This window comes from Motilibacter aurantiacus (genome assembly GCF_011250645.1).
GTDB lineage: Bacteria > Actinomycetota > Actinomycetes > Motilibacterales > Motilibacteraceae > Motilibacter_A > Motilibacter_A aurantiacus.
In genome coordinates this window covers 1-44,869 of record NZ_JAANNO010000020.1, presented here as the reverse complement: position 1 = coordinate 44,869, position 44,869 = coordinate 1, and the positions used below count along the sequence as shown (strand labels likewise).

The following is a 44,869-nucleotide window of genomic DNA, read 5'->3' as shown; positions in this document are numbered from 1 at the left end:
ACCCCCACAAGGGGTCCCGGGGGCACAGGCATTTCTGCGTCTCGCCGACAGGCGACCCGTTCGCCGACGGGTCGGAGCCCGTGGGGTCGCGGCCGGCGGATACCACTACCCTCACCTGCGATGAAGGTTCTCGTCGTGGGCTCCGGGGCCCGTGAGCACGCCCTGGTCCGCTCCCTCTCCACCGACCCCGCTGTCACCGAGCTCGTCTGCGCGCCGGGCAACGCCGGCACCGCCGAGCTCGCCGAGACGCGCCCGCTCGACGTGTCCGACCCGCAGGCAGTGGCGTCCCTCGCCACCGCCGAGCAGGCCGACCTGGTCGTCATCGGACCGGAGGTGCCGCTCGTGCGCGGTGCGGCTGACGCCGTCCGGGCCGCGGGGATCGCGTGCTTCGGCCCGGGCGCGGACGCTGCCCGCATCGAGGGGTCCAAGGCCTTCGCCAAGCGTGTGATGGCTGCCGCCCAGGTGCCCACGGCCATGGCGCACGTCTGCTCCACCGAGGACGAGGTGGCGGCCGCGCTGGACGCGTTCGGCGCGCCGTACGTCGTGAAGGACGACGGCCTGGCGGCGGGCAAGGGCGTGATCGTGACCAGCGACCGCGAGGCGGCGCTCGAGCACGCGCGCCAGTGCGACGGGGACGTCGTAATCGAGGAGTACCTCGACGGGCCGGAGGTCTCGCTCTTCGCCCTTACCGATGGCACCACCGTTGCCCCGCTCGTCCCCGCCCAGGACTTCAAGCGCGTCCGCGACGGTGACGCGGGCCCGAACACCGGCGGCATGGGGGCGTACTCCCCGTTGCCGTGGGCGCCGGCCGGCCTGGTCGACGAGATCGTCGAGCGCGTCGTCCAGCCGACCGTGGACGAGCTGCGCCGGCAGGGGACGCCGTTCGTCGGCGTGCTCTACGCCGGGCTCGCGCTGACCTCGCGCGGGCTGCGCGTCATCGAGTTCAACGCCCGCTTCGGCGACCCCGAGACGCAGGTCGTGCTCGCCCGGCTGCGCACGCCGCTCGCCGGCCTCCTGCAGGCGGCGGCCACCGGCCGGCTCGCCGAGGCCGAGCCACTGGCCTGGGATGCCGGAGCGGCCGTGACGGTCGTGGTCGCGGCCGAGGGCTACCCCGGCAAGGTCACGACGGGGGACCCGATCGAGGGGATCGGGGACGTCATCGCCCCCGCGTACGTCCTGCACGCCGGCACGGAAACCGGCCCCGACGGGGCAGTCGTCAGCAGCGGTGGCCGGGTGCTGTCGGTCACCGCGACCGGAGCCGACCTGGCCGCGGCGCGGGCGGCGGCGTACGAGGGGGTGCTGGCGATCCGCCTGCGCGGGAGCCACTACCGGACCGACATCGCCCTGGCCGCCGAGCGCGGCGAGGTTCGGGTGCCGTCGACGGGGGACTGACCGTGGCGTGACTGCCACGGTGACGCGCGAGAAGACCTTCTTCGGCCAGCCCCGGACGCTGGCCAACCTCTTCGGCGTGGAGATGTGGGAGCGCTTCTCGTTCTACGGGATGCAGGGCATCCTGCTGATCTACCTCTACTACGAGGCCTCCGAGGGCGGCCTGGGCGTCGACCGCGACGCCGCGACGAGCATCGTGGGCGCGTACGGCGGCCTGGTCTACCTCTCCACGATCCTCGGCGCCTGGCTGGCGGACCGGCTGTTCGGCCCCGAGCGCGTGCTGTTCGCCAGCGCCGTCCTCGTCATGCTCGGCCACATCGCCCTCGCCGTCGTCCCGGGGCTCACGGGGGTCGGGATCGGCCTGGTCTGCATCGCCGCAGGCAGCGGCGGTGTGAAGGCCAACGCGACCTCACTGGTCGGCTCGCTGTACGCGGAGGGGGACGAGCGCCGGGACTCCGGCTTCTCGCTCTTCTACCTCGGCATCAACCTCGGCGCCTTCGCCGGGCCGCTCCTGACCGGCGAGCTGCAGCAGGACCTCGGGTTCCACTACGGCTTCGGGCTCGCGGCCGTCGGCATGGCGATCGGCCTCGCGCAGTACGCCCGCGGCCGCCGCAACCTCGGCCCGTCCGGCTCGCACGTGGCCAACCCGCTGCCGGCCGCGCAGCGCCCGATGGCCGCCGGCATCGCGGTGGGGGCGGCCGTCGTCGTCGCCGTGTTGGCGCTCACGGGCGTGCTGCGGGCCGGGATCCTGGACAACGTCGTGGTGACCCTGACGGTTGCGGCGGCCATCGCGTACTTCACCGTCATCCTGCGCAGCCCGCTCCTCACCGGCGTCGAGCGTCGACGGGTGGTGGCGTTCATCCCGCTCTTCCTGGCGAGCGCGGCGTTCTGGTCGCTCTACCAGCAGCAGTTCACGGTCGTGACGATCTACTCGGACCAGCGGCTCGACCGGGACCTGTTCGGCTGGACGATGCCGGTCTCCTGGGTGCAGTCGATCAACCCGGTCTTCATCATCCTGCTCTCCGGCGTGTTCGCGGCCCTCTGGACGCGGCTGGGCGACCGGCAGCCCTCGACGCCGACGAAGTTCGCCCTCGGCACGGCGGTCATGGGCGTGGCGTTCCTGCTCTTCCTCCCCATGGCCGGCGGCGGACCGAACAGCGCCCCCCTCCTCGGCCTGGCCGGCATCCTGCTCGTCTTCACGGTCGCCGAGCTGCTGCTCTCGCCGGTCGGGCTGTCGGTGTCGACCAAGCTCGCTCCGCGCCGGTTCACCACCCAGATGGTCGCGCTCTTCTTCCTGTCCGTGGCCCTCGGGACGTCGCTGTCCGGGACGCTGGCCGAGTACTACAGCGAGAGCGCCGAGTCCCGCTACTTCGGCATCCTCGGCGTCGCTGCGATCGTCATCGGCGGGCTGCTCATGCTGCTGGCCCCGCGCGTCCGCCGGCTGATGGAGGGCGTGCGCTGACCGACGTGGTGCTCGGCGCCGACGCCTGCAAAGGCGGCTGGGTCGGCGTCGTCCTCGGCGACGGCCCCGCCCGGGCCCTGTTCGGCCGTCACATCGGCGAGCTGGTCGAGCGGGCCGGGCCGCCGCGGGTGGTGGCCGTCGACATCCCGATCGGGCTCCCGACCAGCGGGCGGCGGCGGGCGGACGCCGACGTGGCCCGGGCGCTGGGGCCCCGGCGCAGCTCGGTGTTCCGCACGCCGGTCCGGGCCGCCCTGGACGCCGCGACGTACGCGCAGGCGGCGATCGCCAACCGGCAGCTGGCCGGGGAGGGGGTCGCGGCCCAGGCGTACGCGCTGCGCGAGAAGGTGCTGGAGGTCGACGGCTGGCTGCGGGACGGGTCCGGGTGCGACGTGCGCGAGGCGCACCCGGAGCTCTCGTTCGCCGCTCTGGCCGGAGCGCCCCTGGCGTACCCGAAGCGGACGTGGAACGGGATGACGGCGCGGCGCCGCCTGCTCGCGGGCATCGGTATCGCGCTGGGCGAGGACCTCGGCGAGGCGGGCGCCCGGGCCGCGGTGGACGACGTGCTCGACGCGGCGGCCGTCGCGTGGACCGCGTCGCGGGTCGCCGCCGGTTCCGCGCGCAGCTACCCGGACCCGCCTGAGGTGCTCGAGGACGGGACGGCCTGCGCCATCTGGTGCTGAGCCGGTGCCGCCGGGGGTAGGGCAGGAGCCATGTTCTTCTTCTTCTCGAACCGCCTCGGCTGCTTCGGCTCGCTGCTCGTGTCCATCGTGCTCACCGTGATCGTGATCGCCGTGCTCACGGCACTGTGACCGAGCACCGCTCCGGCTGCGGGAGAATGGGGCCGCCCCGTCGCCTGCCCGGACAGAGGACATGACGCCCGCAGCCCCCGCTTCCCGCAAGCCCGACGTGCCCGACGTGCTCGCCGGCCGGTACGCCTCCCCCCAGCTGGTCGCCCTGTGGGCCCCGTCGGCCAAGGTCGTCCTCGAGCGACGGCTCTGGCTCGCCGTCCTCCGCGCGCAGGCCGACCTCGGCATCGCCGTGCCCGCAGGTGTCACGGAGGACTACGCGCGCGTGCTCGAGCAGGTCGACCTGGACAGTATCCGCGAGCGGGAGCGGGTCACCCGCCACGACGTCAAGGCGCGCATCGAGGAGTTCAACGCCCTCGCCGGCCACGAGCACGTGCACAAGGGCATGACATCGCGGGACCTGACCGAGAACGTCGAGCAGATGCAGGTCCGCGAGTCGCTGCTTCTCGTCCGTGACCGCGTCGTCGCGGCGCTGGCCCGCCTCGCGCGCCTCGCGGTCGAGCACTCGGCTCTCGTCATGGCCGGGCGCAGCCACAACGTCGCGGCGCAGGCCACCACGCTCGGCAAGCGCTTCGCGTCGGCCGCCGACGAGCTGCTGCCGGCGTACGAGCGGCTGGAGGGCCTGCTCGACCGCTACCCGCTGCGGGGGATCAAGGGCCCGGTCGGCACGTCGCAGGACATGCTCGACCTGCTCGAGGGCGACGCCGGCAAGCTGGCCGACCTCGAGCAGCGCGTGGCCGTGCATCTGGGCTTCGCGCGCGTGCTGACGAGCGTCGGCCAGGTCTACCCGCGCTCCCTGGATCAGGACGTCGTCTCCACGCTCGTGCACGTCGCCGCAGGCCCGTCGAGCCTGGCCACCACCATCCGCCTCATGGCCGGGCAGGAGCTGGTCACCGAGGGGTTCCAGGCCGGGCAGGTCGGCAGCAGCGCCATGCCGCACAAGATGAACACCCGAAGCTGCGAGCGGGTGAACGGGCTTTCGGTCGTGCTGCGCGGCTACCAGGCCATGGTCTCCGAGCTCGCCGGCAACCAGTGGAACGAGGGCGACGTCTCCGACTCGGTGGTCCGCCGCGTCGCGTTGCCTGACTCGTTCTTCGCCTGTGACGGGCTCTTCGAGACGTTCCTGACCGTGCTCGACGAGTTCGGCGCCTACCCCGCCGTCGTGCAGCGCGAGCTCGACCGCTACCTGCCCTTCCTCGCCACGACCAAGGTGCTCGTCGCCGCGGTGAAGGCCGGCGTCGGCCGCGAGGCCGCCCACGCGGCGGTCAAGGAGCACGCGGTCGCGGTGGCCCTGGGCATGCGCGAGCAGGGCACGGACCGCAACGACCTGCTCGACCGGCTCGCCGCCGACCCGCGGCTGCCGCTCAGCCGGGAGCAGCTGACCGAGCTCGTCGCGGAGCCGCTGTCGTTCACCGGGGCGGCCGAGCGCCAGGTGGCCGACCTCGCGGCGCGGATCGGCGAGATCACCGCCAAGCACCCGGAGGCCGCGGCGTACGTGCCGGCGCCGATCCTGTAGCGGGGGCGGCCGCCCGGCGGCCCGGTCGAGAGGTCCAGCTCCGCGAGCGCGCGTGCGGGCACATCGCCAGGTGCGCGCCGGGGAAAGGGAGCGGGAGGCCTGGTGGCTGGCCCGTCCGGGCGCGCTGACGTAGGGGGTGGGCGTGCTGACCTCGCGTACGAGGCACGTCCTCGCCCTGCTGCTCGTCACTCGCCGCCGTGCTCGGCACCGTCGGCGGGGCCGCCCTCTGCGCCCGGGACACGGTGGTGGACTCGGACGAGTTCGGGCGGCGCGCCGCGGCCGCGCTCGGCACCGCGGCCGCGCGGACGTCGTGGCCGACCGGGTGACCGCCGGCATCGTCGAGCAGGTCGTCGCGCTGGCGCCCAGGCGGCCGGTGCGGTCATCGTCCTGCTCGTGATCGGCGAGGCCGCACGCGGCCGCTGCCGCCGTGTCGTTCTGGACGGCCGGCTGGGCGCTGGTCGGCTCCTCACCCGGGGAGGACGCGGCGCTGGGCGCCGGCCGGGGGCCGTCCTTGAGTAGAAGAACGCGATGACGAGGGCCAGCACGCCGGCGAGCGCCGCCGAGCCGGTGGCGGCGACACCGGCAGCACATGGGTGATGACGGTCTGGGCATTGGCGCGCAGCCGGTCGATGACGTCGTCGACGGCCCCGCGAGCTGCTCGTCGTCGAGGTTGAGCGGGGGCCCCTCGAGGTAGCGCTGCACCTGCGTCAACCCTCCGGAGACCTGGTCGGCCAGCTCCTGGGACCGGTCGATCACCTGCGGTGCGAGCAGGGCCGTCGTGGCGCCCAGGACGAGGACGGCTCCGAGCAGCACCCCGGAGGCCGCCAGCGCGGGCGGTGCGCCCAGCCGGCGCAGAGCACGCACCGCTGGCCACAGGAGCGCCGCCAGGACGAGGCCCAGCAACGCCGGGAGCAGGATGGTCCAGAGCGACCGCAGCACCCAGCCCCACCGCGACGACGGCGGCGGCGATCAGCAGTAGGCGGGCGCTCCACACCGCGACGCGGGCCACCGCTCGACCGAGGAGGGCCTCCTGCCCGGCCGGAGTGGCGGGGCTCCTGGCCCCCGGCACCGGGTCGAGCGGGGTACTCGCCTGGCTCTGCGAGACCGACGTCTCCGCCTCCGGGAAGGTCACTGCCGAGCCGGCGACGGCCGACCGTCCGGGAGCGCCTACCCGGTGGCACCTTCGGCCGCACCGCGGGTCGCCGGGTGTGACGACGAGGGGCCGCTGGACACGACACCGTCAGAAGACCGCAAGACGACGGGACGGCAGACCGCAAAGGAGACCGCGAAGACTCACCCCACGCGGCACCCCGGCCGCGTGGCCCACGCGAGGGAGCGCAGCATGACCGAGTTCGTCACCCAGCTCACCGAGCGCGTCCGCACGGCCCTGCACGGCCTCGCCGAGGCCCGCGCCGAGGACGACGACTTCGCAGCCGGCCTGTGGGAGGCCGAGGTGGAGGACCTGCGCCGCCTCGGCGAGGAGCACGGGCTGGTGCTGCCCGGTCCCTCCGGCCTCGTGACGCCGTAGAGGCCGCCAGGTGTTCAGGTTCTGGGCCTGGTACGTCAGCGGCTACGAGGCGGCGCTGGCCGCCGGCACGGAGGGAGCCGACGGCTCCCCGACCGCCGACCGGCCCGGCGCGCCGTGCGGCGCCGGCGACACCGCACTGGCCGCCGCCGTCCTGGCAGAGCTGGCCGCCGACCCGGCGGTACGCGGGAGCCGCGTCTCGGTCACGGCACGGGACGGGGTCGTGCTGCTGGCCGGGCGAGCTCCCGACGCCGGGCGGGTACCGGCCGCCGGGCTGGCCGCGTGGCGCGTGGCGGGAGCCCGTGACGTGTGCCACGGCCTGCGCGCGGAGGGCTGACCCCACCTGGGTGCCCGGCCGCCCCCTACGACCGCGTCGCCAGCGCCCGCACGAAGAACGCCACGTTCGCCGGCCGCTCGGCGAGGCGCCGCATGAGGTAGCCGTACCAGTCCTTGCCGTACGGGACGTAGACCCGCACCGTGTGGCCCCGGCCGGCGAGCGCGAGCTGCTCGCCGGGCCGGATGCCGTAGAGCATCTGGAACTCGTACGTGTCCGCCCCGCGGCCGTGCTCCTTCACGAGGCGCTCGCCGAGATCGACGAAGCGCGGGTCATGGGTCGCCACCATCGGGTAGCCCTGCCCGCGCATCAGGATCCCGAGGCTGCGGGCGTACGAGGCGTCGACCTCTGCCCGCGACGGGAACGCCACTGACTCCGGCTCCGCGTACGCGCCCTTGCACAGCCGAACCCGGCTTCCGGCGTGAGCGAGGTCGCGCGCATCGGACTCGGTGCGTCGCAGCATCGCCTGCAGCACGACCCCGACCGACGGCTCCTCCGCGCGCAGCTCGCGCACCACGTCGAGGGTGCGGTCGGTGCGCGTCGAGTCCTCCATGTCGCAGGTGACGGTCGTCCCGGCCTCGCGGGCCGCGGCGACGACCGCGTACGCGTTGTCGAGCGCCACCGACCGGCCGACGTCCAGCCCGAGCGCCGTGAGCTTCACGCTCACCTCGCACGCCGGCGCGAGCCCCTCGGCCGCCAGTCGCCGCAGCATCGACACCGTGGCCGCGGTGGCAGCGCGGATCACCTCGGGATCGGAGGTGAACTCCCCGAGGTGGTCCAGGGACACCCGCAGCCCCGAGCCGGCGAGCGACCGGGCCGCGCGCACCCCGTCGTCCTCGGCCTCCCCGGCGACGAAACGCTCGACCACGGACCGCGTGACCGGCGCCCGGGTGACCGCCTCCTTCAGGCGCGCGCTCGACGAGGCGGCGACGATCGCCCGGGCGGCGAGGGAGGAGGGGCCGGTCATGCCGGCCCCTGGTGCTCGTGACGCCACTCCCCGGGCGGGACGAAGCTCTCCTTGACCGTGCGGGGCGACGTCCAGCGCAGCAGGTTCAGCGGTGACCCTGCCTTGTCGTTGGTGCCGCTGGCCCGCGCGCCGCCGAACGGCTGCTGCCCGACGACGGCACCGGTCGGCTTGTCGTTGACGTAGACGTTGCCCGCGGCGAACCGCAGCGCGGCCAGCCCCTCCGCCACCGCGTACGCGTCCTGCCCCCACACCGCTCCGGTGAGGGCGTAGGGCGAGGTCGAGTCCACCAGCCGGAGCACCGCGGGCCAGGACGACGGCGCCGCGTCGTCGTAGACGTGCACCGCGAGGAACGGCCCGAAGTACTCCTGGGTGAACACCTCGTCCGTCGGGTCGTCGCACAGCGCGAGCGTCGGTTCCACGAACCAGCCTTCGGAGTCGTCCGCGCCGCCACCGGCGAGCACCGTGACCGCCGCGGAGGAGCGGGCGCGCGCCTGCGCCGCCGTCAGCTTCGCGTACGCCCGCTCGTCGATCACGGCGCCGCCGAAAAAGCCGAAGTCGGACACGTCGCCGTAGCGCACCGACCCCACCGCGGAGACCAGCGCGTCGCGCAGCCCCGCCTCCCACAGCGAGCGGGGCAGGTAGGCCCGCGACGCCGCGGAGCACTTCTGCCCCTGGTACTCGAAAGCCCCGCGCACGAGCGCCGTCGCGAGCGCGACCGGGTCCGCGGAGGAGTGGGCGACGACGAAGTCCTTGCCCCCGGTCTCGCCCACGAGGCGCGGGTAGCCGCGGAAGGCGTCCAGCCCGTCGCCGACGGCCCGCCACAGGCCGCGGAACGTCGTGGTGCTGCCGGTGAAGTGGATGCCTGCCAGCTCCGGGTGGCGCAGCGCGACCCTGCTCACCGCGGCGCCGTCGCCCGTGACGAGGTTGACGACGCCCGGCGGGAGCCCGGCCGCCTCGAGCAGCCGCATGGTGTGGTGGGCCGCGTACTGCTGGCCGGGGCTGGGCTTCCACACCACGGTGTTGCCCATCAGCGCGGGCGCCGTCGGCAGGTTGCCCGCGATCGCCGTGAAGTTGAAGGGGGTGATCGCGAGCACGAACCCCTCCAGGGGACGGTGGTCCGTGCGGTTCCACACGCCCGTGGGGTTGACCGGCGGCTGCTCGGCCAGGATCTGTCGCGCGTAGTGCACGTTGAATCGCCAGAAGTCGACGAGCTCGCAGGGGGCGTCGATCTCGGCCTGCTGGCACGTCTTGGACTGCCCGAGCATGGTGGCGGCGTTGAGCGTGTGCCGCCAGGGCCCTGCGAGCAGCTCCGCCGCACGCAGGAAGACCGCGGCCCGGTCGTCGAACGAGGCGTCCCGCCAGGCGGGCGCGGCGTCGAGGCTCGCCTGCACCGCGTGGGCGACCTCCTCGTCGGTCGCCTGGCGCAGGGTTCCCAGCACGTGGGAGCGCCGGTGCGGCATGACGACCGGCCTCTCCTCGCCGACGCCGACGACCTGCCGGCCCGCGATCGTGTGGGTCAGCTCGAGCGGCCCGTCGGCCGACAGCGACGACAGCCGGCTCGCCAGCGCCGCGCGCTCCGGGGCCCCCGGAGCGAACGTCTGCGGCGGCTCGTTGTGCGGGGCGGGAGGCGACGTGACCGCCTCGACGCCCTTCATCTGCAGCTACCTTCCACGATCTCGCCTTCTGTCGAAGTCGGTGACGTGCCCGGTGGGGGAGCCCGGTCAGGAGGTGGCGACGGCCTGCATCCAGGACTCGACGTCGGCCGCGGTGCGGGGGAGCCCGGACGAGAGCATCGCGTAGCCGTCCTCGGTGACCACGAGGTCCTCCTCGATGCGCATGCCCAGGCCGCGCAGCTCCGGCGGGACGAGCTCGTCGTTGGGCTGGAAGTACAGCCCCGGCTCCACCGTGAGGACCTCACCGGCGCGCAGCGTCCCGTCGACGTACTCGGCGGCCCGGGAGCGCGCGCAGTCGTGGACGTCGATGCCGAGCATGTGACCGGACCCGCAGAGCGTCCAGCGCCGGTAGAGCTGCCGCTCGGGGTCCAGGGCCTCGTCCAGGGACCCGGGGAGCAGGCCGAGCCCGTGCACGCCCTCGGCCAGCACCCGCATCGCGGCCCAGTGGAAGTCGCGGAAGGCTGCGCCCGGGCGCACCGCCGCCAGCGCGGCGTCGTTGGCCGCCCGCACGAGCTCGTACACGTCGCGCTGCAGCGGCGTGAACCGCCCGTTGACCGGCAGCACCCGCGTGACGTCCGCGGTGTAGAACGTGCGTGTCTCGACCCCGGCGTCCAGCAGCAGCAGCTGCCCGTCGCGGACCGGGCCGTCGTTGCGCATCCAGTGCAGGACGGTCGCGTGCTCGCCGGCGCCGACGATGGAGTGGTAGCCGACGTCACCGCCCTCCTGCCGGGCCCGGGCGTAGAACGTCGTCTCCAGCAGCCGCTCGCCGCCGCCGGCCACCGCCGCGGGCAGGGCGCGTACGACGTCGGCGAAGCCGCGCGTCGTCGCGTCGACGGCGAGCTGGAGCTGCTCGAGCTCCCACCCGTCCTTGAGCAGCCGCAACTCCGACAGGGTGGCGGCGAGCTCGCGGTCCGCGCCGGCCACGTTGCCCCCGGCCCGCGCGGCCAGCCCGGCGGGCAGGTCCGCCAGCGGCCGGACGGGGATGCCGAGCGCCTCCGACACCGCCGCGAGCGGGGGCTGCGCGCCGTTCCACAACGCACCGCCCGTCCGGCTCGCCCAGAAGTCACGCGTGCCCGGGGGCGCGGGGGGCGGGGCGTACAGCGTCGCCTGGCCCTCGGGGTCGAGCACGAGCACGCTGCCCGGCGTCGCGTCCCCGGTGAGCCAGAGGTAGTCCGAGGACGGGCGGAAGGGGTACGTCTGGTCGTTGCTGCGCACCAGCGGCTCGCCGGCGTGGACGACGAGGTGCTCGCCGGGGAAGCGCTCGGCCAGCCGGGCGCGCCGCTTCTGCGCCCAGGGCGCGAGCTCGGCGGGCACGTCGACCGGCGCCGACAACGGGGCCCAGCCGCTGGACATGAACTCGTCGAGCGCGGCCGGGACGGGTACGTCGTGGCTGCCCGACGCGAGCGGGTCGACCGGCTGGGTGCTCGGCTCAGGGCCGACGGGCTGCGAAGACGTCACTTCTCCTCCAGACACAGGGGATGCGGAGCTCACGTGCGCGGCTCGTAGCGCCCGGTCAGCCGCGCGAGCTTCAGGGCGAGGTGGAGGCAGAGCCGCTCGCTGCCGTCCTTGAGATCGGTCCCCGCCATCTGCTCCAGCCGCTGCAACCGGTAGTACAGCGAGGTGCGGTGCAGCCGCAGCCGCTCGGCGGTGGCGTGCGCGTTGCCGGCGAGGTCGAGGTAGGTCTCGAGGGTCTCGAGCAGCGGCCGGGCGGTCTCCTCGGTGAACAGCCGGTCCAGGCCGGGGTGGATCACCGCGCAGCCGAGCTCGGAGTCCCCGGACAGCTGGGAGAGCACGCGGTAGATCCCGAGCTGGCCCCAGTGCGCCACCCGGCGGCCGGACGGCAGGTGGACCGCCACCCGGGCCGACTGGAGCGCCTCGTCGTAGGAGGTGCGGGCGTCGACGAGCCGGGTGTGCCGCTGCCCGACCCCCACGACCGTCGACACGACGTCCTCCATGCGGCGGGTCGCCCCGCTGACCGCGTCGTGCAGGTGCTCCGCGACCGCGTCGACCGCCGCGTTGCCGGGGCGGTCGTGCCCCGCCAGCACGAGGACCGCGTGGTCGTAGCGGAGCAGGTGGACCGCGGCGCGCGGCCCGGCCCAGCGGATGGTGCTCGACAGCGCCTGCTCCAACCCGAGCCGGGTGTCGTCGTCGAGGGTGGCGTCCGGGCGAAGCCGCAGCAGGGCGACCAGCGCGGTGACCGGGCCGTCGGAGGGGAAGAGCCCGTCGTCGAGCAGCGCCTGGGCCGCGTGCCGGCGGGCCTCGGCGTGCTCGCCGAGCAGGAGCCGCACCGACTCGGTCTCGCGCTGCGAGGCGAGCTCGTTGGCGAGGTTCTCCCGGTAGAGGGCGAGGGCCAGGTCGGTCGTCGCGTCCGACACGGCCCCGATCTCGTCGTCGGTCATCGAGCGGTCGGCGTCGATGAACCAGACGTAGCCGAGCAGGAGGTCGCGGTGCCAGACCGGCACGCAGACGCGGGGGAGGATGCCCAGCTCCTCCGACCCCGGCGTACGGATCGGCCCGCGGGCCGAGTTGATGCCGGCCGTCCGGAACCAGGCGACGACCTCGGGTGTCGTCTGTCGGCGCAGGATCGACAGCCGGCGGACCGCGTCCATCGGCTCGGCCTGCTCGCTGTAGACGATCACCCGCTGGCGCCGGTCCTCGATCAGCACCGGCCGGCGCACGCGCGCAGCGAGCCCGTCGACGATCCGCTGCAGTTGGGCCGACATTCCCCGTCCGACATCCGTAGTACGTCCGCGTCGGCAGCCACCCTTCCGTGAACGGACGGCTCGGCGCAAGTACCGCCATGTGTCGAGAAGGTTGCGCTTCATACTCCGGCAGGGCGGGCACCGGCCTGCTTCCGACACTTGCACGGTGACCCCCCGGGGGCCGCTCCCTAGGCTCGACCGCCATCACCAGGGCGGCCCGCCGACGTGCCCGCCCACGGCCCTCCGGCTCCCCGAGGACGCTCCCGTGCCGCCTCCCGCGCTCCCGACGCCGTACGACGTCGTCGTCGTGGGCGCCGGCATCGTCGGGGCCGCCTGCGCCCTCGCCCTCGCCCGGCACGGGGCGCGCGTGGCCGTCATCGACCGCGGCCCGCTGCTGTCCGGCACGACGGGCTCCGGCGAGGGCAACGTCCTCGTCTCGGACAAGGGGCCGGGCCCGGAGCTCGACCTCGCCCTGCTGAGCAACCGCACCTGGCGCGAGCTGGGCGAGGAGCTGCAGGAGCGCTACGGCGGCTTCGAGCTCGAGCCGAAGGGCGGGCTGGTCGTCGCCCGCGACGCGCCGGCCCGGCAGTCGCTGGCGGCCCTCGCCGCGGCCCAGGCCGCCGCGGGGGTCGAGGTCGAGCTGGTCCCCGGCGAGCGCCTCGGGGAGCTCGAGCCCCACCTCGCCCCCGGCCTCGCCGGTGGCGCGTACTACCCGCAGGACGCCCAGCTGCAGCCGGCGCGGGCCGCGGCCGTGCTGTTGCGGGCGGCGCGGGACCGCGGGGCGCACGTGCGCACCCGCACCCCCGTCGTCGGCGTCACCAGGAGCCGGGCCGGCGCCGTCACCGGCGTCGAGACCCGGTCCGGGCGGGTCGCCGCCGCGTGGGTGGTGAACGCGGCCGGCGCGTGGGCGGGGGACGTGGCCGGGCTGGCGGGGGCGCCCACCCCGGTCGCGCCGCGCCGCGGCTTCATCCTGGTGACCGAGCCGCTCCCGGTCCTGGTGCGGCACAAGGTCTACTCCGCCGGGTACCTCGCCGACGTCGCCACGGGCGACGCAGGGCTGCAGGCCTCGACCGTCGTCGAGGGGACGCCGAGCGGTCCGGTCCTCGTCGGGGCGACCCGCGAGCTGGTCGGCTTCGACCGCACCGTCGACGTCACGGCCCTGCGCGCCCTCGCCGCGGGCGCCGCCGGGCTGTTCCCCGTCCTCGCCGGGGTGCGGGTGATGCGGGCGTACGCCGGCTTCCGGCCCTTCTCCCCGGACCACCTGCCGGTCATCGGCCCCGACCCGCGCGTGCCCGGGCTCGTCCACGCGCACGGGCACGAGGGCGCGGGCATCGGGTTGGCGGCCGCGACGGGCCTGCTCGTCGCCGAGGCGGTCCTCGGCGCACCGGCGTCGCTGGACCTCGCGCCGTTCACGCCCGCTCGGTTCGACCGCGCGACGGTGCCGGAGGCGGGCCGTGCGGCCGGCTGAGATCAGCGTGGACGGGGACCCCGTCGAGCTCGTCCCGGGGCAGACGCTCGCGGCAGCGATGCTGGCCACGGGGCGGCTCGCCCTTCGGCGTACCCGGGTCGGGGGGCGCCCGCGCGGCCTCTTCTGCGGCATCGGCGCCTGCTTCGACTGCCTCGTCGTGCTCAACGGGCGCTCCGGAGTGCGCGCGTGCGTGACGGAGGCGCTGCCGGGCGACGTCGTGCAGACCCAGGACGGCGTCGGCGCCGCGCCGGCGGCAGGGGCGCGGTGAGCTCCGTGGAGGTCGCCGTCGTCGGCGCCGGGCCGGCCGGGCTCGCCGCTGCCGTCGCGGCGGCGCGGTCCGGTGCGCGCGTCACGGTGGTCGACGGCGGCCGGCAGGCCGGCGGGCAGTACCTGCGCCGCGCCGACGTCGGAGGCGGCGCCGCGGGGCACGCCTCCGCCCGGGCGGAGCGCCTCCTGGCCGCCGCGCTGGCCGAGCCGTCGATCACCTGGCGCCTGGAGACCCGGGTGTGGCAGGCCCAGCGTCTCGGCAGCGGAAGCGTGCTGCGCCTGATCGGGACCGGCCGGCGCACCGCGGACGTCGTCGGCGAGCTCCGCGCCCGCGTCGTCGTCCTCGCGACGGGCGCTCACGACCGCGTGCTGCCGTTCCCGGGCTGGGACCTGCCCGGGGTCGTGACCGCGGGCGGTGCACAGGCCCTGCTCAAGGGGCAGGGCGTGCTCGTCGGGGGACGCGTCCTCGTCGCCGGCACCGGCCCGTTCCTGTACGCCGTCGCCGCCGGCCTCGCGGGCGCGGGCGCGCAGGTGTCCGCGGTCGTCGAGGCCGTCGACCCGCTGCGGTGGGCCGCCCGTGCGCGCGCGGCGTCGCCGGGCAAGGCCGCGGAGGCGGCGGGGTACGCCGCGGCGCTCGCCCGCCACCGCGTACCCCTGTGGCGGCGGCGGGCCGTGACGCGCGTGGAGCAGCTGCCCGGCGGGACGCTGCGGGCGACGGTGGAGGCCGTCGACCGGGACTGGGGCGTGCTGCCCGGTCGGCGCCGCACGGTGGACGTCGGCGCCGTCTGCGTCGGCCACGGCTTCACGCCCGCCGTCGAGCTGGCCCTGGCCCTCGGCTGCGGCGTGCGCACGGACCCGCGGGACGGCAGCGCGGTCGCGCAGGTCGACGGGGCGCAGCGGTCGTGCGTGCCCGGCGTCCTTCTCGCGGGCGAGGTGACGGGCATCGGCGGGTCGGACCTGTCGATCACCGAGGGCGCGCTCGCCGGGATGGAGGCCGCCCGGCAGGCGGGGCACCTGCCGTTCGACCTGGAGGACAGACGTACGCGACTTCAACAACGTCGCTTCAGGGAAGCAGCCTTCGTGAACGCGATGCACGCGGTCCATGCGGTCGGCTCGCGGTGGGCCGACTGGCTGACCGACGGCACCGTCCTGTGCCGGTGCGAGGAGGTCACCGTCGGCCGGGCCCGCGCCGACATCCGCGGGCTCGGCGCCGAGGACGCCCGCTCGCTCAAGCTGCTGAGCCGTGTCGGCATGGGCCTGTGCCAGGCGCGCATGTGCGGCTGGGCCGCCTCCCGGCTGCTGCAGGAGGAGACCGGCCACGCGCAGGAGCCCGCTGGCTTCGCCGCCCGGCCCCTCGCCACCCCGATCCCGATGCACGCTCTGGCTCGACCCCAGGAGGGGATCTCCCCGTGACCGCTGCACGCCCGTGGCAGGGAGTCGTCGTCGCGATGACCCTGCCGTTCCGCGACGACCTCTCCGTCGACCTCGACCGCCTCCAGGAGCACGTGGGCTGGCTGGCCGCCGAGGGGTGCGACGGCGTGACCCCGAACGGCTCGCTCGGGGAGTACCAGGCGCTCTCCGGGGCCGAGCGGGCCGACGTCGTGCGGGCGGTCGTCGAGGCCGCCCCCGCGGGCTGCTCGGTCGTGCCCGGCGTCGGCGCCTACGGCGGGCACCAGTCGCGCCGTTGGGCCGAGCAGGCGGCGGAGGCGGGCGCACACGCCGTGCTCGCCCTGCCGCCCAACGGCTACCGCGCCGGCCCCGACGAGGTGGTCGCCCACTACCGCGAGGTGGCCGCGGCCGGCCTGCCCGTCGTCACCTACAACAACCCCTACGACACCAAGGTCGACCTGACCCCCGAGCTGCTCGCGACGCTCGCCGAGATCGACGGGGTCGTCGCGGTCAAGGAGTTCAGCGGGGACGTACGCCGCATCCACCGGCTGCAGGAGCTCTGCCCGCAGCTCGACGTGCTCGCCGGCGCCGACGACGTGCTGCTCGAGCTGCTGGTGCTCGGCGCCGTCGGCTGGATCGCCGGCTTCCCGAACGCGCTGCCGCGCGAGTCCCGGGCCCTCTACGACCTCGGCGCGGCCGGCCGGCTGCAGGAGGCGCTCCCGGTCTACCGGCGGCTGCACCCGGCCTTCCGCTGGGACTCGCGCACCGAGTTCGTCCAGGCGATCAAGCTCGGCCAGGACGTCGTCGGCCGGTACGGCGGCCCGGCCCGGCTGCCACGGCTGCCGCTCCCGGCCGAGGTCGAGGCCCAGGTGCGCAAGGACGTCGAGCAGGCGGTCGGGGCGGGCCTCGATGCGTAGCACGCTCGTGCTGCACGCGGTCGACTCGCACACCGAGGGCATGCCGACCCGGGTCGTCACCGGCGGCGTGGGCATCCTGCCGGGGCGGACGATGATGGAGCGCAAGCTCCTGTTCGAGCGCGACCGCGACGGGCTGCGGACGCTGCTGATGTACGAGCCCCGTGGCCACAGCGCGATGTCGGGCGCGATCCTGCAGCCGCCGACCCGTCCGGACGCGGACTACGGCGTGCTGTTCATCGAGGTCTCCGGCTGCCTGCCGATGTGCGGGCACGGCACGATCGGGGTCTGCACGGTGCTCGTGGAGACCGGCATGGTGCCGGTGCGTGAGCCGGTCACGACCGTACGCCTCGACACCCCGGCCGGGCTGGTGACCGCGCAGGTCGCCGTCCGGGACGGCAGGGCCGAGCACGTCACGATCCGGAACGTCGAGTCGTTCCTGCTGACCGCGGACGTCGAGGTCGACGCGGGCCCCGAGCTGGGGCGTGTCGCCTTCGACATGGCGTTCGGCGGCAACTTCTACGCGATCGTGGCGGCGGAGGCCCTGGGCCTGCCGGTCGAGCCCTCCGCGGTCCCGGAGCTCATCCGGCGCGGCCTCGTGCTGCTGGACGCCATCGAGGATCAGGCCCGGCCGGTGCACCCGGCCAACCCCGCGATCGACGACTGCCGCCACGTCCAGGTCGTCGCGCCCGGCCGCGACGGCGCGGACTCGCGCAACGCCGTCGTCATCCATCCGGGCTGGGTGGACCGCTCGCCGTGCGGCACCGGGACCTCGGCCCGGATGGCGCAGTTGCACGCCCGCGGCCTGCTGGAGCTGGGCACGCCGTTCGTCAACGAGTCCGTGCTCGGCACGCGCTTCACCGGACGGCTGGTGGGGACCTCGGAGGTCGCGGGGCTGCCGGCTGTCGTCCCCACGGTGCAGGGGCGCGCCTGGATCACCGGCACCGCGCAGTACCTGCTCGACCCCGACGACCCGTTCCCCACGGGCTTCCTGCTCTGACCCACCCCCACCACTCCTCCCTGATCCTGCACTTGTGGCGAGTTCTCCACAGGCGGAGGGCCTGTGGAGAACTCGCCATGTCTGCAGGATCGTCTCGGGGTGGGGGGGTGGACGGCGTCCGGCCGCCGCAGATCGGCACGGGCAGAGGCCTCTGCCTCCTCGGACGTCTTCGGACGTCCTCGGCGCAGTCGGCGCCGTCGGCGCGACCTGACGACCCCCACCGCCTGGGCCGGCGCGGCCGGCCCGGGTCTCTCCACCAGCAGGCGGGCGCGCTGCCCCGCACCCGCTCCACGGGACGTGAAGTGGTGAACCGCTCGACCTCGGCTTGATCGCCTGCTAGCTTGCAGGTCGAAACGACAACGATTCTCGAACTCAGGTGACTCCTCCCGACCTGGAGCTCGAACGTGCACCGCGCTCGCCGCGCTCCGGTGGTGCCGGCCGCTATAGAGGAAGCCGTCTTCTGCAATGATCGCAACGCGCCGAAGTCCGTCGGCCCTGCGTGGGCTGGTATTGGCCGCCGTGCTCGGAACCGGTGCCGTCGCTGTCCCGGCGACTGCCGCAGACGCCGGGGCCCCCCGCGCCTACACGGTCCTCAGTGACGTCCACACCGATGCCGTCGCCACGTTCTGGGACAACGGCCAGCTCGTCCTCGACACCAAGGCCGACACCCCCGCGTTGCGCACCCGCTACGACAACGACGACGTCTGGTTCCACGTCGACAACGACTCCCGCATCGCGTCCTGGCCGGGTGGGGCGTACGGTTTCGTCGCCCCCGCGGGCGCCACGGTCTGGCTGGCCCCGGAGGTCCAGGGGCAGGGCCGGCTCTGGCCCGGGTTCTCCACCGAGTCGGTCCCCGCCGGCACGCTGGACAACGACGACACCACTCTCACGCTCGCCGCCGTCGAGGGCCCGGGTGACGTCGAGCTCTGGCAGACCGGCACCTTCGGCGCCCCGTCCCGCCTGTGGTCCAGCGACGAGCCCGCCTACAGGAGCTTCACCCTCAAGAACGTCCACATGCACGCCAACTGGGCCTTCACCGCCCCCGGCACCTACCGGCTGAGCGTGCGCGCCGACGCCGCCGTCGGCGGCAGCCCCGTCTCGGCGACCGGCACGTACACCTTCGTCGTCGGCGACCTGCCCGCCAACCCTCCGTCCCCCGCGCCGACCAACCCGGCTCCGGCGCCTGCCCCCACGGTCCCCGCTCCTCCCACCGCCCCGGCCCCGACGACGCCCGCTCCCGGCACCACACCGACGCCGACCACACCGCCGGCGGCCACGCCGGAGCAGCCGGTGCGTCCGACCGTGCTGGCGCGGGCGCGGGTGACCGGTGCGGGCACCGTGGGCACGCGCGTGTCGTGCACAGCTCGCTTCCGCCATGCCTCGAGCGTCACCTACGCCTGGACGCGCAACGGCCGGTCGCTGCCCGCGCGGTCCGCGAGCCGGTTGCTCGCCAGAGCCGATCTCGGCAAGCGGGTGGCCTGCCGGGCAACGGCCGCATCCACCGGCGGCACCGTGACGTCGGCGAGTGCGGGGATGCTCGTGAAGCCGGCCGCGCTGCGGGCCCTGCGCTCGCCGGTCGCCGCAGGCGCCGCGATCGTGGGCCGGACGCTGCGCGCGACGCCCGGCCGCTGGTCACCCGTTCCGACGGCGCACAGCTACCGGTGGCTGCGAGACGGCCGCGCGATCGGCGGTGCGACCCGGTCGACCTACCGGCTCGTCCCGGCGGACCGGGGTCACCGGGTCTCGGTACGCGTGACGGTGACCCGCAAGGGCAGCAGCCCCGGCCAGGCCGTGTCCGCGGCACGGGCCGTCGCGTAGCCGTCCCGTCGTCACGGGGCCGTCGGACGCTCGTCCGTCGGCCTCTCGTCCGATTTCCGCGAAGGATCAGGCGCGTCCCCATGAAACGAGCGAGCCACCGGCCCTCGGCCAGCAGCCGCCCCCGGCCGGCAGCCGTGCTGGCGCTGCTCTGCGCCGTCCCCGTCGTGCTGTCCGGGTGCGTGTCGCGGCCACTGCTCGCCGCCGACTCCGGCCGACTGCAGGTCATCACCACGACCGGGATCCTGCGCGACCTGGTCTCGCACGTCGGCGGTGACGCCGTCGACGTCGTCTCCGTCGTTCCCGACTCGGGGGACCCGCACAGCTACGAGCCGACTCTCCGGGACGCCCGCAACACCGTCTATGCCGACGTCGCCTTCTCGAACTACGCGCTGCTCGAGGAGCACAACGTCATCAAGACGTTGGACGCGAACCTCGGCCCGGACGCGATCGAGGTCTCGCTGGCCGAGGAGGCCGTGAAGTACGCGGCCGAGTTGATCCCGCTCGTCGAGAACGTCAACCTCGACACCGTCTGGCTCGGCATGCGTGCCGAGGGACAGGGGCGCGAGCTGGGCGCCACGCGGGCCTCGGAGGTCCTGCTCAAGGCGACCGCGGCCACCGGGCCCGGCGACGTCTTCGCCTACCTCACCGGCTCCATCGGGGACACGGACGTCTACTTCGACTCCTCGGACGGTTTCGACGCGTCCGACGGCTACGCCAAGGACACGGCCACGCTGCCTGCCGACGCGCACACCCACCTGTCCTGGGCCTTCACCGAGCCCGGGGTCTACACGCTCACGCTGCAGGCGCAGCTGCAGGTGGACGACACGTCCCGGCCGGTCGACCTCGGCGAGCCCGCGACCTACACCTTCGCCGTCGGGGTCAACCCCGCCGAGGCGGGCGTCGCGGGGGCCGCGGTGCTCGGCGAGGGCCACGCAGACCTGACCGTCGACGTCGACCGCCGGGCCATGGGGGTGCAGTACGACCCGTCCGGTGGCGGGGAGCACGCCCAGCAGTGGCTGGCCGCCGACCGGGTCGTGATCGACGTCCCGAACAAGGCGATCACGGAGATCCCCGCGGGCCGCCAGTTCTCCTTCATCGGGCGCGCGGGCGACCGGGTCTACCAGCTCGCGCAGGCGGTGCTCGGCAAGCACGTCCACGGGGAGATCGACCCGCACCTGTGGCAGAACGTCCGCAACGCGATGGCCTACGTGAAGCTGATCCGCGACACCCTGACCCGCGCGGACCCGTCCCACGCCGCGGAGTTCCGCGCCAACGCGGAGGCCTATCTCGCCGAGCTCGAGCGCACGGACGACTACGTGCGGTCCACCATCGCGCGGATACCCGAGGCGAACCGCTACCTGGTGACGACGCACGACGCGTTCGGCTACCTCGCGGAGGCCTACGGCGTGGAGATCGCCGGCTTCGTCACACCGAACCCCGCGACCGAGCCCTCCCTGGCCGACCGGCGCAAGCTCAGCCAGACGCTGCGCAGCCTGCGGGTCAAGGCCGTGTTCCTGGAGCCGAACCTCCGGAGCCGCGCGTCCACCCTGACCGAGGTCGCCGGTGAGCAGGGCGTCCAGGTCTGCTCGATCTACGGCGACACGTTCGACGACCAGGCACGCCGTTACATCGACATGATGCGCTTCAACGCCGACTCGCTGCGGCGCTGCCTCAGCCCATGACCGGCCCCCGACGCGGCGCCGTGCCGCATCCCACGGAGAAGACGACGCCTGCGATGACTCCCACCCCCACCTTCGTCGCCCGGCGGGCGTACCCCGCCGCGGCCGCCCTGCTCCTCGCCCTCGTCGCGCTTCTCCGCGGGGGCAGCGCCTGGGCCGTTGACGTGGACGACCCCGGCCTGGAGCAGACGATCCCGCAGACGCAGGCCATCGTGCACGGCGAGCACGTGCTCGACTCCGGGCACGTCGACGTGGGCCCGCGGTTCGACGACGACGGGACGTGGCGCCTGATGATCCACGACGACGCCCGCCGGGCGGATCCCGGTGCACGCAGCGTGTGGCGCTTCCCCGACGAGACGGTGTTCCACGTCGTCGACGAGGCGAGGCTGACCGTCCCCGACGACCCCGCGTACGCGTTCCTCGGCGCCCAGCCCGGCAGCGGCGTGTGGGTCGTCCCGCAGACCCAGAACCAGGACGTGGTCTGGATGGGGTGGAACACTCAGGACCCCGACGTGATGAAGCGGATCGACCGCGGTGTCACGCTCACCCTCGACGGCGTGCAGGGACCGGGCAGGGCCACCGTCTACCTGCAGTCCGGCACTTTCGACGAGCCTCAGACGCTGTGGACGTCGACGAGGGCCGAGCCGCAGCCGTTCTGGGTCGACGTCAACACCCACACGCACGCCAACTGGGTCTTCACCGAGCCCGGGGTCTATCTCATGCAGGTCACGGCCTCGGCCGACATGCTCGACGGCACCACGGCGAGCGGCACCACGATGCTGCGCTTCGCCGTGGGCACGGACACGAGCCCCGACACGGCGCTCGCCGCCGCGTGGCAGGGGGAGGCTCCGCGGGCCGGAGCGAGCGCGACCGCGGTGGCCGAGCTCGCCGCGGCAGCGGGCGACGAGGCCGGTGGCCCGGGGACGGCGTACGTCGTCGCCGGCGTGCTGCTGGTCGCCGTCGTGCTCGCGGCCGTGGTGGCACTGGTCGTCGTCCGCGGCAGCCGGGCCAAGCGCAGCGTCTTGGACGCGCGGCTCGGCAGCGGCGCCGGCCGCGGCACGGGGCCGGCGTGAGCGCGGCGGTGGCCGCGGCTCCCGCGCTGTCGGTGGAGGACGTGTCGGTGGAGCTGGGCGGCAGGCTCGTGCTGCGGCAAGCCCGGCTCACCGTCGACAAGGGGGAGCTGGTCGGGCTGCTCGGACCCAACGGCGCCGGCAAGACGACCCTGCTGCGCACGGTGCTCGGGCTGCTGCGCCCGATCGGGGGACGGGTGGCTGTGGAGGGCCGGACGGCGAAGCCGGGGCGGACCGCCCTCGGCTACGTGCCCCAGCGGCACGAGTTCGCCTGGGAGTTCCCCATCTCGGTCGCGGACGTCGTGATGACCGGGCTCACGGGCCGGCTGGGGCTCCTGCGCCGGCCGGGCGCCGCCGAGTGGGAGGCGGTGGCGGACGCGCTGGAGCGCGTACGCATGAGCGACCTGGCCGACCGGCCCGTCGGCCAGCTGTCCGGGGGGCAGCGCCAACGGGTGCTCGTCGCGCGCGCGCTCGCGCTGCGACCGTCGCTGCTCCTGCTCGACGAGCCCTTCACGGGGCTGGACATGCCCACCCAGGACCTGCTGTCGGCGCTCTTCGTCGACCTGGCCCGCGAGGGGCGGGCCGTGCTCATGACCACGCACGACCTGCTGGGGGCGCTCGACGCGTGCGACCGCGTCGCCCTGCTCAACCGCAGCATCGTCGCGGTGGGCACTCCCGACCGGCTGGCGCTCGACCCGACCCCCTGGATGTCGGCGTTCGGCGTCGGCCCGGAGTCGGCCCTGCTCCGCGTCCTGAAAGCGACTGCCCGATGACCCCTGTCGAGTTCTTCACCGATCTCTTCAATCCTGAACTGTCCTTCCTCCCGAAGGCATTGGCCGTCGCCGTGATGTCCTCGGTCATCTGCGGCATCGTCGGCTGCTACGTCGTGCTGCGCGGCATGGCTTTCATCGGCGACGCCGTCGCCCATGCCGTCTTCCCCGGCCTCGCGGTGGCGTTCGTCCTCGGCGGCAGCCTGGTGATCGGGGGCACGGTCGCCGGGGTCCTCACCGCGGTCCTCGTGGCCGTGTTCTCGCAGAACCGGCGATTGAAGGAGGACTCCATCATCGGGATCTTCTTCGTCGCCGCGTTCGCCCTGGGCGTCGTCATCATCTCGAGGGCGCCGGGCTACGCCGGCTCCCTGCAGCAGTTCCTCTTCGGTTCCATCACCGGCATCCCGGACAGCGACCTCTACGTCGTGGGGATCACCGGGCTCGCAGTCCTCGCCGTGGTCTTCCTGCTGCACAAGGAGCTCGTCACGATCTCGCTGGACCGGGAGTCGGCACGGGCGCTCGGCGTGAAGGTCTTCTGGCTCGACCTCGTGCTCTACGTGCTGGTCACCCTCGCCGTCGTCATCAGCGTGCAGACCATCGGCAACATCCTCGTGCTGGCCCTGCTCATCACGCCCGCCTCGACCGCCCGGCTGCTCACCGACCGGCTGAGCATCATGATGGTGCTCGCGCCGCTCATCGGCGGCGTCTCGGCCCTGGTGGGGCTCTATGTCTCCTGGTCCTGGGACTTCCCGACCGGCGGCACGATCGTGCTCGTGCTCACGGCCGCCTTCCTGCTCGGATGGTTCCTCGGCCCGCGGCACGGCCTGGTCGGCCGGCTCCGCCGGGGGCGTACACCGCTCGTCGACGACCCGGGTGTGCTGGCGCCTGCTGACGGCGCTGCCGTGCTCGTCGGCGCGCACGCGGACGTGCCGGAGGCGGTGGACGGCGGTCGCGCCTGAGAGCTTCGCCGAGCAGGCCCCGGACCCCGGTCCGGTCCGTCCGTGGGGGCCGCGGCAGGCTGCTCGCCGGGGTGGCGTCCGGCGACCGGGTCGTGGGCCCCGGTGGGGACGGAGCGCGCCAGGCCGTGGTTCTCGACGGTCTGCCCCCCCGGCGGCCGCCCACGGCCGCTGCGTCCGTCAGCGGAGTGCCCGCCGTGGCGGCGACGTCGGCGGCAGTGACGTCGGCGGCGGTGACACGCCGGCCGGAACCGGCCAGCCGGGCGCGCCACCGCCACACCCGCAGCCGCAAGTCGCAGAAGCGGCCGATCCGGCCCGCCGGCCGGACGTGGCATCGGGAGCTTGCTCCTACTGCACCTGGACGGTGAGCACCTCGGTGTCGCTGACGTTCTTTCCGTTGACCAGCCTCGCGCTCATGGTGAAGGTGAGCCGGTAGGTGCCGCGCTTGGAGAAGGCCCAGTTGCCGTGGGCATGGGTGCCCAACGGGATCGCCACTCGGTCAGCCCTCGTGTCATCGCTGTCGAACAAGACCTGAGGCGCGCCGAACGCCCCGGTGGTGAAGAGCGCGAAGGCGCCGGGGCCGCGGACGCCGCGCAGGCTCCAGGTCACCGAGCCGCGCACGACGTTGCTCTTGATCTCCTCGGTGTTCCACCCCGGCCACAGCAGGTCCGAGCGCTGAGTTTGCGGGAGCATCCAGAGCGGGGCGCCTGCCGTGCCGAGGAAGCGGTAGCTCTTCGCCGACGGGACCGTGGTCTTCGCGGCCCCGAGGACGACATAGCGGGTCTTCGCGGGCTCGCGCCAGGTCACCCTGCCCGCGACCGTGCCGTCCTTGACGAGCATCTGCAGCTTGCCCCTGATGATGCGGGCGCCCAGGTCGACATGGCCCTTGCTCAGAGCCACGGTCGCCGTCGCAGCGGGAGCGGCGGCGGCAGGAGAGGCGAGCACACCGGGGGCGACGGTGCCGCTCACCAGCGACACTGCCATCAGGGTGGACAGGCTCAGCACCGTCGCCGTGCGCTTCGGCCGGGCCCGTCCTCGGTCAGCCGGAGCAACTGCTCGCGGGCGCGGCTCGGAGGGTGTGTCTCGATGAGCTCCGCGCGTCGCGTCCGCGCCGGACGGAAGCGGGGACGGTGGCTGGAGGCGCTGCGGGGCGTGCGTGGTCGTCAGAGGAGCCATGCTGCTCGACAGTACCGATTACGAGAATCATTGTCGAGAGCGCGCGAGAGTCGGACCGGCGGACGTAGGCCGCGCCGGCTGCTGTGGGTAGGGCGCGACGAGCGCCTGCAGGCGCCGCTCCTCGGTCATCACACCCCGCGCCGGGAGCCCTGCGCCCCGTGCCGGCCAGCCTGGGGCGCAGTCCCCGGTGGTGGCGCGCGATCAGCCCCGCGAGCTCACGTGGACACCGCGTCCTTCAGCGCGGTCGCCGGCTTGAACGCCGGCGCCTTGCTGGCGGCGATCTCCATCGGCTCACCCGTCCGGGGGTTGCGCCCCGACCGTGCGGCGCGCTCGCGGACCTCGAAGGTGCCGAAGCCGGGGATGGTCACCTTGTCACCCTCGGCCAGCGCGCGGGTGATGGCGCCCACGAGGGCGGAGAGAGCCGCCTCCGCGGCTGCGGACCCCAGGCCCGCGTCCCGCGAGATCGCGTCGACGAGTGTGCTCTTGTTCATCAGTTCTCCCTCTGTGGTGCCGGCGGTCGCCCCGATCAGCCACCGAGGGGCTCGGATCGGGGGTGCGAGGCGGTGACTCGGACGCGGAAGCGTCGCCCGGACGACCCCGGGGGCCGGGCCGGGCCTTCACGGTCCGAGCAGCCCGAGCGGCGGCACGCACCAGCCCCGCAGTCGCGTCCTGACAACCATTGTCATCCTAGCGGTGTCGCCGGTGCCGGTCCGGCTGGTCGCTCCCCGCTCGCGTCACGGGCGCCCGGCCCCGGAACCGCGGATGGGCCAGGGCCGTTGGACCAGTGGGCTCCCCGTGGGTCGCCCCGCCTGCGCCGTCCGGCCGGGGTCACTGAGGGGCCGGTCGGAGTAGCGGACGAGACATCGGACCGAGATATGCCCGTGATGTTCCGTCATCTGCAGAACCCCGGCCGGAGCATCTGTCGACACATGGAGGGTGACGCCCCTTCTGTCGCTTCCTAGGTTGAACCGCCCCTGTGTGCTCGTCGCAGGGGCGGGGCCGGCGCGCGCGACGCCTTCGCCTCGACGCAGCGACAGAAGGTGTGATGCGATGCCGAGCAGGAGAGCCCCCCGGGGGCTGCGGTCGATGCGCAGCGTGCGGGTCGTGGCGGTGGCCGCTGCGGCGGTCGCGGCCGGAGCCCTGGCGCTGCCGGGCCAGTCGGCGACGGCGGCCAGTGGCGTGGTCGGGCCGATCGACCCGCAGAACTGGGTCAACCCGGACGCCATGACGTGGGCGGACTACAAGCCGGTCCCCGACACCGACTGGGCGAACAAGCTCACCGGCGACGTCCGTACCTTCAAGGGCGCCGTCGTGCTCGTGGACTACCCGGACATGCCCTTCGCGGTCACCCAGCCGCCGAAGTCCACGATCTTCGGCAACCCGAGCCTGTTGGCGCACGACATCCCGCGGTCGCAGGTCGCCAAGTTCTACGAGGACTTCCTCAACAAGCCCCAGGACCTCAACCACCACGTGACGATCAACTCGTACTGGCAGGAGGACAGCAACGGCAAGTTCGGCGTCGACCTCGACGCCTTCGGGCCGTACCTGATGCCGTTCAAGTCCTACCAGTACGGCATCGACAACGGCTTCAACGCCGGTGCCTGCCCGGTCGGCGACGCCTGCAACAAGAACATGCGGACCGACGGGCAGGCCGCGTGGCTCGCCGACGTCGGGCAGTCCGTGATCGACCAGTACGACTTCACGTTCTACCTCGGCGCTGGGCAGGACGAGTCGAGCAGCTGGCAGGAGTTCGGCTCCATGCTGTTCGCGTCCCCGCAGGACGTCCCGGACGCCTGGGGCCCGCCGGCGCCGACCAACCCGGAGACCGTGCCCGGCAAGAACGCCGCGCGCACCCGCTACGTGCCGTGGACCTCGTGGAAGGCCGCGGCCACCATCTGGCCCAATGCCAACCTGCCCACCGCGACGCGCAAGGGGTCCTCGATCCAGGCCGAGAGCTCGGGCATGGGCACCTACGCGCACGAGTTCAGCCACATCCTGACGATCCTCGACAACTACAACAACCCGTTCGGCGGTGAGCGCGCCTACACCGGCCCGTGGAGCATGATGAGCCGTGGGTCGTTCCTCGGCCCGGGCGGCCCGCACAGCCGGTGGCAGATCCCGCCGGTGAACGGCGCATCGCTGGGCTCGCAGCACATGCTGCGTGACAAGATCAAGCTCGGGATCATCGACGAGGAGAACGTCCTCCGGGTCGACAGCGCGGCTCTCGCGAACTCCGGCGTCGTGGTGGCGAAGGTGCAGGCCCGTGCCGCCAAGCAGGACCCGGGCGAGCTGTCGGGCATCAACATCCGCATCGGCCGTGACGCGAGCCCCGTGTGCGGCGCGGTCACCTTCACCTGTGACGGCAACGGCCGCGGCAACAGCTTCTACCAGAACTACACGCTGGAGGTTGTCGACCGCATGGGCGACGACTCCTTCCAGGGCGACCACGGCGTGCTGATCAGCAAGACCAAGGACCAGGACAACGCCCCCTTCGTCTGGACGATCGACGCCAACCCGCAGGACATCAACCAGGTCGACTACTACGACGCCAACGGGCAGCCGCAGATGATGACGCGCGGCGACTTCCGGCAGCTGCTGGACGCCCCGTTCCACGCCGGCACCGACTCGGGCAGTGAGTACGAGTACGTGGACGAGGCCAACGGCCTGCACTTCTACGTCATCGACATCGAGCGCGACGCGAAGGGCATCCTCAGCTACACGCTCGCCGTCAAGTCGCTCAAGGGGGCCGGGGCCGTCCGGCGTGGCGTCGAGGTCCTCGGCAAGGGCGAGGCCGCCAGCGCTGCCGACATGACCGGCACGACCTGCTCGTTCACCATCGAGAACAGCGGCCGTACGCCGTCCGCCGCCGCGACGGCCGGGCACCCGGAGGACCTCAGCGCGCACCTCGACTCCGACGTCTACCGCCTGTCGGTGGCGACACGAGGTGAGGGCTGGAGCGCCTCGCTGCCCAACGCCCTCGCGACCGCGAAGGCCGGGGGGACGGCCGAGGTGCTGGTGAACGTCAAGGCCGCTCCCGGCGCCAAGCACCAGGGCGCGATCGTCCTCACCGCGACGTCCGAGTCCGACCCGACCAAGGTCGCGCACGCGGACTGCAAGGTGAAGTCGGTTCGCTGACAGCCCGTCCCCTGCTCGCCGGGTGACCGGCCGGCGAGCAGGAGCCCGGTCCCGGGGCCGTCCGTCCCATCGGACGGTCCCGGAGCCGTGCGATATTGACGTCTCGCTCCGCCCTTACTGATCTGTCGGGAGAACGCACACGTGCACGCAGGAAGCGCCCGGCGAGGAGGCGCGCTCACGCTGGTCGCGACGGCAGTGCTGCTCGTGAGCGGCTGTACGGACGGCGGCGACGACGCGCGCGCGGCGTCCTCCGCCACGCCGAGCGAGCAGCGGACCGTGCGGTTGCTCGTGCGTGACGCGAACATCCGCGAGGTGGGCGAGCCCTGCTCCGGTGCCGGGGGCTACCTCTACGTCCACCCCACGGCCCCGTTCGCGATCACGGACTCCGGTGGTTCGACCGTCACCTCGGGCACGATGCCCGCGGGCACGGCGCGCGCCGCGCTCGAGCAGGACCTCGGCGTGCAGCGCGTGCCGACCTTCTGCGAGTTCTCCGTCCCGGTCAGCGTGCCGGCCGGGGACGGCTACGCCCTCGTCCTCGACGAGGGGGACCCCATCCCCTTGACGGCGCAGGACGACGAGGTCGAGGGCAAGGTCCTGGTGGGGGTGCTGTGAGTCGTACGCGTGGGCTCTGGGGCCTTGCCGTGGTGGCCCTCGTGCTCGTCGTCGGCTTCGTCCTCCCGCTGCCGGGGCTGCCGGGCGGCTCCGACGGCTCCGACGGCTCCGACGAGGAGGCTGTCGGCGTGGCGGTCACCGGGCCGCCGGTGGCCGAGCCCTCCTTCGACGCGCCCGAGCCGGCGCCCACGCTGCCGCCCGGCGAGCGCATCGCGCCTCCCTTCGCCGGGCTGGACCTCGCCGGAACGTCGGTCAACGTGGCCTCCCGGTGGATGCAGCGGCCGATGGTCATCTCCTTCGTCACCTCCTGGTGCGTCCAGTGCCAGGAGCGGCAGGACGCGTTGAGCGAGCTCGCCCGCGCGTACGAGGGGAAGATCGACTTCGTCGGGGTGGCGACCCAGGACTCGCGCGAGGCGCTCGCGGAGTACGCGGCCCGGCACCGGGTCGACTACCCCATCGTCCTCGACGAGCCGGGCGAGGTCTGGCGCTCCTACGCCATCCGTGAGCCACCAGCCCTGGTGGTGGTCGGCCGTGGCGGCACGCTGCTGCGCGGCTGGCCCGGCGGCAAGGAGGCCACCGAGCTCACCGCGGAGCTGAAGAAGCTCGAGCTCGTGCCGTAGCCCCAATCCCTCCTGACAGCCCCCGTCGTCCCGGCCTGCCCGGGCCGGCGGGGGCTGTTCGCGTCGTTGCCCGATCTCCCGGTGCCGCTCCCGGTGCGCGGGCCATGGCCTAGGCTCCCGCACATGAAAACCGTTGCCACGGCAGGGATGGCCGTCGTCGCGGCCGCCCTGCTGCTCGCGGCCTGCGGTGGGAGCGACGAGGCGGCCCCCGTCGGCTCCTCCGCGTCGACGCCCACCGCAGCCGCGGGCCACCCCGTCACGCTCGCCGACGACTGCGGCCATGACGTGGTCGTCGACCGCGCCCCGCAGCGCGCGGTCGCGCTGGAGCAGGGCGCGACCGAGATGCTCCTCAGCCTGGGCCTGGCCGACCGGATGGCCGGGACGAGCTACCTCACCGACCCCGTCCTTCCCGCGCTGCAGGCCGAGTACGAGCAGGTGCCCGTGCTCGCGGCGCAGTACCCGGCGCCCGAGGCCTTGCGTGCCCAGGAACCGGACTTCCTGTACTCGATGCTCCCGTCCGCCTTCACCGCCGACGTCGCCGGCACCCGCGAAGAGCTCGCCGGGCTCGGCGTCCCGGCCTACGTCTCCCGGATGAACTGCGAGGACCCGAAGCAGAGTGCGCCCTTCAGCTTCGACGGCCTCTTCGCCGAGATGCGCGACCTCGCCGCCGCCTTCGACGTGCGCGACCGTGGCGAGCAGCTCGTCCGCGAGCAGCAGGAGAAGCTCGACGGGGCCGAGCAGGTAGCTGCCCGGGTCGAGGGCGAGCCGACCGTCGTCTGGTTCTACTCCACCTACAACGGCACCCCGATCGTGGCGGGGCCGGGCGGCGTGCCGGACGCGATCGGCGACCTGCTCGGCGCCCGCAACGCGTTCGACGACCTGGGCGGCACCTGGGCCGAGGCCTCGTGGGAGGAGATCGCCGACCGCGACCCCGACGTGATCGTGCTCGCGGACCTGTCGCGGGGCAAGCCCGGTGACAGCGCGGCCGACAAGCGGCGGCTGCTGGCCGAGGACCCGGTGGCGTCGCAGCTGACCGCGGTGCGGCAGGACCGGCTCGTCGCCCTGCCCGGCTCGGCCCTCGACGCCTCGGTGCGCAGCGCCGACGCCGTCGCACAGCTCGCATCCGCTATCGCAGACATGGGCTTTGGAGGTACGCAGTGAGCACCGTCCCCGCGCAGACCCGCGCCGAAGGCCCGGCCGCAGCGATGCTGCGCCGCTGGGACGACCAGCAGGCGGCGTACATCTCCCGGCGCGAGGAACGCTTCGCGATCATGCTCGACGTGGTCGAGGCCACCGTGCCCGCCGACGGGCTCGTCCTCGACCTGGCCTGCGGGCCGGGCTCGATCAGCGCAAGGGTCGCCCGGCGGTTCCCCCGCATGCGGTGCCTCGGCGTCGACTACGACCCGGCGCTGCTCACCCTCGCCCGCGCCTGGGCGGGGGAGGAGGGGCACGACGACCGGGTGCGCTTCGCGGACGCCGACCTCGTGGACCCCTCGTGGCTGTCGGTCCTGCAGGGCGAGGCGCCGCACGCCGTCCTCAGCTCCACCGCGCTGCACTGGCTCCCCGGTGCCGTGCTGGCGCGCCTCTACTCCGACCTCGGCGGAATCCTAGAGCAGGAATCGGTATTCCTGAACGCAGACCATCTGCGGGCACCCACGGGGCGGGAGCTGTTCACTGCTCTGGCGGCGGCCGACGACGAGCGGACCCAGGCGACGGCGCACGCCCGCGGTGTCGACACCTGGGACGACTGGTTCCGGGGGCTGGCCGATGACCCCGAGTACGCCACCGCGCTGGCCGAGCGGGAGAGCCGGTTCGCGGACCGTCCGCGCAACCCCGACCTCAGCCTGGGCTTCCACGTGGAGGCCCTGCGCGTCGCAGGGTTCCGCGAGGCCGGGCCGGTGTGGCAGCACTTCGATGACTACGTCGTCCTCGCTCGCCGCTGACCCGACGGTCCCGCTGGCGACCGGGCGCGTCCGCGGCCCGGGCGGCGCCGCCGCGCTCGTGTTCGGCGTCGGCCTGCTCCTGGTCTCCTGCGCGGGGGCCGTGTGCGTCGGGGCGGCCGACCTGACCGTGGAGCAGGTGGCGCGCTCCGTCGCGGCCCACCTCGGGCTCGGGACGAGCCCGCTCGCGCCGCTGCCGGACTCGGTCGTGTGGCAGCTGCGGCTGCCGCGGGTCCTCCTCGCGGCGGCGGTGGGTGCCGCGCTCGCGCTCTGCGGATGCGTGCTCCAGGCGCTGACCCGAAACGTGCTCGCCGACCCGTACCTGCTGGGCATCTCCTCGGGTGCCTCGACCGGGGCCGTGGCGGTCCTCGTGCTGGGCCTCGGTGCGGGGACGGTCGGCCTCGCCGGGGGAGCGTTCCTCGGCGGCCTGGCGGCGTTCGGGCTCGTGGTGCTCCTCGTGGGCTCGGGCGTCGGCACCTCGATCACGCGGGTCGTCCTGACCGGCGTGGCGGTCGGTCAGCTCTTCGCCGCCGTCAGCGCCTTGCTGCTCATGGCGAGCGGGGACGCGCAGACGGTGCGGGGGGTGACGTACTGGCTGCTCGGCTCGCTCTCGGGCGCCCGCTGGGGCTCGGTCGGGCTGGTCGCCGCGCTGGTCGCGGTCGGCGGGCTCGTCCTCTGGTCCCGAGCCGCGGCCCTGGACGCCTTCACCTTCGGCGCCGACGCCGCGGCCTCGCTCGGTGTCCGGGTCTCGCGCACCCGCTGGCTGCTGCTCGTGACGACTGCGCTCGTGACCGCGGGAGCGGTCGCCGTGTCGGGGGCGATCGCCTTCGTCGGGCTCGTGCTCCCGCACGCCGTGCGCCGCGTCGTCGGGGCGGCCCACGCCCGCCTGCTGCCCGCTTGCGCCCTGGCGGGCGCCGCCTTCCTGGTGTGGGCCGACGCGCTCGCCCGCTCGGCCTTCGCCCCCCAGGAGGTGCCCGTCGGGGTCGTCACCGCCCTCGTGGGCGCGCCGGCCTTCCTGCTCGTGCTGCGCAGCGTGGCCCGATGAGCGCGCTCGCCGTCGAGGCGCTCACCTGGTCCGCGCAGGCCCGGCGGATCGTCGAGGACGTCTCGCTGCGCGCGGAGCCGGGCTCGCTCGTCGGGCTGCTCGGCCCGAACGGCTCCGGGAAGTCCTCCCTGCTGCGCTGCATCGCCCAGCTGCGCCGGCCGGACGCCGGTCGGGTGGCGTACGACGGGCGTTCTGCCGACGCCTTCGACCGGCGCGCGCTCGCCCGGACGGTCGCTGTCGTCGACCAGGAGGCGAGCACGGAGGTGGACGTCCGGCTCCGCGACGTGGTGGCCCTGGGACGCGTGCCGCACCGGGACCGGTGGGGCGGGCTGACCGCGCGGGACGAGGCGGCCGTCGACCAGGCGATGGCACAGGTGAGGGTCGGCCACCTCGCCGACCGCCGGTGGAGCACCCTGTCGGGGGGCGAGCGGCAGCGGGCGCACCTCGCCCGGGGACTGGCCCAGGGGGCACGCTGCCTGCTGCTGGACGAGCCGACCAACCACCTGGACGTGCGCCACCAGCTCGAGCTCTTCGCACTGCTCGACGCGCTGCCGGTCACCACCGTCGCCGCGCTGCACGACCTGCCGCTCGCCGCGCGCTTCTGCGACCGTGTCGTGCTGCTCGAGAGCGGCCGGGTCGTCGCGGACGGCCCGCCGGCCGAGGCGCTCACCCCGACCCTGATCGAGCGGGTCTACGGCGTCCGTGTGTCCGTCGCACCGGCCGGTACCGCCGGGGGCACCGCCGGGCGGGCGGGGGTGGTGGTGACCTACCTCGGGCTGGCCTGAAGGCCCCCGGGCCCAACTGAATCCGATTGTCACGACCCCGTTTCGGCTGGGCATAACCCTCGCGGTGGCCCCTCCGGCTCTGTAGCGTGCCCGCGTGACCACTCAGGTGAGCGCGGCCACTGGCCCAGCCCCCGGCCCGGGGCGCCCGCGGCGACGGCTGCGGCTCGGCTCGGTGGAGGTCGTCGCCATCGGCGTGGTGCTCGTCGTCATCGGCCAGCGCTTCGTGGTGGACGCGATCGACGACGCCCCCGCCCTCGCGACGTGGGCCACCATCTTCGTCTCCATCTGCATCCAGGCGCTGCCGTTCCTGGTCCTGGGCGTGGTCCTCAGCGCGGCGCTCATGGCCTTCGTGCCACCGAGCGTCATCGCCCGGGCGCTGCCGCGCAGCCCCGCGCTCTCGGTGCCCATGGCGGGTGCTGCGGGCGCGGTGCTGCCGGGGTGCGAATGCGCGTCGGTCCCCGTGGCCGGCAGCCTGGTGGCCCGCGGAGTGGCCCCGGCCGCGGCGTTCGCCTTCCTGCTCGCGGCGCCCGCGATCAACCCGGTCGTCCTCGTGGCCACCGCGGTGGCCTTCCCCGGCAAGCCCGAGGTCGTCCTCGCCCGCCTGATCGCGTCGCTCGCCGCCGCGATCGTGATGGGGTGGCTGTGGGCCCGGTTCGGCAAGGCCGAGTGGCTCCGCCCGCCACGGAGGCCGTCGTCCGGCGAGGGCAAGCTCGCCGTCTTCCGCGACTCCGCCCAGCACGACCTGCTGCACGCCGGTGGCTTCCTCGTCGTCGGTGGCCTGCTCGCCGCCACGATGAACGTCGTGGTCCCGCGGTCCTGGCTCGATGCGGTGGCGGACCAGCCGGTCATCTCGGTGCTCGCGCTCGCGGGCCTGGCGGTCATCCTCGCCATCTGCTCGGAGGCCGACGCCTTCGTCGCGGCGAGCCTGTCGCAGTTCTCGATGACGTCGCGGCTGGCGTTCCTCGTCGTCGGCCCGATGGTCGACGTGAAGCTCATCGCCCTGCAGGCCGGCACGTTCGGCCGGTCCTTCGCGGTGCGCTTCGCACCGGTGACCTTCGTGGTCGCCGTGACCTCCGCCGTCCTCACCGCCTGGTGGCTGCTGTGAACCGCGAAGCGCAGAGCATCGTCGTCACCCTGCTCGGCGGTGCGCTGCTGCGCATCTCGCTGAGCGACCTCTTCATGCGCTACGTGAAGGAGGCGATGCAGCCGTTCCTCATCGCCTCGGCGATCGTCCTGCTCGTCATCGGGCTCTACCCGGTGGTCAGTGAGCTGCTGTGGCCGCGGCGGGCCGCGGCCGCACAGCCGGACGCCGGCGAGCTGAGCGCCGCCGGAGCCGGCGCCGAGACTCTCGTCGTGACCGGGAGCGACGGCCACGACGGGCACGGGCACGGCCACGAGCACGGCGGGCCGCGCATCGCCTGGCTGCTCCTGCTCCCCGTCCTGGCGATCTTCCTGGTCGCCCCGCCGGCCCTCGGCTCGTACGCCGCCTCGCGCGGCAGCGTGGCGGTCCCGGAGTCCACCGACAGCAATCTGGGCGCGCTCCCCGAAGGGGAGGTGGCGTTGTCCCTCGTGGACTACGCGAACCGGGCGGTGTGGGACGACGGCCGCACCCTGCAGGGGCGGACGGTCGAGCTGACCGGCTTCGTCACGCCGGCCACGGACGGCAAGTCCTGGTTCGTGACCCGGATGATGATGTCCTGCTGCGCCGCCGACGCCTCGGCCGTCCTCGTCGAGGTGCAGGGTGTGCCCGCCCCGGACAAGGACACCTGGGTGAGCGTCCGGGGCACCTACACCACCTATCCGGGGGCGAAGGAGGCAGGAGCCGCCGTCATCGCCGCCTCCTCCGTCGAGCAGGTGCGGCAGCCCGCGGACCCGTACGAGGGCTGAGGCCGGCGGCAGCGCCGCACGACGCGTCGAGACGGCCGGGCGGGCCGCTCCCCGGAGCCTTGCGCACGTCAGCCGGCGGCGGGCAGCGCGGCCCGCGCCGCCCGCTCGTGCCGCTGGCGCCGGCCGCGCAGGCCGGGGGCCGGAAGGTCGAGCTCCTCGGCCGGCACCGGCTTGCCGTAGTGGTAGCCCTGGACGAGGTCGCAGCCGAGCGCCGTCAGCGCGTCGCGCTGGGCCTCGGTCTCGACGCCTTCGGCGACGCTGACCAGGCCCATGGCACCGGCGAGGTGGACGCAGCTCGCGACGATCGCGCGGTCCCCGGAGTCCCACGTCATGCCCGCGACGAACGACCTGTCGATCTTCAGCTCGTCCACCGGGAAGCGCCGCAGGTAGGCGAGGCTGGCGTACCCCGTGCCGAAGTCGTCGACGGCGATCGAGGCGCCCAGCTCCTTGAAGGCGGTCAAGGTGGCCATCGCCGTCTCGGGGTCGCTCATCAGGGCCGTCTCGGTGATCTCCAGGACCAGCCGTCCGGCCGGTACGCCGTGGCGGGCGAGTGCGGTGGTCACCCAGTCGCGCAGGGCCGGGTCGGCCAGCTGCCGCGCCGACAGGTTCACCGAGACCTGCAGGTCGACGCCGAGGGCCTGCCAGCGAGCCGACTGCGCGACCGCCTCCTCCAGGACCCAGGCCCCGACCTCGCGGATCAGGCCCGACTCCTCGGCCACGGCGATGAACTCGCCCGGCGCGAGCAGGCCCCGGACCGGGTGGGCCCAGCGCACGAGCGCCTCCACCCCCGTCAGGCGCCCGTCGGCCAGCCGCACCCGCGGCTGGTAGTGCAGCCGTAGCTGCCCGTCGGTCACCGCGTGACGCAGCTGCTCGAGCAGCCGGAGCCGGTCCGCCGTCTCGTCGCGGGCCGCCGGGTCGTGCACCTCCCAGCCGCTTCGCCCGGTGGCCTTGGCCCGGTACATCGCCGCGTCGGCGCGCTGCAGCAGCGCGTCCGCGACGGCGGCGGGATCCGTGACGAGCGCGGCCGGCGCGGTGTCGTCGGTCAGCGCGATGCCCACGCTGGCCGAGACCACGACCTCCACCCCGCGGACGACGATCGGGTCGGCCAGCGTCGCCAGCAGGCGCTGGGCGAGAGCCTCGGCGTCCTCCGTGCGGGCGACCTGGTCCAGGACGACGAACTCGTCGCCGGCCAGGCGGGCCACGACCGCTCCCGTGCGTACCGCGCGTCGCAGCCGCTCGGCGACGCGGACCAGCAGCTCGTCGCCGCCGGCGTGGCCGGTGCTGTCGTTGACGGCCTTGAAGCCGTCGAGGTCGATGAAGAGCACGGCCGGGCGCGGGGACGGCGCTGCGGGCGCGGGCGCCGCCTCGTCCCTCAGCCGGCGCGCGCCGTGGTCGGCGAGCGCAGCGTGCAGCGCGGCGAGCAGCCCGGGGCGGTTGGCCAGGTCGGTCAGGGCGTCGTGGTGCACGAGGTGCTGCAGGCCCGCCTCGGCGCGGGCACGACGGGCTTCGGACGCCTCGGCCCGTCGCCGGGCGGCCAGCAGGTCCTCCTCGTAGCGGCGCCGTTCGGTGGCGCTGAACAACGCGACCGCGACGGTGGGCTCCCCGGCCGTGTCCTCGATGCGGTGGGCGGTCAGGAGCGCGGCCAGGCGGCGGCGGTCGGCGCCGACCAGCTGGACGACGACCTCCTCGACGCGCCCGGTCACCTCGAGCTTCGGCAGCGAGGAGGTGGTCCAGACGATGCGGTCGCCGACCGGGAGGAGGGCGGCCAGCGGCGTGCCCACGACGTCCTCGTGCCGGTGACCGCTCCAGGTCGTGAACGTCTCGTTGGCGTCGATGATCGTGGTCGCGGTGGCGTCGAGCACCAGGTGGGCGCACGGGGAGCGCTGCCACAGCAGCCGGTCGCCTCCGCTCGGCGAGGTCACGCTGCTCCGGCCTGCCGTGCGTCGTCCCGGCCGGCGAGGTGCGCGCGGATGGCGGCCGCCGTCTCCTCCGGAGCGCTGACGTGCGGGCAGTGGCCCGTGGCGGCGAGCCGGACCAGCTGGCCGCGAGGCAGGGTGGCGGCGACGGCGTCGCCCACCTCGACCGGGGCAAGCGCGTCGTGCCGGCACTGCAGGACCAGGGTGGGCAGGGCGACCTCCGGCAGCACGGCACGGCTGTCGGTGAGGAACAGCGTCCGCGCAAAGGTCCTCGCCGCGTCGGGGTGCGTGCCGACGAAGCCCCGCTCGAGCTCGGCAGCGAGCTCGGGGGCTTCCGGGTTGCCCATGACCACAGGAGCCATGGCCGCCGACCAGGCGTAGTAGTTGCTGTCCAAGGACTCCAGCAGCTCCTGGACGTCCTCGAGGGAGAAGCCGCCGGTGTAGCCCGTGGCGGGGTCGTCGACGTAGCGCGGGGAGGGGGCGATCAGCACCAGCCCGGACAGCCGGCTGTCGTCGGCGGCGGCCGCGAGGACGGCCACCATCGCGCTGACCGAGTGGCCGACCAGGGTCACGTCGCGCAGGTCGAGCGCAGCGCAGATGTCCAGGACGTCCTCGGCGTACCCGTCGAGCCGGCCGTGGCGCTCGTGGTCGAAGGCGGCCAGGTCCGAGCGCCCCGAGCCCAGGTGGTCGAAGAGGACCACGCGATGGTCGGGGAAGTGCGGGACGAGACGGCGCCAGGCGTCCTGGCCGGCGCCGAAGCCGTGGGCCAGCAGCAGGACCGGCCCGTCCGGGTTCCCGGCCTCGGTCACGGCGTGGCGCGCCAGGACCGCGGCGGGGTCGCGCGGGACGGGCCGCGGCGCGGGCACCACGGCAGGGACGAGCGCGGCGGGGGCCACTCCGTCGAGCGACACGTCGTCGTTCACAGCGGTCACTACGTCCTCGATCGTGGGCAGGGCTGCGGCGGCTCGAGTCGCCGTCCGGCGTCCTCCTTCACCCAGTCGGCAGATCTGCCGCCGGCTGAAGGCGTTGCCCGCCACATCTTCGCGGCGCCCGCTGCCGACCGCCCTTCAGGGCGAGGTCAGGGCGGCGTGGGCCCGGAGCAGCAGGTGGAGCCGGCCGGCGCGGCTGCCTGCCGGTCCACGCGGGTGAGGACGCCGGGATGGCAGCAGGCGCAGGCCACGTCGGGCCCGGCGCCGCGGCCGGCGACGGGCGGGTCGCCAGCGCAGCACGCGTCCCCGCGCCACGCGTCCACGCCTTCCTTGACAGCGACGGCCGCGATGACCAGGCCCGCCAGCGGGTCCGCCCAGCCCCACCCCACGGTCGCGTTCAGCACCAGGCCGGCGAGCAGCACGGCGGACAGATAGGTGCAGAGCATGGTCTGGGTCGAGTCCGCCAGCACCGTCCTGGACGACAGCGCTCGTCCCGTGCTGCGCTTGGCCCACGTCAGCGCCGGCATCACCACGAGCGAGGCGGCCGCCAGGGCGATGCCGACGGGTGAGGCGTCGGGGTCCGCGGAGCCGGTGAGCGCCCGGGCGGAGTCGTAGCCGACGTACGCCGCCAGCGCGAAGAAGGCGACGGCGATGACACGGAGCGCCCGTCGCTCGCGCTGCTCGGCCAGCGTCCCCCCTCGGGCGAACTGCCACATCACGGCGATCGCGGAGAGGACCTCGACGGCGGAGTCCAGGCCGAAGGAGACGAGGGCGACCGAGCCGGCCGCCGACCCCGCGGCGACCGCGACCAGCCCCTCCACGGTGTTGTAGCCGATGGTCGCCCAGGCCAGGAGCGAAGCGCGGCGGCGCAGGCGGGCCAGCCTGGCCTCGCCCCCGGCCGCCCTCTCGACGGCCACGCGGGTCTCCGTCACGAGCACTCCCCGGTCTCGTCGCGCTCGCAGCCCTGCGCCGGGAGGACGACGCCGAGCAGGTCCTCGAGCGCGTGTCCCAGCCGCCGTTCGGCCAACTCGTACCGGGTGCGCCGGCCTTCCGGCGTGGCGACGACGAGGCCGCAGCCGCGCAGGCAGGCGAGGTGGTTCGACACGCTCTGCCGGGAGACCTCGAGGAGCTCGGCGAGCTCGGCGGGGTAGGCGGGTGCCTCCCGCAGCGCGAGCAGCACCCTGGCCCTGGTGGGATCGGAGAGCGCGTGCCCGAACCGTGCGAGGGCCTGCCCGTGGTCGAGAACGCTCGGCACGGGGGGACCATACATCGGCCGATGTATCCAGCGACAGGTGTGCTGCAGCAGCGCTGGGCCGGACGCGAGGCGGCCGGGCCCTCAGCGGCGGCTCTCCTCGCCCGCCGCCTCCTGCCAGCTGCTCGACCGCAGCAGTCGCAGGCCGTTGAGCGCGACGATCACGGTCGACCCCTCGTGCCCGGCGACGCCGAGGGGGAGAGGAAGGTGTCCGACGAGGTCCCACGTCGAGAGCGCCACGATGAACGTCCCGGCGATGACGAGGTTGGCCACCACCACCCGGCGGGCTCGCCGTGACAGTGCGACGACGGCCGGCAGTGTCGAGAGGTCGTCCCGGACGATCACGGCGTCCGCGGTCTGGAGGGCAAGGTCCGATCCGTGCCGCCCCATGGCGACGCCGACGTCCGCCGTCGCCAGCGCGGGGGCGTCGTTGATGCCGTCGCCGACGAACATGGCCGTCGCACCGGCGGACTGCGCCTCGCGCAGGTGCTCGGCCTTGTGGGCCGGCAGCAGCCGGGCGTGGACCGAGGTGATGCCCGCGGCCTCCGCCACCGCTCGCGCGGGCAGCGCGGCGTCCCCGGTGAGCAGGACCGGAGGGCGGCCGGTCGTGCCGGCGAGGCGCCCGACCGTGGCCCGAGCCTCGTTCCGCAGCCGGTCGGCGACCGCGATGACGGCCAGCGGCACGCCGTCGACGACGAGGTGCAGCGCCGTCTGCCCGTGGCTCTCCACCTGCGCGGCTGCCGCCGTCGCGGCGTCGCGGACGGCCCTGGGCGCACCGTGTGCGAGCACCGCAGCGCTGCCGACCGTGACGTCGTGCCCGTCGACCACGGCCCGGACACCCTGCCCCGGGGTGGCACGGAAGCCCGTCGCCTCCGGCAGCCCGATCCCGCGCTCGTCGGCGGCCCGGGCCACGGCGCGGGCGAGGGGGTGCTCGCTGGAGCGCTCCGCCGCGGCGGCCAGCCGCAGCAGGGCGTTCTCCGACAGCCCGCTCGGAGCGAGCGGACGGACCGCCACGACGCGCGGGGTCCCCTCCGTCAGGGTGCCGGTCTTGTCGAAGGCGACGAGGTCGACGGTGCCGATCCGCTCCATGACCGGGGCAGACTTGACCAGCAGCCCGTGGCGGCCGGCGTTCGCGATGGCCGCGAGCAGCGGCGGCATGGTCGCCAGGACCACGGCGCAGGGGGACGCCACGATCATGAAGGTCATGGCGCGCAGCAGTGTCGGCTGGAACGCCGCTCCGAGCGCCAGTGGCACGGTGAGCAGGGCCAGCGTCACCAGCACCATGGCCACCGAGTAGCGCTGCTCGACCTTCTCGATGAACAGCTGCGCCGTGGCCTTTGTCGCGGACGCCTCCTCGACCAGGGCCACGATGCGGGCCACGGCGGAGTCGGCGGCCTCGCGGGTCACCCGGACCGTGAGCGCGCCCGTGCCGTTCAGGGTCCCGGCGAACACGTGGCTCGCCGGCTGCTTGAGGGCCGGCAGCGGCTCGCCGGTGATGCCCGCCTCGTCGACCTCGCTGACCCCCTCGTCCACGAGGCCGTCGGCGGCGACACGCTCGCCGGGGCGTACGAGAACGCGGTCGCCCACGGCGAGCGAGGCCGCCTCCACGAGCTCTTCCCCGCCCTCGGGACGCAGCCGGGTGGCGGTCTCCGGGGCGAGCGTGAGCAGCGCGCGTACGGAGTCGGCCGTGCGGGCGGTCGCCACGGCCTCGAGCGCGCCGGAGGTGGCGAAGATGACGATCAGCAGCGCCCCGTCGAGGACCTGCCCGATGGAGGCCGCCAGCACGGCGGCGACCACCATCAGCAGGTCGACGTCGAGCGTCCCTGCGCGCAAGGCGCGTCCTCCGGCCACCGCGGGCTCCCAGCCCCCGGCGGCGTAGCACGCGAGGTACAGCAGCCACCACACCGCGGGCGGTGCGCCGGCCAGCTGCGCCAGGCCGCCGGCGGCGAACAGCGCGGTCGCTGCGAGCGCCCACCGCGCCTCCGGCAGGCCCACCGCTTGCCGCGCCCACCCGGCCCGTGCCACCGCCGGCTGCGGCCCGGCCGCGTTCCCGGCAGTGGCGATAGCCGTGGTCATGCGGTGGCCCGGGCTGTCTGCGTCACCGGGAGGGCCCGGTCGACCGGTTGCATGCATGGCAGCGTATCTGCACACTCATGAAGGTACGCAGGCTGTCGCCCGGCTCGCTACGATGCCCTTCGTGCACAGCTCCCTTCCGGACTTCTCCATGCCGCACGAGGAGCAGGCGCACCTGGCGGCCGAGTCGTTCCGGCTTCTGGCCGACCCCACCCGCATCAAGATCCTCTGGGCGCTGCTGCAGGGCGAGTCGTCGGTCACGTGCCTCGGGGAGCTGGTGGGGGCCAGCCCGACCGTCGTCTCCCAGCACCTGGCGAAGCTGCGGCTGGCGGGGCTGGTCAAGGGTCGGCGTGAAGGCACGTTCGTCTATTACAAGGCGGCCGACGTGCACGTCCGCCGCCTGCTCGCTGAGGCGCTCTTCCACGCCGAGCTGGCCGAGCAGGACCAGCCGGGCGAGCGGGACGGGCGCCCGGCCGGGCGCGGCCTCGACGAGCCGGCGGCTCACCCCCACTAGGGCGAGGGCCGCGCCCGCCTCCTCGGTGGTAGGCCCGCGGCGACGGTCCGGCACTCCCAATGCCGGTGCGGCGTCGTTCGAGAAAGCTGCGCCCGGGAACCGGGAGGCGACGGCCGCGGGAAAGCTCCCGGCTCCGGCTGAAGCACTACTCGCGACGGAGCGCCGACCGCCCACGCGGCCGGCGCTCCGCCCCGCGCTCGCCGTGGGAGGTCGGACGTGACGCGCCGGGCTACTCGAGCAGGCCCAGCTGGTACGCCTTCACGAGCCGGCGGGGCACCAGCTGCTGCTCGCCGCGGACGACGACCGGCACCAGGTCGGGAGGGGTCGCCTTCCACTGTGCGCGGCGGCTACGGGTGTTGCTGCGGGACATGCGGCGCTTCGGAACGGCCATCGGGGCTCCTTCGTGGGTCGGTCGTCACCAGCTGGACTTCGTGATGCCGGGCAGCTCGCCCCGGTGGGCCATCTCGCGGAACCGGACCCGTGACAGCCCGAACCGGCGCAGATGGCCCCGAGGGCGGCCGTCGACGGTGTCGCGGTTGCGCAGGCGGGTGGGGCTGGCGTCGCGGGGCTGGCGACGGAGCTCGGCGAGCGCGCTCGCCCGGTCTTCCTCGCTGCTCGCCGGCGACCGGAGGGTCTCCTTGAGCTCGGCTCGGCGAGCGGCGTGGCGCGCCACCACCTCCCGGCGCTGCTGGTCCCGGGCGATCTTGCTCCGCTTGGCCATCAGACGCGCTCCCCGCGGGCGAGGATCTCGCCGACGACCGCGTCGATGCCGCGGCGGTCGATGGTCTTGATGCCCTTGGTGCTCACCCGGAGGGACACCTTCCGCCCGAGGCTCGGTACCCAGTAGGTCTTGCGCTGGATGTTGGGGTCGAAGCGGCGCTTCGACCGACGGTGGGAGTGCGAGATCGTGTTCCCGAATCCGGGTTCACGTCCCGTCACCTGGCAGTGGGCCGACATCAGGCTCCTCCTCTGGTCGTTGGCTCGGCTGCGTGCTCAGAGACGTGCCCAGTGCTCCCCGGGACGCGCGCTCACGGTGCGCCTGGCCGGCAGTGGCGGGCGGTCGCGCCAGCGGGCAGGGCTCCTCCTGCGCAGCAGCCGGGGAGCGCCGGGGTCCCGGCGCGGGGGGACTGTCATGACGACAGTGTAGGACAACGACAACCGTTGTCATCTAAGCTCTGCCCGACAGCCCCCTCACGCAGGAACTCCTGCTCCTGCTCGTATCCCACCCCCGTTCATCAACGACATGCCGCTGCTGCTGCGGCGGAAGGGAGACCCATGCACGTCAAACGACGATCCCGGGCTCTGCTCGGCATGACCGGCCTACTGGCGGTGCTCGCGTCGGCGCTGCCGGCGACGGCGTCGGCCGCGGAGGCCGCCCCGCCGGAGAGCCAGGCCAAGCGGGTGCTCTCGAAGGTGCACACCGACGCCATCGCCGTCTTCTCGGAGGCGGGCCAGCTCGTGCTCGGCACCAAGGCGGACGTCGACGGCGTCTTCGGCAAGCGGCTGGACCCCTCCTCGACGATCTTCAACGTCGAGGAGGAGACCCGGCTGCAGGTCCCGGACAGCGCGCAGTTCGCCTTCCTCGGGGCGGCCGGCTCGGACGTGTGGATCGCGCCCGAGACGAACCCCGGCGGCACCGTGCTCTGGCCGGGCTTCAACACCGAGGGTGTCCCGAGCGGCGTGCTCGACGGCAACCGCGTCCAGATCAACCTGACCGGCGTGACCGGCCCGGGCACGGTGAACCTCTTCCAGACCCCCTTCACCGGGCCGCGCCGGCTCCTGTCCAGCCAGGGCGACACCCACCGCTCGTACGCCCTCTCCGCCGGCCAGCACGTCCACGCCAACTGGGCCTTCTCGGCGCGGGGGACGTACGTGCTGACCGTGACCGCGAGCGGGACCGTCGGTGGGGCGCCGGTCTCCTCGGCGCCGGTCGACTACACGTTCCACGTCGGTGCCCTCGACCCGGCGGCCGCGACGACGACGACGCTGTCGGCCAGCTCGTCCGCCGTGACCGCCGGGAGCCCGGTGACGCTCACGGCGGCCGTGTCCCCCGCTGCCGCCACCGGTTGGGTGGAGTTCTTCGACGGCAGCAGCAGCCTCGGGCACACCGCCGTCACGAACGGCGCCGCGACGCTGACCACGTCGGCGCTGCCGCTCGGGGCGAGGTCGCTCACCGCGACGTACACGCCCACCTGGAGCAACGAGTTCTCGTCCTCGACGTCGGCGGCGACGACCGTGACGGTCAGGAACGCCGACACCGGCGTGCTGGTCGTCGAGGGCGTCAAGGCCTCGTACGCGGCGGGTGAGACGCTGCGTGCACGGGCCGCCGGCATCACGCCGGCCGAGGGCCAGAGCTTCCGCTGGATCATCGAGCCGGTCTCCGGCGGCACGAGCTACGTGATGTCCGACGTCGGCGAGGCGCCCTACGCCGAGCTCGTGCGCGAGCTGACCACGTCCTACGACGGGTGGCGACTCGTCGTGGAGCTGCGGGAAGGCAACCGGACGCTGCAGGAGTCGGCCGCCGTCCCGCTCGTGGTGTCCGGCCCGAACGTCGGCTCCGGCGCGCCGCTGACGCTCGCCGGGCTGTCCGGCTCGTACCTCGAGGGCGAGTGGGCCGAGCTGACGGCCACGCACGCTGCGCTGCAGGCGGGCCAGGCCTACCGCTGGGTCATGCGCAACCCGCGTACCTCGGCGGTGTGGGAGCCGACGAGCACGTGGTACGGCGACAGCATCACGGGCGCCAACCCCTTCAACGTCTACGTCCAGGACTTCGGCTGGGTCGAGCTCGCGCTGCAGATCGTCGCGGCGGACGGGAGCGTGGTCGCCCAGTCCGCGCCGTTCACCCCGACGGTGAAGGAGCGTGAGCTCCTGCTCTCGGGCAAGCAGACGGTCTACCGCGTGGGGCAGCCCATCCGGCTGAACGCCGAGCTCTACCCCGCGAACGACACGTTCCGGTGGCAGTGGTCGCTGCTGAAGCCCGGGGGGACGGAGCTCGAGGTCATCGAAGGGGCGACGTCGTCGACCCTCGACCTGACCGCGGACATGGCGCTCGACAAGGCCCAGGTCTTCGTCTCCGTCCGCGAGCCCCGTAGCGGGCTGTGGGTCCGGTCCCTGTCGACGACCCTCGCGGTCACGGACGCGGCGCCGTCTGACCCGGTGCTCTTCTTCACCGCCCTGTCGGGTCACTACCACCAGGGTGGGACGGTCCGGTTCACGTTGAACGCGGAGCCGGGGCTGGGTGCTGGTGAGTCGGTGCGGTGGTGGTGGAAGCGCGCGGATC

The 44,869-nt window shown here is 74.2% G+C and carries 42 protein-coding genes and 1 pseudogene; 28 read left to right on the top strand and 15 right to left on the bottom strand.

Annotated elements, in window-relative coordinates; all coding sequences use genetic code 11:
• Positions 1-120 precede the first annotated feature (120 nt).
• From purD to G9H72_RS22690, 5 genes are all read left to right on the top strand, one after another.
• On the top strand, positions 121-1,392 hold the full coding sequence (gene purD, locus G9H72_RS19960) for a phosphoribosylamine--glycine ligase (protein ID WP_166174432.1): 1,272 nt from the start codon (positions 121-123) through the stop codon (positions 1,390-1,392).
• Positions 1,393-1,474: 82 nt separating this feature from the next.
• Complete coding sequence (locus G9H72_RS19955) at positions 1,475-2,851, top strand: peptide MFS transporter (protein WP_231127578.1); 1,377 nt, start codon at positions 1,475-1,477, stop codon at positions 2,849-2,851.
• A 5-nt stretch (positions 2,852-2,856) separates the two neighbouring features.
• Positions 2,857-3,531, top strand: a complete 675-nt coding sequence (locus G9H72_RS19950; RefSeq protein WP_331272449.1) for a DUF429 domain-containing protein — start codon at positions 2,857-2,859, stop codon at positions 3,529-3,531.
• 190 nt (positions 3,532-3,721) lie between these two features.
• Positions 3,722-5,173: an adenylosuccinate lyase gene (purB, locus tag G9H72_RS19945; protein ID WP_166174430.1), complete on the top strand. Its 1,452-nt coding sequence runs from the start codon at positions 3,722-3,724 to the stop codon at positions 5,171-5,173.
• Between the two features lie 197 nt (positions 5,174-5,370).
• The gene (locus G9H72_RS22690; RefSeq protein ID WP_269205399.1) at positions 5,371-5,499 is read left to right on the top strand and encodes a hypothetical protein; all 129 of its coding nucleotides are present in this window, start codon (positions 5,371-5,373) and stop codon (positions 5,497-5,499) included.
• 340 nt (positions 5,500-5,839) lie between these two features.
• Here G9H72_RS22690 and G9H72_RS23530 read toward each other — a convergent pair.
• Positions 5,840-6,112 (bottom strand): annotated as a pseudogene (locus G9H72_RS23530) (AI-2E family transporter); the annotation flags it as partial.
• 403 nt (positions 6,113-6,515) lie between these two features.
• Between G9H72_RS23530 and G9H72_RS19935 the strand changes: the two are divergent.
• Both G9H72_RS19935 and G9H72_RS23270 read left to right on the top strand, forming a co-directional pair.
• Positions 6,516-6,701 (top strand): hypothetical protein, encoded by a 186-nt coding sequence (locus G9H72_RS19935; RefSeq protein ID WP_166174428.1) that lies wholly within the window; start codon positions 6,516-6,518, stop codon positions 6,699-6,701.
• A gap of 10 nt (positions 6,702-6,711) precedes the next feature.
• A complete protein-coding gene (locus tag G9H72_RS23270; protein WP_166174426.1) occupies positions 6,712-7,035 on the top strand; it encodes a BON domain-containing protein in 324 nt (107 codons plus the stop codon).
• A gap of 25 nt (positions 7,036-7,060) precedes the next feature.
• Here the strand turns inward: G9H72_RS23270 and G9H72_RS19925 are convergent, their stop codons facing one another.
• From G9H72_RS19925 to G9H72_RS19910, 4 genes are all read right to left on the bottom strand, one after another.
• Positions 7,061-7,999, bottom strand: coding sequence for a proline dehydrogenase family protein (locus G9H72_RS19925; RefSeq protein ID WP_166174424.1), 939 nt, complete (start codon positions 7,997-7,999; stop codon positions 7,061-7,063).
• Entirely contained in the window at positions 7,996-9,654 is a 1,659-nt protein-coding gene (gene pruA, locus G9H72_RS19920; RefSeq protein WP_166174422.1) for an L-glutamate gamma-semialdehyde dehydrogenase, read from the bottom strand. Before pruA ends, G9H72_RS19925 begins: the two co-directional genes overlap by 4 nt.
• Before the next feature lie 66 nt (positions 9,655-9,720).
• Positions 9,721-11,025, bottom strand: a complete 1,305-nt coding sequence (locus G9H72_RS19915) for an aminopeptidase P family protein (RefSeq protein WP_166174448.1) — start codon at positions 11,023-11,025, stop codon at positions 9,721-9,723.
• Between the two features lie 134 nt (positions 11,026-11,159).
• Positions 11,160-12,395, bottom strand: a complete 1,236-nt coding sequence (locus tag G9H72_RS19910; RefSeq protein ID WP_166174420.1) for a PucR family transcriptional regulator — start codon at positions 12,393-12,395, stop codon at positions 11,160-11,162.
• A 244-nt stretch (positions 12,396-12,639) separates the two neighbouring features.
• Between G9H72_RS19910 and G9H72_RS19905 the strand changes: the two genes are divergently transcribed.
• From G9H72_RS19905 to G9H72_RS19860, 10 genes are all read left to right on the top strand, one after another.
• Positions 12,640-13,842 carry an NAD(P)/FAD-dependent oxidoreductase gene (locus G9H72_RS19905; RefSeq protein ID WP_166174418.1) on the top strand — a complete coding sequence of 401 codons (1,203 nt, stop codon included), beginning with the start codon at positions 12,640-12,642 and terminating at the stop codon, positions 13,840-13,842.
• Positions 13,829-14,110, top strand: coding sequence for a (2Fe-2S)-binding protein (locus G9H72_RS23265; protein ID WP_166174416.1), 282 nt, complete (start codon positions 13,829-13,831; stop codon positions 14,108-14,110). Before G9H72_RS19905 ends, G9H72_RS23265 begins: the two co-directional genes overlap by 14 nt.
• Positions 14,107-15,522 (top strand): FAD-dependent oxidoreductase, encoded by a 1,416-nt coding sequence (locus G9H72_RS19895; RefSeq protein ID WP_166174415.1) that lies wholly within the window; start codon positions 14,107-14,109, stop codon positions 15,520-15,522. The genes G9H72_RS23265 and G9H72_RS19895 overlap by 4 nt, the downstream gene beginning before the upstream one ends.
• The gene (locus G9H72_RS19890) at positions 15,519-16,415 is read left to right on the top strand and encodes a dihydrodipicolinate synthase family protein (RefSeq protein ID WP_166174413.1); all 897 of its coding nucleotides are present in this window, start codon (positions 15,519-15,521) and stop codon (positions 16,413-16,415) included. Before G9H72_RS19895 ends, G9H72_RS19890 begins: the two co-directional genes overlap by 4 nt.
• Complete coding sequence (locus G9H72_RS19885; RefSeq protein ID WP_166174411.1) at positions 16,408-17,412, top strand: proline racemase family protein; 1,005 nt, start codon at positions 16,408-16,410, stop codon at positions 17,410-17,412. Before G9H72_RS19890 ends, G9H72_RS19885 begins: the two co-directional genes overlap by 8 nt.
• 519 nt (positions 17,413-17,931) lie before the next feature.
• Positions 17,932-19,230 carry a choice-of-anchor M domain-containing protein gene (locus G9H72_RS19880; RefSeq protein WP_166174409.1) on the top strand — a complete coding sequence of 433 codons (1,299 nt, stop codon included), beginning with the start codon at positions 17,932-17,934 and terminating at the stop codon, positions 19,228-19,230.
• An 80-nt stretch (positions 19,231-19,310) separates the two neighbouring features.
• On the top strand, positions 19,311-20,912 hold the full coding sequence (locus G9H72_RS19875; protein ID WP_166174407.1) for an anchored repeat ABC transporter, substrate-binding protein: 1,602 nt from the start codon (positions 19,311-19,313) through the stop codon (positions 20,910-20,912).
• 53 nt (positions 20,913-20,965) lie between these two features.
• Entirely contained in the window at positions 20,966-21,982 is a 1,017-nt protein-coding gene (locus G9H72_RS19870) for a choice-of-anchor M domain-containing protein (RefSeq protein ID WP_166174405.1), read from the top strand.
• A gap of 47 nt (positions 21,983-22,029) precedes the next feature.
• Positions 22,030-22,752 carry an anchored repeat-type ABC transporter ATP-binding subunit gene (locus tag G9H72_RS19865; protein ID WP_166174446.1) on the top strand — a complete coding sequence of 241 codons (723 nt, stop codon included), beginning with the start codon at positions 22,030-22,032 and terminating at the stop codon, positions 22,750-22,752.
• Positions 22,749-23,708, top strand: coding sequence for an anchored repeat-type ABC transporter permease subunit (locus G9H72_RS19860; protein WP_166174403.1), 960 nt, complete (start codon positions 22,749-22,751; stop codon positions 23,706-23,708). Before G9H72_RS19865 ends, G9H72_RS19860 begins: the two co-directional genes overlap by 4 nt.
• A 345-nt stretch (positions 23,709-24,053) precedes the next feature.
• Here G9H72_RS19860 and G9H72_RS19855 read toward each other — a convergent pair whose 3' ends face one another.
• On the bottom strand, positions 24,054-24,683 hold the full coding sequence (locus G9H72_RS19855; protein ID WP_166174401.1) for a choice-of-anchor M domain-containing protein: 630 nt from the start codon (positions 24,681-24,683) through the stop codon (positions 24,054-24,056).
• A gap of 413 nt (positions 24,684-25,096) precedes the next feature.
• On the bottom strand, positions 25,097-25,372 hold the full coding sequence (locus G9H72_RS19850) for an HU family DNA-binding protein (protein WP_166174399.1): 276 nt from the start codon (positions 25,370-25,372) through the stop codon (positions 25,097-25,099).
• Positions 25,373-25,931: 559 nt separating this feature from the next.
• On the opposite strand from G9H72_RS19850, the gene G9H72_RS19845 reads away from it, so the two are divergent.
• The 9 genes from G9H72_RS19845 (at position 25,932) to G9H72_RS19805 (ending at position 34,905) form a co-directional block, all read left to right on the top strand.
• Positions 25,932-28,016 (top strand): M6 family metalloprotease domain-containing protein, encoded by a 2,085-nt coding sequence (locus G9H72_RS19845; protein ID WP_231127564.1) that lies wholly within the window; start codon positions 25,932-25,934, stop codon positions 28,014-28,016.
• 141 nt (positions 28,017-28,157) lie between these two features.
• On the top strand, positions 28,158-28,628 hold the full coding sequence (locus tag G9H72_RS19840; RefSeq protein WP_166174397.1) for a hypothetical protein: 471 nt from the start codon (positions 28,158-28,160) through the stop codon (positions 28,626-28,628).
• Positions 28,625-29,248, top strand: a complete 624-nt coding sequence (locus G9H72_RS22065) for a TlpA family protein disulfide reductase (protein ID WP_166174395.1) — start codon at positions 28,625-28,627, stop codon at positions 29,246-29,248. Before G9H72_RS19840 ends, G9H72_RS22065 begins: the two co-directional genes overlap by 4 nt.
• Positions 29,249-29,371: 123 nt before the next feature.
• Positions 29,372-30,409, top strand: a complete 1,038-nt coding sequence (locus G9H72_RS19830; RefSeq protein WP_166174393.1) for an ABC transporter substrate-binding protein — start codon at positions 29,372-29,374, stop codon at positions 30,407-30,409.
• Positions 30,406-31,191 (top strand): class I SAM-dependent methyltransferase, encoded by a 786-nt coding sequence (locus G9H72_RS19825; protein ID WP_331272446.1) that lies wholly within the window; start codon positions 30,406-30,408, stop codon positions 31,189-31,191. The genes G9H72_RS19830 and G9H72_RS19825 overlap by 4 nt, the downstream gene beginning before the upstream one ends.
• Positions 31,163-32,233, top strand: a complete 1,071-nt coding sequence (locus G9H72_RS19820) for a FecCD family ABC transporter permease (protein WP_166174391.1) — start codon at positions 31,163-31,165, stop codon at positions 32,231-32,233. Before G9H72_RS19825 ends, G9H72_RS19820 begins: the two co-directional genes overlap by 29 nt.
• Complete coding sequence (locus G9H72_RS19815) at positions 32,230-33,018, top strand: ABC transporter ATP-binding protein (RefSeq protein WP_166174389.1); 789 nt, start codon at positions 32,230-32,232, stop codon at positions 33,016-33,018. The genes G9H72_RS19820 and G9H72_RS19815 overlap by 4 nt, the downstream gene beginning before the upstream one ends.
• A 94-nt stretch (positions 33,019-33,112) precedes the next feature.
• Complete coding sequence (locus G9H72_RS19810; RefSeq protein WP_166174387.1) at positions 33,113-34,123, top strand: permease; 1,011 nt, start codon at positions 33,113-33,115, stop codon at positions 34,121-34,123.
• Positions 34,120-34,905, top strand: a complete 786-nt coding sequence (locus G9H72_RS19805) for a TIGR03943 family putative permease subunit (protein ID WP_331272445.1) — start codon at positions 34,120-34,122, stop codon at positions 34,903-34,905. The genes G9H72_RS19810 and G9H72_RS19805 overlap by 4 nt, the downstream gene beginning before the upstream one ends.
• Positions 34,906-34,973: 68 nt before the next feature.
• Here the strand turns inward: G9H72_RS19805 and G9H72_RS19800 are convergent, their stop codons facing one another.
• The 5 genes from G9H72_RS19800 to G9H72_RS19780 form a co-directional block, all read right to left on the bottom strand.
• Entirely contained in the window at positions 34,974-36,827 is a 1,854-nt protein-coding gene (locus G9H72_RS19800) for a putative bifunctional diguanylate cyclase/phosphodiesterase (RefSeq protein ID WP_331272444.1), read from the bottom strand.
• Positions 36,824-37,687: an alpha/beta fold hydrolase gene (locus G9H72_RS19795; protein ID WP_407939614.1), complete on the bottom strand. Its 864-nt coding sequence runs from the start codon at positions 37,685-37,687 to the stop codon at positions 36,824-36,826. The genes G9H72_RS19800 and G9H72_RS19795 overlap by 4 nt, the downstream gene beginning before the upstream one ends.
• 212 nt (positions 37,688-37,899) lie before the next feature.
• The gene (locus G9H72_RS19790) at positions 37,900-38,682 is read right to left on the bottom strand and encodes a cation transporter (RefSeq protein ID WP_331272442.1); all 783 of its coding nucleotides are present in this window, start codon (positions 38,680-38,682) and stop codon (positions 37,900-37,902) included.
• Entirely contained in the window at positions 38,679-39,005 is a 327-nt protein-coding gene (locus G9H72_RS19785) for an ArsR/SmtB family transcription factor (RefSeq protein ID WP_331272441.1), read from the bottom strand. The genes G9H72_RS19790 and G9H72_RS19785 overlap by 4 nt, the downstream gene beginning before the upstream one ends.
• A gap of 81 nt (positions 39,006-39,086) precedes the next feature.
• On the bottom strand, positions 39,087-41,078 hold the full coding sequence (locus G9H72_RS19780; protein WP_166174383.1) for a heavy metal translocating P-type ATPase: 1,992 nt from the start codon (positions 41,076-41,078) through the stop codon (positions 39,087-39,089).
• A gap of 121 nt (positions 41,079-41,199) precedes the next feature.
• Here G9H72_RS19780 and G9H72_RS19775 point away from each other — a divergent pair, with 121 nt between their 5' ends.
• Positions 41,200-41,589, top strand: coding sequence for an ArsR/SmtB family transcription factor (locus G9H72_RS19775; protein WP_166174381.1), 390 nt, complete (start codon positions 41,200-41,202; stop codon positions 41,587-41,589).
• A gap of 229 nt (positions 41,590-41,818) precedes the next feature.
• On the opposite strand, the gene rpmF is transcribed toward G9H72_RS19775, so the two are convergent.
• Genes rpmF through rpmB form a run of 3 tightly spaced genes read right to left on the bottom strand, consistent with a single transcriptional unit; the run spans position 41,819 to position 42,546 of the window.
• Positions 41,819-41,980, bottom strand: a complete 162-nt coding sequence (rpmF, locus tag G9H72_RS19770; protein ID WP_166174379.1) for a 50S ribosomal protein L32 — start codon at positions 41,978-41,980, stop codon at positions 41,819-41,821.
• 24 nt (positions 41,981-42,004) lie between these two features.
• Complete coding sequence (gene rpsN / locus G9H72_RS19765) at positions 42,005-42,310, bottom strand: 30S ribosomal protein S14 (protein WP_166174377.1); 306 nt, start codon at positions 42,308-42,310, stop codon at positions 42,005-42,007.
• The gene (rpmB, locus tag G9H72_RS19760; protein WP_166174375.1) at positions 42,310-42,546 is read right to left on the bottom strand and encodes a 50S ribosomal protein L28; all 237 of its coding nucleotides are present in this window, start codon (positions 42,544-42,546) and stop codon (positions 42,310-42,312) included. Before rpmB ends, rpsN begins: the two co-directional genes overlap by 1 nt.
• Before the next feature lie 354 nt (positions 42,547-42,900).
• Between rpmB and G9H72_RS19755 the strand changes: the two genes are divergently transcribed.
• Positions 42,901-44,869 (top strand): choice-of-anchor M domain-containing protein (locus G9H72_RS19755; protein ID WP_196791440.1); only part of this gene is annotated, 1,969 nt, incomplete at its 3' end.

Excerpts from the sequence above, each read along its gene's own strand:
- rpsN (WP_166174377.1), bottom strand. The coding sequence starts at position 42,310 with ATGGCCAAGCGGAGCAAGATCGCCCGGGACCAGCAGCGCCGGGAGGTG.
- G9H72_RS19910 (WP_166174420.1), bottom strand. The coding sequence starts at position 12,395 with ATGTCGGCCCAACTGCAGCGGATCGTCGACGGGCTCGCTGCGCGCGTG.
- G9H72_RS19915 (WP_166174448.1), bottom strand. The coding sequence starts at position 11,025 with ATGTCCAGCGGCTGGGCCCCGTTGTCGGCGCCGGTCGACGTGCCCGCC.
- G9H72_RS19885 (WP_166174411.1), top strand. The coding sequence starts at position 16,408 with ATGCGTAGCACGCTCGTGCTGCACGCGGTCGACTCGCACACCGAGGGC.
- G9H72_RS19820 (WP_166174391.1), top strand. The coding sequence starts at position 31,163 with ATGACTACGTCGTCCTCGCTCGCCGCTGACCCGACGGTCCCGCTGGCG.
- G9H72_RS19780 (WP_166174383.1), bottom strand. The coding sequence starts at position 41,078 with ATGACCACGGCTATCGCCACTGCCGGGAACGCGGCCGGGCCGCAGCCG.
- rpmF (WP_166174379.1), bottom strand. The coding sequence starts at position 41,980 with ATGGCCGTTCCGAAGCGCCGCATGTCCCGCAGCAACACCCGTAGCCGC.
- rpmB (WP_166174375.1), bottom strand. The coding sequence starts at position 42,546 with ATGTCGGCCCACTGCCAGGTGACGGGACGTGAACCCGGATTCGGGAAC.
- G9H72_RS19830 (WP_166174393.1), top strand. The coding sequence starts at position 29,372 with ATGAAAACCGTTGCCACGGCAGGGATGGCCGTCGTCGCGGCCGCCCTG.
- G9H72_RS19875 (WP_166174407.1), top strand. The coding sequence starts at position 19,311 with ATGAAACGAGCGAGCCACCGGCCCTCGGCCAGCAGCCGCCCCCGGCCG.
- G9H72_RS19925 (WP_166174424.1), bottom strand. The coding sequence starts at position 7,999 with ATGACCGGCCCCTCCTCCCTCGCCGCCCGGGCGATCGTCGCCGCCTCG.
- pruA (WP_166174422.1), bottom strand. The coding sequence starts at position 9,654 with ATGAAGGGCGTCGAGGCGGTCACGTCGCCTCCCGCCCCGCACAACGAG.
- G9H72_RS19845 (WP_231127564.1), top strand. The coding sequence starts at position 25,932 with ATGCCGAGCAGGAGAGCCCCCCGGGGGCTGCGGTCGATGCGCAGCGTG.
- G9H72_RS19850 (WP_166174399.1), bottom strand. The coding sequence starts at position 25,372 with ATGAACAAGAGCACACTCGTCGACGCGATCTCGCGGGACGCGGGCCTG.
- G9H72_RS19870 (WP_166174405.1), top strand. The coding sequence starts at position 20,966 with ATGACTCCCACCCCCACCTTCGTCGCCCGGCGGGCGTACCCCGCCGCG.
- G9H72_RS19815 (WP_166174389.1), top strand. The coding sequence starts at position 32,230 with ATGAGCGCGCTCGCCGTCGAGGCGCTCACCTGGTCCGCGCAGGCCCGG.
- G9H72_RS19955 (WP_231127578.1), top strand. The coding sequence starts at position 1,475 with ATGTGGGAGCGCTTCTCGTTCTACGGGATGCAGGGCATCCTGCTGATC.
- purD (WP_166174432.1), top strand. The coding sequence starts at position 121 with ATGAAGGTTCTCGTCGTGGGCTCCGGGGCCCGTGAGCACGCCCTGGTC.
- G9H72_RS19935 (WP_166174428.1), top strand. The coding sequence starts at position 6,516 with ATGACCGAGTTCGTCACCCAGCTCACCGAGCGCGTCCGCACGGCCCTG.
- G9H72_RS19860 (WP_166174403.1), top strand. The coding sequence starts at position 22,749 with ATGACCCCTGTCGAGTTCTTCACCGATCTCTTCAATCCTGAACTGTCC.
- purB (WP_166174430.1), top strand. The coding sequence starts at position 3,722 with ATGACGCCCGCAGCCCCCGCTTCCCGCAAGCCCGACGTGCCCGACGTG.